This window comes from Joostella sp. CR20 (genome assembly GCF_038433465.1).
Taxonomy (GTDB): Bacteria; Bacteroidota; Bacteroidia; order Flavobacteriales; family Flavobacteriaceae; genus Galbibacter.
Window position 1 is genome coordinate 115343 of record NZ_JAESVF010000006.1, and the last position, 57671, is coordinate 173013.

Annotated in this window: 50 protein-coding genes (2 of these 50 running past the window's edge); 28 read left to right on the plus strand and 22 right to left on the minus strand. The window is 34.9% G+C overall.

Going from position 1 to position 57671, the window contains the following annotated elements; genetic code table 11:
- The 4 genes from ggt to JMA43_RS09745 form a co-directional block, all read left to right on the plus strand.
- Window positions 1-1510: the 3' portion of a gamma-glutamyltransferase gene (ggt, locus tag JMA43_RS09730; protein WP_342156320.1), read on the plus strand. It extends 173 nt beyond the left edge of the window; 1510 of the gene's 1683 nt are visible here — the last part of the coding sequence; its start codon lies beyond the left edge, outside the window; the stop codon is at window positions 1508-1510.
- Between the two features lie 12 nt (window positions 1511-1522).
- A complete protein-coding gene (locus JMA43_RS09735; protein ID WP_342156322.1) occupies window positions 1523-2230 on the plus strand; it encodes a hypothetical protein in 708 nt (235 codons plus the stop codon).
- 385 nt (window positions 2231-2615) lie between these two features.
- The gene (uvrA, locus tag JMA43_RS09740; protein ID WP_342156324.1) at window positions 2616-5450 is read left to right on the plus strand and encodes an excinuclease ABC subunit UvrA; all 2835 of its coding nucleotides are present in this window, start codon (window positions 2616-2618) and stop codon (window positions 5448-5450) included.
- Window positions 5451-5470: 20 nt separating this feature from the next.
- Entirely contained in the window at window positions 5471-6160 is a 690-nt protein-coding gene (locus JMA43_RS09745; protein ID WP_342156326.1) for an LOG family protein, read from the plus strand.
- A gap of 51 nt (window positions 6161-6211) precedes the next feature.
- Here the strand turns inward: JMA43_RS09745 and JMA43_RS09750 are convergent, their stop codons facing one another.
- The 6 genes from JMA43_RS09750 to JMA43_RS09775 form a co-directional block, all read right to left on the minus strand.
- Entirely contained in the window at window positions 6212-7072 is an 861-nt protein-coding gene (locus tag JMA43_RS09750; RefSeq protein WP_342156327.1) for a YihY/virulence factor BrkB family protein, read from the minus strand.
- A gap of 105 nt (window positions 7073-7177) precedes the next feature.
- Window positions 7178-7438, minus strand: coding sequence for a Txe/YoeB family addiction module toxin (locus JMA43_RS09755; protein WP_342156329.1), 261 nt, complete (start codon window positions 7436-7438; stop codon window positions 7178-7180).
- Between the two features lies 1 nt (window position 7439).
- The gene (locus JMA43_RS09760) at window positions 7440-7688 is read right to left on the minus strand and encodes a type II toxin-antitoxin system Phd/YefM family antitoxin (protein WP_342156391.1); all 249 of its coding nucleotides are present in this window, start codon (window positions 7686-7688) and stop codon (window positions 7440-7442) included.
- A 208-nt stretch (window positions 7689-7896) separates the two neighbouring features.
- On the minus strand, window positions 7897-10485 hold the full coding sequence (locus JMA43_RS09765) for a phosphoenolpyruvate carboxylase (RefSeq protein ID WP_342156331.1): 2589 nt from the start codon (window positions 10483-10485) through the stop codon (window positions 7897-7899).
- 87 nt (window positions 10486-10572) lie between these two features.
- On the minus strand, window positions 10573-11052 hold the full coding sequence (locus JMA43_RS09770) for an Lrp/AsnC family transcriptional regulator (protein WP_342156332.1): 480 nt from the start codon (window positions 11050-11052) through the stop codon (window positions 10573-10575).
- 100 nt (window positions 11053-11152) lie between these two features.
- A complete protein-coding gene (locus JMA43_RS09775) occupies window positions 11153-12286 on the minus strand; it encodes a M14 family metallopeptidase (protein ID WP_342156333.1) in 1134 nt (377 codons plus the stop codon).
- 304 nt (window positions 12287-12590) lie between these two features.
- On the opposite strand from JMA43_RS09775, the gene JMA43_RS09780 reads away from it, so the two are divergent.
- A complete protein-coding gene (locus JMA43_RS09780; RefSeq protein ID WP_342156335.1) occupies window positions 12591-13010 on the plus strand; it encodes a helix-turn-helix transcriptional regulator in 420 nt (139 codons plus the stop codon).
- A 2-nt stretch (window positions 13011-13012) separates the two neighbouring features.
- The gene (locus tag JMA43_RS09785) at window positions 13013-13390 is read left to right on the plus strand and encodes a hypothetical protein (protein ID WP_342156337.1); all 378 of its coding nucleotides are present in this window, start codon (window positions 13013-13015) and stop codon (window positions 13388-13390) included.
- Between the two features lie 48 nt (window positions 13391-13438).
- Here JMA43_RS09785 and JMA43_RS09790 read toward each other — a convergent pair whose 3' ends face one another.
- From JMA43_RS09790 to JMA43_RS09805, 4 genes are all read right to left on the minus strand, one after another.
- Window positions 13439-16051 (minus strand): DNA gyrase/topoisomerase IV subunit A, encoded by a 2613-nt coding sequence (locus JMA43_RS09790; RefSeq protein ID WP_342156339.1) that lies wholly within the window; start codon window positions 16049-16051, stop codon window positions 13439-13441.
- Window positions 16052-16173: 122 nt separating this feature from the next.
- The gene (locus JMA43_RS09795) at window positions 16174-18027 is read right to left on the minus strand and encodes a DNA topoisomerase IV subunit B (RefSeq protein WP_342156341.1); all 1854 of its coding nucleotides are present in this window, start codon (window positions 18025-18027) and stop codon (window positions 16174-16176) included.
- Between the two features lie 165 nt (window positions 18028-18192).
- Entirely contained in the window at window positions 18193-19098 is a 906-nt protein-coding gene (locus JMA43_RS09800) for a DMT family transporter (protein ID WP_342156343.1), read from the minus strand.
- 213 nt (window positions 19099-19311) lie between these two features.
- The gene (locus JMA43_RS09805) at window positions 19312-20214 is read right to left on the minus strand and encodes a hypothetical protein (RefSeq protein ID WP_342156344.1); all 903 of its coding nucleotides are present in this window, start codon (window positions 20212-20214) and stop codon (window positions 19312-19314) included.
- A gap of 275 nt (window positions 20215-20489) precedes the next feature.
- Between JMA43_RS09805 and JMA43_RS09810 the strand changes: the two genes are divergently transcribed.
- Window positions 20490-21506 carry a formimidoylglutamase gene (locus JMA43_RS09810; protein WP_342156345.1) on the plus strand — a complete coding sequence of 339 codons (1017 nt, stop codon included), beginning with the start codon at window positions 20490-20492 and terminating at the stop codon, window positions 21504-21506.
- Window positions 21507-21514: 8 nt separating this feature from the next.
- Window positions 21515-21979 (plus strand): GNAT family N-acetyltransferase, encoded by a 465-nt coding sequence (locus tag JMA43_RS09815; RefSeq protein WP_342156346.1) that lies wholly within the window; start codon window positions 21515-21517, stop codon window positions 21977-21979.
- Here the strand turns inward: JMA43_RS09815 and JMA43_RS09820 are convergent.
- From JMA43_RS09820 to JMA43_RS09830, 3 genes are read right to left on the minus strand one after another with little or no spacing between them, the layout of a single operon-like run.
- The gene (locus tag JMA43_RS09820) at window positions 21976-22899 is read right to left on the minus strand and encodes a patatin-like phospholipase family protein (protein ID WP_342156347.1); all 924 of its coding nucleotides are present in this window, start codon (window positions 22897-22899) and stop codon (window positions 21976-21978) included. The two genes, JMA43_RS09815 and JMA43_RS09820, sit on opposite strands and share 4 nt — an antisense overlap.
- Before the next feature lie 9 nt (window positions 22900-22908).
- Window positions 22909-23805, minus strand: coding sequence for a patatin-like phospholipase family protein (locus tag JMA43_RS09825; RefSeq protein WP_342156348.1), 897 nt, complete (start codon window positions 23803-23805; stop codon window positions 22909-22911).
- Between the two features lie 3 nt (window positions 23806-23808).
- On the minus strand, window positions 23809-25893 hold the full coding sequence (locus tag JMA43_RS09830) for a M1 family metallopeptidase (protein WP_342156350.1): 2085 nt from the start codon (window positions 25891-25893) through the stop codon (window positions 23809-23811).
- Window positions 25894-25993: 100 nt separating this feature from the next.
- Here JMA43_RS09830 and recG point away from each other — a divergent pair, with 100 nt between their 5' ends.
- The 4 genes from recG (at window position 25994) to pheT (ending at window position 31792) form a co-directional block, all read left to right on the plus strand.
- On the plus strand, window positions 25994-28096 hold the full coding sequence (gene recG, locus JMA43_RS09835) for an ATP-dependent DNA helicase RecG (RefSeq protein WP_342156352.1): 2103 nt from the start codon (window positions 25994-25996) through the stop codon (window positions 28094-28096).
- 73 nt (window positions 28097-28169) lie between these two features.
- Window positions 28170-28748, plus strand: a complete 579-nt coding sequence (locus JMA43_RS09840; protein ID WP_342156354.1) for a Crp/Fnr family transcriptional regulator — start codon at window positions 28170-28172, stop codon at window positions 28746-28748.
- A gap of 55 nt (window positions 28749-28803) precedes the next feature.
- Entirely contained in the window at window positions 28804-29229 is a 426-nt protein-coding gene (locus JMA43_RS09845; protein ID WP_342156355.1) for an SRPBCC domain-containing protein, read from the plus strand.
- 136 nt (window positions 29230-29365) lie between these two features.
- Window positions 29366-31792 (plus strand): phenylalanine--tRNA ligase subunit beta, encoded by a 2427-nt coding sequence (gene pheT / locus JMA43_RS09850; protein ID WP_342156356.1) that lies wholly within the window; start codon window positions 29366-29368, stop codon window positions 31790-31792.
- A 76-nt stretch (window positions 31793-31868) separates the two neighbouring features.
- Here pheT and tilS read toward each other — a convergent pair whose 3' ends face one another.
- From tilS to pabB, 3 genes are all read right to left on the minus strand, one after another.
- Entirely contained in the window at window positions 31869-33185 is a 1317-nt protein-coding gene (tilS, locus tag JMA43_RS09855; protein WP_342156357.1) for a tRNA lysidine(34) synthetase TilS, read from the minus strand.
- Between the two features lie 327 nt (window positions 33186-33512).
- Window positions 33513-34361, minus strand: a complete 849-nt coding sequence (locus JMA43_RS09860; protein WP_342156358.1) for an alpha/beta hydrolase — start codon at window positions 34359-34361, stop codon at window positions 33513-33515.
- Between the two features lie 93 nt (window positions 34362-34454).
- Complete coding sequence (pabB, locus tag JMA43_RS09865) at window positions 34455-35753, minus strand: aminodeoxychorismate synthase component I (RefSeq protein ID WP_342156359.1); 1299 nt, start codon at window positions 35751-35753, stop codon at window positions 34455-34457.
- A 326-nt stretch (window positions 35754-36079) separates the two neighbouring features.
- Between pabB and JMA43_RS09870 the strand changes: the two genes are divergently transcribed.
- The 13 genes from JMA43_RS09870 to JMA43_RS09930 all read left to right on the plus strand — a co-directional run bounded on the left by JMA43_RS09870 (window position 36080) and on the right by JMA43_RS09930 (window position 49610).
- The gene (locus JMA43_RS09870) at window positions 36080-36706 is read left to right on the plus strand and encodes a GNAT family N-acetyltransferase (protein ID WP_342156360.1); all 627 of its coding nucleotides are present in this window, start codon (window positions 36080-36082) and stop codon (window positions 36704-36706) included.
- Between the two features lie 62 nt (window positions 36707-36768).
- The gene (gene argG / locus JMA43_RS09875; RefSeq protein WP_342156361.1) at window positions 36769-37950 is read left to right on the plus strand and encodes an argininosuccinate synthase; all 1182 of its coding nucleotides are present in this window, start codon (window positions 36769-36771) and stop codon (window positions 37948-37950) included.
- 184 nt (window positions 37951-38134) lie between these two features.
- Window positions 38135-39109, plus strand: coding sequence for an N-acetyl-gamma-glutamyl-phosphate reductase (argC, locus tag JMA43_RS09880; RefSeq protein WP_342156362.1), 975 nt, complete (start codon window positions 38135-38137; stop codon window positions 39107-39109).
- A 19-nt stretch (window positions 39110-39128) separates the two neighbouring features.
- Window positions 39129-39917 (plus strand): pyrroline-5-carboxylate reductase, encoded by a 789-nt coding sequence (gene proC, locus JMA43_RS09885; RefSeq protein ID WP_342156363.1) that lies wholly within the window; start codon window positions 39129-39131, stop codon window positions 39915-39917.
- Window positions 39918-40015: 98 nt separating this feature from the next.
- The gene (locus JMA43_RS09890; protein WP_342156364.1) at window positions 40016-41158 is read left to right on the plus strand and encodes an aspartate aminotransferase family protein; all 1143 of its coding nucleotides are present in this window, start codon (window positions 40016-40018) and stop codon (window positions 41156-41158) included.
- Window positions 41158-42354, plus strand: a complete 1197-nt coding sequence (locus JMA43_RS09895) for a glutamate-5-semialdehyde dehydrogenase (RefSeq protein WP_342156365.1) — start codon at window positions 41158-41160, stop codon at window positions 42352-42354. Before JMA43_RS09890 ends, JMA43_RS09895 begins: the two co-directional genes overlap by 1 nt.
- A gap of 115 nt (window positions 42355-42469) precedes the next feature.
- Window positions 42470-43252: a glutamate 5-kinase gene (gene proB, locus JMA43_RS09900; RefSeq protein WP_342156366.1), complete on the plus strand. Its 783-nt coding sequence runs from the start codon at window positions 42470-42472 to the stop codon at window positions 43250-43252.
- Window positions 43253-43371: 119 nt separating this feature from the next.
- The gene (gene proB / locus JMA43_RS09905; protein ID WP_342156367.1) at window positions 43372-44151 is read left to right on the plus strand and encodes a glutamate 5-kinase; all 780 of its coding nucleotides are present in this window, start codon (window positions 43372-43374) and stop codon (window positions 44149-44151) included.
- A 55-nt stretch (window positions 44152-44206) separates the two neighbouring features.
- The gene (locus JMA43_RS09910) at window positions 44207-45145 is read left to right on the plus strand and encodes an N-acetylornithine carbamoyltransferase (protein WP_342156368.1); all 939 of its coding nucleotides are present in this window, start codon (window positions 44207-44209) and stop codon (window positions 45143-45145) included.
- A 42-nt stretch (window positions 45146-45187) separates the two neighbouring features.
- Window positions 45188-45961: an acetylglutamate kinase gene (argB, locus tag JMA43_RS09915; protein ID WP_342156369.1), complete on the plus strand. Its 774-nt coding sequence runs from the start codon at window positions 45188-45190 to the stop codon at window positions 45959-45961.
- A 138-nt stretch (window positions 45962-46099) separates the two neighbouring features.
- Entirely contained in the window at window positions 46100-47161 is a 1062-nt protein-coding gene (locus JMA43_RS09920; RefSeq protein ID WP_342156370.1) for a M20 family metallo-hydrolase, read from the plus strand.
- A gap of 357 nt (window positions 47162-47518) precedes the next feature.
- The gene (gene argH / locus JMA43_RS09925; protein ID WP_342156371.1) at window positions 47519-48799 is read left to right on the plus strand and encodes an argininosuccinate lyase; all 1281 of its coding nucleotides are present in this window, start codon (window positions 47519-47521) and stop codon (window positions 48797-48799) included.
- 43 nt (window positions 48800-48842) lie between these two features.
- The gene (locus JMA43_RS09930) at window positions 48843-49610 is read left to right on the plus strand and encodes a porin family protein (protein ID WP_342156372.1); all 768 of its coding nucleotides are present in this window, start codon (window positions 48843-48845) and stop codon (window positions 49608-49610) included.
- Here the strand turns inward: JMA43_RS09930 and JMA43_RS09935 are convergent.
- Window positions 49607-50146 carry an NADPH-dependent FMN reductase gene (locus JMA43_RS09935; protein WP_342156373.1) on the minus strand — a complete coding sequence of 180 codons (540 nt, stop codon included), beginning with the start codon at window positions 50144-50146 and terminating at the stop codon, window positions 49607-49609. The two genes, JMA43_RS09930 and JMA43_RS09935, sit on opposite strands and share 4 nt — an antisense overlap.
- 108 nt (window positions 50147-50254) lie before the next feature.
- Between JMA43_RS09935 and JMA43_RS09940 the strand changes: the two genes are divergently transcribed.
- Window positions 50255-51145, plus strand: a complete 891-nt coding sequence (locus JMA43_RS09940; protein WP_342156374.1) for an aldose 1-epimerase family protein — start codon at window positions 50255-50257, stop codon at window positions 51143-51145.
- A 342-nt stretch (window positions 51146-51487) separates the two neighbouring features.
- Here the strand turns inward: JMA43_RS09940 and lpdA are convergent, their stop codons facing one another.
- Both lpdA and JMA43_RS09950 read right to left on the minus strand, forming a co-directional pair.
- Window positions 51488-52888 carry a dihydrolipoyl dehydrogenase gene (gene lpdA, locus JMA43_RS09945; RefSeq protein ID WP_342156375.1) on the minus strand — a complete coding sequence of 467 codons (1401 nt, stop codon included), beginning with the start codon at window positions 52886-52888 and terminating at the stop codon, window positions 51488-51490.
- A 127-nt stretch (window positions 52889-53015) separates the two neighbouring features.
- Window positions 53016-53474, minus strand: a complete 459-nt coding sequence (locus tag JMA43_RS09950; protein WP_342156376.1) for an Lrp/AsnC family transcriptional regulator — start codon at window positions 53472-53474, stop codon at window positions 53016-53018.
- A 160-nt stretch (window positions 53475-53634) separates the two neighbouring features.
- Here JMA43_RS09950 and JMA43_RS09955 point away from each other — a divergent pair, with 160 nt between their 5' ends.
- Window positions 53635-54837: an aminotransferase class I/II-fold pyridoxal phosphate-dependent enzyme gene (locus JMA43_RS09955; RefSeq protein ID WP_342156377.1), complete on the plus strand. Its 1203-nt coding sequence runs from the start codon at window positions 53635-53637 to the stop codon at window positions 54835-54837.
- A gap of 209 nt (window positions 54838-55046) precedes the next feature.
- On the opposite strand, the gene JMA43_RS09960 is transcribed toward JMA43_RS09955, so the two are convergent.
- The 3 genes from JMA43_RS09960 to JMA43_RS09970 all read right to left on the minus strand — a co-directional run bounded on the left by JMA43_RS09960 (window position 55047) and on the right by JMA43_RS09970 (window position 56295).
- A complete protein-coding gene (locus tag JMA43_RS09960; protein WP_342156378.1) occupies window positions 55047-55349 on the minus strand; it encodes a hypothetical protein in 303 nt (100 codons plus the stop codon).
- 80 nt (window positions 55350-55429) lie between these two features.
- Complete coding sequence (locus JMA43_RS09965) at window positions 55430-55813, minus strand: hypothetical protein (RefSeq protein WP_342156379.1); 384 nt, start codon at window positions 55811-55813, stop codon at window positions 55430-55432.
- A 29-nt stretch (window positions 55814-55842) separates the two neighbouring features.
- Window positions 55843-56295, minus strand: coding sequence for a thioredoxin family protein (locus JMA43_RS09970; RefSeq protein ID WP_342156380.1), 453 nt, complete (start codon window positions 56293-56295; stop codon window positions 55843-55845).
- A 207-nt stretch (window positions 56296-56502) separates the two neighbouring features.
- On the opposite strand from JMA43_RS09970, the gene nhaC reads away from it, so the two are divergent.
- Window positions 56503-57671, plus strand: partial view of a Na+/H+ antiporter NhaC gene (gene nhaC, locus JMA43_RS09975; protein ID WP_342156381.1) — the 5' portion only. 286 nt of this gene lie beyond the right edge of the window; 1169 of the gene's 1455 nt are visible here — the first part of the coding sequence; its start codon is at window positions 56503-56505; its stop codon lies beyond the right edge, outside the window.

Genomic DNA, 57671 nt, shown 5'->3' on the forward strand with positions numbered 1-57671 from the left:
CATGATTGCTACCAAATTTGCGTTGGCGGTTGCCTACCCTTTTGCTGGAAATATTGGTGGAGGTGGTTTTATGGTATATCGGTTAAATGATGGTACTACTGGCTCACTCGATTTTAGAGAAAAAGCGCCGATTTTGGCTTCAAAAAACATGTATTTGGATTCGTTAGGAAATATCATTCCAAATAAAAGTACTGTCGGTGCCACAGCAGTTGGTGTTCCTGGAACGGTTGCTGGAATTTTTGAAATTCATAAAAAATTTGGCTCTCTACCGATGGAAACCCTTATTCAACCTGCTATTGACATGGCGAATAAAGGTGTTATTGTTACCAAAAAGCAAGCAGAGAAACTTGCCTATGCTCGAAATATTATTGCTGAAACAAGTAGTGACACAGTACTTTTTGCAAATCATTTTTCTGAAAATGATTCTATTAAATACCGTGCCCTTGCCAAAACTTTAGAAATTATTAAAAAGCAAGGTCAAGACGGATTTTATAAAGGTGTTGTAGCTGAAAAAATGGTAGCATTTCTTCAGCAAAATGGAGGAATCATCACTTTAGAAGATTTATCAAAATACCGCGCTGTTTGGAGAGACCCCATCGAATTTCAGTATAAAAACATGAAAGTTATTTCAATGGGCCCTCCTAGTAGTGGCGGAATCACTTTAGCACAAATCATGAAAATGATTGAATTGTATAATCTCGATACGCAACACAATTCAGTAAAAGCAATTCAACTTATCACAGAAGCCGAACGCAGAGCATATGCCGATAGAGCTTATTTTTTAGGTGACCCAGATTTCACAGAAATCCCTGTTTCGGAAATTACTAACAACACTTATTTAAACCAAAGAATGGAATCTTTTTCTTACGAAAAAGCAACCCCGTCTGAAGATGTTTCTCACGGAAATATCGAGATTATTGAAAGTGACGAAACCACGCACTTTTCTATTGTTGATAGCTTCGGAAATGCAGTTTCTGTAACTACAACGCTGAATGGCGCGTATGGTTCTAAATTATATTCCGAAGAATTAGGGTTCTTTTTCAATAATGAAATGGACGATTTTAGCTCAAAACCTGGAACTCCAAATATGTTCGGACTTATTGGTGGCGAAGCAAATAGTATAGCTCCAGAAAAAAGGATGCTTAGTAGTATGACTCCTACTATTGTCGAAAAAAACGGAAAACTATTTATGGTTGTTGGAACTCCAGGTGGCTCTACCATTATCACTTCTGTTTTACAGACAATTTTAAATGTAGCGCATTACGATATGGGGATGCAGGAAGCTGTAAATGCTCCACGTTTTCACCATCAATGGTTGCCAGATGAAATCAGAATGGAACCCAATGCTTTTGATAAAAAAACAATTGAAACTTTAAAAGAACTCGGTTATAAAATTAACGAATCTAACGCAAGAATTATCGGACTTGTAGACGCTATTTTGGTGCTTCCAAACGATGAGCTAGAAGCTGGTGCCGACAAGCGAGGAGACGATACAGCCGTTGGATATTAAAAATAAAACAGTATGAACATCATTAAAAAAATTGGAAAATTCATAGCCTTTTTGTTGCTCTTTTTTATTGTAATTGGAGCCGTAATTTATTTTGTTTATAACGAACCACTACCACAAGGAAAAGAAGGCCCGCAAGCCGAAGCCTTAGCCGATAAAATGCTAAAAGCCATCAACTATACCAACTACACAAAAACAAGGTATTTAGAGTGGACTTTTGCAGGGAAACACTCCTACGTTTGGGATAAAGAAAAGAAATTGGCAGACGTAAAATGGGATAAATATTTGGTAAAACTCAATTTGAATAATTACGATAAAAGCACTGTTTTTATTGATGGTGTTAAAATGCACACCGAACCACGCCAAGAATTAATCGATACCGCAGTGAAATATTTCAACAACGATTCTTTTTGGCTAGTTGCACCATTTAAAATTCGAGATAAAGGCACAAAGCGAAGTATTGTTACGCTTAAAAATGGCAAGGAAGCACTTCTTGTTACTTATACCAGTGGCGGAAGCACTCCTGGAGATTCGTATTTATGGACACTTACAGATGCTGGTTTTCCGCAGAGTTTTAAAATGTGGGTAAGTATTATTCCTATTGGCGGGGTTGAAGCTTCTTGGGACGATTGGAAAGTTATGGAAACAACAACCTACCTCCCATCCTCTCATAAACTCGCATTTTTCACTCTTGAGATGAGTAATTTAAAAGCGTATAACTAACTATTCGTTTTAATTTTCGGGCTCTATAAAATATGGATTTGACGAAAAGGACACTTTATTTTCAGAGAATAATAAGCTGTAAGCTATAGGCTCTAAGCAAATAGCGAGTAAAAAAATTAAATTTTCTTTACTTTATTACTGAAATTCCCCCTTCGAAGGGGGTTAGGGGGATGTAAAAAGTTGGAAGACGGAAGCCCGAATCCATTAGTTTCGAAGGCGATAAGCAAGCAACGAAAAAGAAATTCTCCTTGCTTCTCTGAATCTTTGCACCTACAAACAGGTTATATAAAATCAAAATTGAACACTACTATTTTAAGTTATCAACAAACTTAAGTAGCTTCAATAATTAGTCTTAAAATCGTAACTTAGCAGTTTTGTATTTTATATGACAAATTTTGAAGAAAATATAGAGGTAAAAGGCGCTAGAGTCCATAACCTTAAAAATATAGATGTTACAATTCCGAGGGAAAAACTGGTGGTTATCACTGGTCTTTCTGGTAGTGGAAAATCATCCTTAGCTTTTGATACGATTTATGCTGAAGGACAACGAAGATATATCGAAACTTTTTCGGCATATGCGCGTCAGTTTCTCGGCGGATTGGAACGTCCGGATGTTGATAAAATTGACGGACTTTCGCCAGTTATTGCTATTGAGCAAAAAACAACTTCCAAGTCGCCTCGTTCTACCGTTGGTACAATTACCGAGATTTACGACTTTTTACGTTTGCTTTACGCTCGTGCTTCCGACGCATACAGTTATAATACTGGCGAAAAAATGGTAAGTTATAGCGACGAGCAAATTAAAAAACTTATTTCCGAAGAGTACAGCGGAAAACGCATTAATATTCTTGCGCCAATTATTAGAAGTCGTAAAGGGCATTACCGCGAGTTATTCGAGCAAATATCAAAACAAGGCTTTGTAAAGGTTCGTGTGGATGGCGAAATTTTAGACCTTACCAAAGGCATGAAGGTTGACCGTTACAAGGTGCATGATATTGAAACTGTTATTGACAGACTGCAAATTGACGGTAGCGAGAACACTTCAAAACGTCTCAGTGAGAGTATCAATACTGCTATGTACCACGGAGACGATGTGTTGATGGTTATCGACCACGATACAAATGAAGCGCGCTATTTCAGTAGAAATTTAATGTGCCCTACTTCTGGTATTTCGTATCCAAATCCGGAGCCGAATACTTTTTCATTCAATTCTCCAAAAGGAATGTGCCCTACTTGCAGTGGCTTAGGAAAAGTACACGAAGTAAATCTTCAAAAAATTATTCCAGACAATACGTTGAGCATCAAATCTGGAGGGATAGCTCCGCTAGGCGAATACAAAAAATCGTGGATTTTTAAGCAACTTGAAGTCATTGCGCAACGGTACGATTTTAAATTGACAGATGCTATCAAAGATATTCCTGCTGAAGCGATGGAGGTTATTCTTCACGGGGGTAATGAAAAATTCGCTGTAGAATCGAAGACGCTTGGAATTACGCGCGATTACAAAATTGACTTTGAAGGAATTATCAGTTTTATAAAAAATCAATTTGAGGCAAGCGAATCTACTTCCATTCGACGTTGGGCAAAAGATTTTATGGATAAAATAAACTGTCCAACTTGTGAAGGTACTCGTCTCAGACAAGAATCGTTATACTTCAAAGTAAACGAAAAAAACATTGCCGAATTAGCGTCGATGGATATGATTGAGTTGGATGGGTTTTTCAAAGACTTACCTAAACAACTTTCAGCAAAACAATTTAAAATTGCAGAAGAAATCTTAAAGGAAATTACTGCTCGGATTAACTTCTTGCTAGATGTTGGTCTCAATTATTTATCGCTTAACAGAAGTTCTAAATCGCTTTCTGGCGGTGAAGCACAACGTATTCGCTTAGCAACACAAATAGGCTCGCAACTTGTAGGAGTTTTATATATTTTAGATGAACCTAGCATTGGACTTCATCAGCGCGATAACGACCGCTTGATAAAATCATTAGAATCGCTTCGAGATATAGGAAATTCTGTAATTGTTGTGGAGCACGATAAAGACATGATTGAGCGTGCTGACCATGTAATTGACATCGGTCCGAAGGCAGGAAAACACGGCGGTAAAATAATTTCTGAAGGACCTCCTACGGAATTAAAAAACTACCACACCCTTACTGCGGATTATATTACGGGGAAAAAAGAAATTGCTATTCCAGAAAATCGCAGAGAAGGAAACGGAAAATTTATAGAACTAAAAGGTTGCACAGGAAATAACCTAAAAAATGTAAATGTAAAGTTTCCGCTCGGAAAAATGATTGGTGTTACAGGAGTTTCAGGAAGTGGAAAATCAACCTTAATTAACGAAACCCTCTACCCTATTTTAAACGCTCATTTTTTTAATGCGGTAAAAAAACCTATGCCTTACAAAAGCATTAAAGGCTTAGAGCATATCGACAAGGTAATCGACATTAATCAATCGCCAATTGGGCGCACGCCACGTTCAAATCCTGCAACTTACACAGGAGTTTTTAGTGAAATCAGAACGTTATTTACACAAACACCAGAAGCGATGATTCGCGGTTACAAGCCAGGAAGATTCAGTTTTAATGTAAAAGGAGGTCGTTGCGAAACCTGTCAAGGAGCTGGTGTTAGGGTTATCGAAATGAATTTCTTGCCCGATGTAACAGTAGCGTGCGAAACTTGTAACGGTAAACGCTTTAATAGAGAAACACTTGAAATTCGTTACAAAGGAAAATCTATTGCCGATGTTTTGGATATGACCATCAATGAAGCTGTAGATTTTTTTGAAAATATACCGAAAATATACCGCAAATTAATTACTTTGCAAGACGTAGGTTTAGGATATATCACGCTAGGACAACAATCTACCACATTGTCTGGTGGAGAAGCCCAACGTGTAAAACTGGCTACCGAATTATCTAAAAAAGATACGGGGAACACTTTTTACATTTTAGATGAACCTACAACTGGATTGCATTTTGAAGACATCAATGTATTGATGAATGTACTGAATGTTTTAACAGATAAAGGAAATACAGTACTTATTATCGAGCACAATTTAGACGTTATCAAAATGGTAGATTATATTATTGATATTGGTCCTGAAGGTGGAAAAGGTGGCGGAAACGTTATTGCCACAGGTACGCCAGAAGAAATTGTAAAAGTAAAAAAGAGTCATACAGCTACGTATTTGAAGCCTGAACTCAAGAAATAAGAAAATTAAATTTTAAAAATATGAGAAAAGAAAAACACCATAAAGGATGGAACGAGATTAAAACAAACGACTCTTGGGCTATCTTTAAAATTATGAGTGAGTTTGTAAATGGTTATGAAAAATTAAGCAGAATTGGGCCATGTGTGTCTATTTTTGGTTCTGCAAGAACAAAGCCAGACCATAAATATTATAAGTTAGCAGAAAGTATTGCTCAGAAAATTGTTGAAGCAGGATACGGAGTTATCACTGGTGGTGGTCCTGGAATTATGGAAGCGGGAAACAAAGGAGCGCATTTGGCAGGAGGAACTTCTGTTGGACTTAATATCGAGTTACCTTTTGAGCAACACGACAACCCGTATATCGATAGTGACAAGAGCTTAGATTTCGATTACTTTTTCGTTAGAAAAGTAATGTTTGTTAAGTATTCTCAAGGTTTCGTAGTGATGCCTGGAGGTTTCGGAACACTCGATGAATTGTTTGAAGCCATAACTTTAATTCAAACCAAAAAAATTGCAATGTTTCCTATCATTTTAGTGGGAACCGATTTCTGGGGAGGTTTAGTCGATTGGATTAAGAAAACACTACTCGAAGCAAACAACAACATTAGCGAAGGAGATTTAGACCTTGTAAAGGTTGTAGATACCGAAGATGAAGTAGTTGAAATTTTAAATTCGTTTTACAAAAAATTCAATTTAAGTCCGAATTTTTAAAATGAAATAAGCGTTTCTCTTCAAAAGAAATAAAATCATTAAAGTCTGAATTTACGAAAGTTGTTCAGACTTTTTTCTTTGGTAATATTCAGAATAAACCATTGTGAACTCTGCTCCCATAAAAAATATCAGTCCCGCGTAATAAACCCAAAGCATAATTAAAACTACTGAGCTAGCACCGCCATACACAGATGCTGGCGAGGAATGTCCGAAATAAAAACTGAGCAACATTTTCCCAAACAAAAACAACAATGTAGTTGCCGAAGCACCAATAAATGCAGTTTTCCATTTAATTCTTTTATCTGGAAGAAACCTATAAATAACTCCAAATAAAGCTGTAATTACCAATAGGGATACAATAAAATTAAGACCGCCAACCACTACCGAAGCTATGTCTGGATAGTAATCTTTTATATAATTATTTAAAATTGAAATGGCCGTGGAAACCATTAAAGAGATAATCAATAAAAAACCTATCGCCATAATTAATCCGAATGAAAGCACTCTGTTTATAATCATTTTCTTCCAAGATGATTTCTCTTCTTCCACTTTAAAAATTGTATTCAATGTTTTTTGAAGCTGAAAAAACACTCCCGTAGCACCAAATAATAAAGTACAGGTACTCACAATAATGTTTAATGTAGAATTGTCGTCGATACTAGCACTAGACACCATTCCCTCGATCGCATTTGCTGATTCATGTCCGATAAGGCTAGAAAATTCCTGAGTTATATGTCCTTGAACGGCTTCTCGACCGTAAAACAGACTTGTTACCCAAATAATAATTAATAGTAATGAGGGCAAAGAAAACAAGGTATAGTATGAGATAATAGCGCTTTTTGCAAACGGATCAATAGCTAACCAATTCGTAAAAGTGGTTTTGATAATTTGTAGCGTGGATTTTATCTTCATAATTTGAAGTTAGCTAAAAACTTTACAAGAAAAAAAAGACTGTTAGCAATTTAGAAAATCCCTAACAGTCTTTAAGAAGAATTTATGTGTTTCTTGAACTTTTAATTATTTACCGTAATGAAACCTGCAAGAGGCTATTAGTAATTTTTGGTTTTCATATTTATACACCAATCGGTGTTCAGATGTAATACGTCTCGACCAATATCCTTGCAAGTCTCCTTTTAGAGCTTCGGGTTTACCAATACCTTCAAACGGTGTACGCATGCAATTTTTAATTAAATCGTTGATGCGCTTTAGAATCTTCTTATCAACTTTTTGCCAATACAGATAATCTTCCCAAGAAGAACTCGACCAAATTAGTTTCATTTTATTTGATTAATTCTTTCTCCTCTCCTTCTCCAGACTCAAGTTCTTTTATAGAATTTAAAAGTACATCACGGTTTTTACCTGTAAGTAAATAAGTTGTTTCTTTTAACGAATTATATTCATCTAAAGAAATTAAAACAAGATCCTTACCATTTTTACGCTTAATGATAACATCGCTTACATCATTTATAACTTTGTCAAACCAATGTTTTAGGTTTGATCTAAAGTCTGTGTAGTTTACTGTTTCCATACTACAAAAATAAAAAAAAGTACTCAAATGAGTACTTTTTTTACAAAGTTTTATAATTTTTTGAATATCCGCAATGTATCATACTAAGATTAAAATGTCAGGTCGAACGTAGTCGAGACCCTATTTAAAACCAGTTAAGTCAAATAACCTCTCGACTACGCTCGAGGTGACAGTGCGTTATGACAGATTGCGGACAATCTTATTTTTTTTAAGCTGAATTTCTACTCGCATTAATATTTCCGAATAGAGAACGTGTAACCATTCGCTCATACACTTCTAATAATTCAGGATCAATATCCTTTTTAGACGCATTCATTTCTTGAATTTGTCTCAAAGCAAATTGTTGAATTGTTAATAGTGGTAAAACGATTTTTTCACGAACTTGAATCGACGCTTTCATCGAGCGAGAATCTTCCATCAATTCAGCATAACCAGTTAATTTCAGTAACATTGCTTTACTACGTTCGTATTCTTGGTAAATAATTTTCCAAAAATCGCCAAACTCCTTATCGTCTTTCATGTAAGCCGTAAGTTTAAAGAACGACTTTGTTAAACTCATCATACTGTTTTCTAGCAACGTACGGAAGAATGCTGAGTTTTTGTAAAGTGAAACAACTTTGTCGAATTCATCATTATCAACAAAAGCTTGGATAGCAATACCAACTCCGTAGAAACCTGGTACATTTTGCTTTAACTGACTCCAACTTCCTACAAAAGGTATCGCTCTCAAATCAGAAAAAACAAGTTTATCGCCTCCACCTCTTTTAGATGGTCTACTTCCAATGTTTGTTTTTGCATAGTATTTCAAGGTACTCATTCGCTCTAAATACGATAAAAACTTAGGGTGATTTTTAAAGTCAACATAAGCTTCGTAACTTATTTTAGCTAAACGATCCATAGTTTCTCTATCTTCTTTCCCTAACCTGTCTTTTTCGTCAGCAAAAACGTTGTTTACAATACCAGAACTCAATAGTTGTTCCATATTGTATTGACAAGATTCTAGCGTTCCGAAATTAGAACTAATGGTTTGCCCTTGGATAGTAAGCTGTACTTCTTCATTTTCGATAGTCGGACCTAAAGAAGCATAGAATTGGTGTGTTTTTCCACCACCACGTGCTGGAGGTCCTCCTCTACCATCAAAAAATACTACTTTAATATCGTATTTACGAGAGATAGCCGTTAGCGCTTCTTTGGCTCTGTAAATCCCCCAGTTTGCCATTAAATATCCACCATCTTTTGTTCCGTCAGAAAAACCTAACATAATGGTTTGTTTGTTTGCTCTACGTTTTAAATGTTCAGCATACGCTTTGTTTGTGTATAGCGTCTCCATAACATTATGCGCATCTTCCAAATCTTCTACAGTTTCAAAAAGAGGCACAACATCTACGGTTGGGGTTTCCCAATCGCACATACGGATCATCGCAAAGGCTTCCATCACGTTTAAAACACTACCGTTATTACTGATAATATAACGGTTAGAACCTAGCTCTCCATTGTTTCGTTGAATGGTTTTCATGGCGTAGATAGACTCCAAAGTGTTTCTACTCATTTCGTGCTTAAACAAACTTGGATTTACCTTTCCTACAATTTTACTAAGTACATTTATTTGTTCTGCTTCGGATAACGTACTGTAATCTTTTGGGAAAATATCTAAGCCCATTTCTAAAGATTCCGCAGCAATATTCGATAAAACATTGTGATGTACTCTCGAATCTTGACGAATGTCTAAGGTTGCAAAATGGAAACCGAACAGTTTCATTTTATTGATTAAATCGTTAATTTCATCAACAAACAACGACTGATGCTTGGTTTCTAATATTTCTCTTATTTCTAAAAGTGTATTCATTGTTTCTTCCGCAGTAATAGTAGTTCTACCACTTTGCAAGAAGATATTTTCATAGAGTTTTGACTCTAAATCGGTTATAAGTTTATCGACATATTTAAAAGTAATTCGTCGGCGGAGTCTTCGAACGTCTCTGTAGTAGTTCTTTAAAACTGTACTTCTAAGTCTGTCGGCAACTTTCAGCGTGATATCGGTTGTTACAAACGGATTTCCATCGCGGTCTCCTCCTGGCCAAAAACCTAAGTTTAATACTTGGTTTTGCAATTCTTCTTCTCCAAAAATATTGTCTTGTATATAATCAAATATTTGGCTCGAAGCATGATAAAAAACGTTCTCCAAATACCAAATTAAGCTCACAGCTTCATCAAAAGGCGTTGGTTTTTCTTTTTTGAAAAAAGGAGTTTTTCCTAATTGCGCCAACAGCTTTTTAATAAGATTTAAATCGTTTTCACGAATTGCTTTTGCCAAATCGGTAATAATTCCTAAAACAGAACCTGGATAGAACTGCGTAGGGTGTGCCGTAAGTACAGGGCGCACTTTAAAATGTTTTAAGTACTCTTTAAGTTCTGGAATTTTGTTTTTGGCTTCGGCTTCTTCTTTAATATTTCTAAGTGTTCCTCTCCCATCCATGTTGTTTACCACAGGAAAGGTAGCATCTTCAATAGCATCAAAAAGCACAACTTGGCGCTCAATGTATTGAATAAATCTAAAAAGAAGATCGAATTTTTCGGTGTCGGTTGGTTTATCGCAATATTTTTCAAAAAAATTACCAACTATTTCCGTAGGAGTTTTATTTTCATCGTAACCTTTTTCACAAACTTCAGAAAAAAGCGGTAGCATTACTCCTGTGTTGCTTATTTCATCAAAAGGCAACGTGATGAAAATACTGTTGTAAATTTGATATCTTGATAAAACACTTTCATTAAATCGGTCAATCTTTGGTTTTCGTAGCATATAATTTTTCTGTTTTACGTAAAAATACAAAAAACCCTCTCAAAACAAGATTCAAGAGGGTTTCTTTATGGATTTAAAACAGAAATTTTACAAATCGTTAAAAATTGTATGCATTAATCTACGTTTGTCGTTAATGCTTTCTTCCAAAGAAATCATAGTTTCTGTTCTTGAAACACCGTCGATATCATCAACTTTAAAGATAATGTCTTTAGCGTGTTTTGTATCTCTAGCTCTAATTTTACAGAAAATATTGAATTTTCCTGTAGTAATATGCGCTACTGTGATGTAAGGAATTTGATTTAAACGCTCTAAAACAAATTTTGTTTGATGAGTTTTCTCTAAGAAAATTCCAACATAAGCGATAAATGAATATCCTAATTTTACGTAATCTAAAGTTAAAGAAGAACCTTTAATAATTCCAGCATCTTCCATTTTCTTTACTCTCACATGAACTGTTCCTGCAGAAATAAGCAATTTCTTTGCGATATCTGTAAAAGGAGTTCTCGTGTTGTCGATCAACATATCAAGAATTTGATGATCTACTTCGTCTAATTTAAATTTTGCCATAGCTTTTTTATTATCTTTAAATAATATGCAAAAAAAATAAAAAAAACTGAATAATCGATAATTGTTTGGTAATTATTTTTTCAACAAATCTATACTTTTCTTAAATTTTTCTTAGTAAATCTGTTAAATAACCATTAGTTAATTCATGTATCGGTATGGGATTAATTTCTACATTCCTCATATCTAATTCCTTATGACCAATGTATTCTAGGCTTTCGTCCACATGTTCAACAGTGGGCATAAACTCTATTTTATCATTTTTTAACGTTTCCTTAAAGAATATTGCTACATCCTTAAAAATAATTTCTGATTTTTCCTGAATCGGGAACTTACGTAAAACTACATCGTAAAATAACTTTCCGTTTTCTGGAATATCAAAATAGCTTTCATAATTCTCGCCTGTTACCTCGCCTGAAGCCATATACTCCAGTCCACTAACTATCGAAAACGCAATAAACTTTCGAGTTTCTTCTCGCTCATAATCTTTTGGGAAATGCCCAGATTCAAACAATATAGTAGGAACTCCTTCCGACTGGAAAGTATCGCCAATACAATTTAAATTAAATCCATCATCATACCTCCCTACTTGCCCAGGAATAAATCGCTGTAAAAGCTTATTCATTTCAGCAATTACCTCCATGCTCTTTTTACGTCCATTAGTAACTTTTCTATCAGCGTCTTCTGCAGGAGTTAAAAAGGACACAGTTGCAGGCTTATGTGTGTTTGCTACACTAAAAATAGTACGTTGATCGTGTAGATTAAAACAAAAATCTGGTTGAAAATCATTAAATACAGCTCTCAACACATTACTTTCTGGCTGTGTTCGGTTTTGAGCATCTCTATTTAAATCGACTTCATTACTATTTAAACGTGTGTATGCTTCGGCGCCATCGGGATTTAACATCGGGATAATACACAAAGTGAAATTGGAAGTTATAAACTCGTAAAAGCTTTTGTTTTTCGACAAATAAGATAACATATCGAACACTGCTTTTGTGGTTGTCGATTCGTTTCCGTGCATTTGAGACCACATTAAAACTTTAAACTTTCCGTGACCGATAGTAAGTTTTTGTATTGGTTTTTCTAAAACTGAATTTCCAACGATATCAATTTTAAATGTATCAGTATACATTTCCAGTAACGGAGAAATGTGTTTAAGATGAATATATCTTCCTGAGATTCTTTGCTCTTTATACAAAGAATAGTTTGCTATAAGTTCTTGTGTAAAAGTCATAGGTAATTATATGAGTTTACAAATGTAAAATTATTCAAGTTTATCTTTGTAAACAACGTTTTGTTACATCTGTAAACATAATATAAAGATTATTTCTAAACAGATTATACATTTGTAAACATTGTATTGTTACAGATTAACATTTACAGTTAATTAATATATTAATTAACTTATTTTCAGTATAATTACATGGCTTATCTAAATTTATAGTTTAATTATTATAGCTTCTATCAACTGCATCTTGTTTTATTTTGAATTAATGTTTACATTTGTAAAATCTAAATCATACTAAATATAGTTTACAATGGTAAACAAAGAAGATTTTATAAAACGATTGGAAAAAGTGTTGGAATTTTACGACTTATCGGCTTCTGCTTTTGCTGATAAAGTTGGTGTACAACGCTCCTCTATTTCTCATATTCTCTCTGGAAGAAATAATCCTAGCTTGGATTTTATCATGCGAATTCTTAATAATTTTCCAGAGGTAGAATTGTATTGGTTACTGAATGGAAAAGGAAATTTTCCGTTATCGGAAACTTCAGAAGAAAACATTTCACCTCCTGCTCTATTTGAAACCAAGCAAACGGTTGAGACACCTTCAGCAAAAATTGAAGAAAGTCAAACTTCTTCACCAATTACAATAAAAGACCACCAAAAAAATGAAATAGCGCGTATCGTGGTTTTTTATAAAAACGGTACCTTTGAGGAGTATAAAAATATTTAAGAATGAAGAAGCTGGTATTTGCCTTTATAATCGCTTTAGGATTTACGTCTTGCTACCAAACCGAAAGGAATTGTGCTGACTTTAAAACTGGAGAATTTGAGTTTACCTACACTATAAACGGAGAAAAAAAGACGAGTAAATTTATACGCAACGACTCTATTGAAATTGATTATTACGAGAATGAAATAGACACCAACTCGGTGAGATGGATTAATGATTGTGAGTTTATCGTTAAAAAGATAAATCCTAGTTCAATGCGTGATGCAAAGGCTATACACATGAAAATTTTAACTACCACAGACGATTCTTACACTTTTGAATTTGCTACAGTGGGCGATAAAAAGAACAAGAAAAAAGGAACTGCTCGAAAGATTAAATAAAAAAACGGCATTTTAATTAAAATGCCGTTTTTAGAAAACTCTTATTTTTTATTCAAAATCAAACAAGGTTGGGCCGTCGTCGTTTTTAGACTTTTTCTCATCGTCTGAAACTTCCTCTTCGTCATTTACATCTAACTCCTCAGGAATTACTTCTTCTGATTCCTCGAATGGTAACGGTTCTAATAAATTTATCTGATTGATTTTTTCTTTTGTTAATTGATTTCCAATTGCTGAAATTCCTTTAACCGAAATAAACTCCTCTACATTAATTTCTTGATTTGGCTTACGGTCTTTACCACGCTCTTTGGTAAATTCGATTTCAGCTACAGGCCTCCAATCGGTTGAAACTACTTCTAATTGCGAATTTGGATGGTCTGAAATAAACGATTCTTCCTTCCCTTCTTGTTCAATTAAAAAGCGTTTGATGTAGTATAGTTCTTTTTCTCCGTTGTAATAAATTGCCGAAATTGGTTTTTTAGGATTCCATTTTTCTAATACAATCATATTATTATCAAAATGCATTGTAAGCTCTGGAGTAACCACTTTTACCAAACCATTTTGCGTAATAATAAGTATTTTATCTTCACCTCTAAATGCTCCTAAAAGTTCGCCACGACCATCAACATTTAAACGTTGCACGGTATCGTCAAACCAAATTTTACGAGGTTTTAAGGTTGAAACTCCTTTTTCTTTTAATTCAATTCGCTTCACAGCATATTTACTTACGATATTTCCTTTTGAATTTCGTCCTTTTATTAAAATATCTGCAAAGTCTAAATCCCATTTAAGTTTTTTAATACTTCCTACTTGGCGTAAAAACACGGTAATTACTTCTGCTTCTCCATTTGGATTGGCAGAAAAATAATACACAAAAGAACCTGGCTTTTCGTTAGTTAAATCGTATTCTCTATCGCGCGTAATACTTGCAACATTAAAACGTTTGATGTAGGTCGCTCCGCCTTTCCCATCTTTGTAAACCATATTGTAGGTGGTACGTTTGTCTTTTTTCTTGAACACCGCAACATGAATAATATCCTTTCCTATAAAAGTTTTACTATCCACTTTCGTTACCATCATTTTACCAGTAGCGGTAAAAGCAATGATATCGTCAATATCACTACAATCGCATACGTATTCATCACGTTTAAGCGAAGTTCCTATAAAACCTTCTTTTCTGTTAACGTATAATTTTGTGTTTCTGATAACAACTTTCGTCGCTTCAATATCGTCGAAAATTCGGATTTCAGTTTTACGCTCTTTTCCTTTTCCATAGGTAGTTTTTAAGTTTGTAAAATAATCAATCGCAAATTCAATAAGGTTCGCCAAATGATGTTTTACTTGCGCAATATCACCCTCTAAAGCATCAATTTTTTGTTGTGCTTTATCTATGTCGAATTTTGAAATACGCTTAATTCGAATTTCTGTTAAACGCACAATATCTTCTTCTGTAATGGCGCGTTTTAAATGTGTAATATGTGGCTGGAGTCCTTTATCTATGGCTTCAATAACACCTTCCCAAGTTTCTTCTTCTTCAATATCACGGTAAATTCTTTTTTCAATAAAAATACGTTCCAAAGAAGCAAAATGCCATTGCTCTTCAAGTTCGTGTAACTGAATTTCGAGCTCTTGCTTTAACAATTGAACTGTGTTATCAGTAGAACGACGAAGCATTTCACTAACCCCAATAAACAATGGTTTGTTGTCTTCAATAACACAACCTAAAGGGGAAATTGAGCTTTCGCAAGCGGTAAATGCATATAATGCGTCAATTGTTTTATCTGGAGAAAGTCCAGACGGCAAATGCACCAAAATTTCTACTTCAGCAGCAGTATTATCTTCAATCTTTTTAATTTTGATTTTCCCTTTATCATTAGCTTTCAAAATAGAATCTATCAAGCTAGATGTGTTGGTTCCGAAGGGAATTTCAGTAATAACCAATGTATTTTTATCGAGTTGCGAAATTTTAGCACGCACACGCACTTTTCCTCCGCGCAACCCATCGTTATATCCAGTTACATCCATTATTCCAGCCGTTGGAAAATCTGGATAAATGGTAAATCTTTTTCCTTTTAAATGATTGATAGACGCATCGATAAGCTCGATAAAGTTGTGTGGGAGAATTTTAGTAGACAATCCCACCGCAATCCCTTCGGCTCCTTGCGCTAGTAATAATGGAAATTTTACAGGAAGATTGATAGGTTCTTTTTTACGGCCATCGTAGCTTAATTGCCATTCGGTAATTTTCGGACTATAAACGACTTCGAGTCCGAATTTAGAAAGACGCGCTTCAATATAACGAGAGGCTGCCGCACTATCACCCGTAAGAATATTCCCCCAGTTTCCCTGAGTATCTATCAATAAATCCTTCTGACCGATTTGCACCATAGCATCGGCAATACTTGCATCTCCGTGTGGATGGTACTGCATGGTATGCCCAACAATGTTCGCAACTTTGTTGTAACGGCCATCATCGAGTTCTTTTAAAGAGTGCATAATTCTACGCTGTACAGGTTTGAATCCGTCTTCGATAGCCGGAACCGCACGCTCTAAAATTACATATGAAGCATAATCCAAAAACCAATCTTGATACATCCCGCCAACACGGGTAATCGTTTCTTGACTGTTATTTTCTTCAGGATTTAATTCTGTATTTTCTTCCATATTTAATATTCATTTGTAGGGATGTAAGGATGCAAAATGACTATTTATAGTCGTTTGTTAAATGGATAACAGTTTCTTTTCTAAAACTCTAACTTCAAACATCTGTTTTCCAACTTCAAACCTTACTCCTCCACAACATCTAATTCCACACGTAAATTCTGTATAATAAATTTTTGTCTGTCGGGTGTATTTTTCCCCATATAAAACTCTAGCAAACTTTCAATCGACATGGCTTTGTCCAACATTACCGGATCCAAACGTATATCGTCTCCGATAAAATGTTTAAATTCATCTGGCGAAATTTCTCCAAGTCCTTTAAATCGGGTTATCTCTGGTTTTCCGCTTAACTTCTCAATTGCTGCTCTTCGTTCGTCTTCACTGTAGCAATAAATCGTTTCTTTTTTATTACGAACTCTAAACAGTGGTGTTTGTAGAATATATAAATGTCCTTCTTTAATTAACTCCGGAAAGAATTGCAAAAAGAAAGTAATCAACAACAGTCGGATGTGCATTCCATCAACATCGGCATCGGTAGCAATTACGATGTTGTTATACCGAAGGTCTTCCATCGATTCTTCGATGTTCAATGCGGCTTGCAATAAATTAAACTCTTCATTTTCATACACAATCTTTTTGGTCATTCCGTATGTATTCAAGGGTTTCCCTCGCAAACTAAATACGGCTTGTGTATTTACATCTCTCGATTTGGTAATCGACCCAGAAGCCGAGTCACCCTCAGTAATAAACAAAGTAGTTTCTAACGCTCGTTCATTTTTGGTATCGCCTAAATGCACACGGCAATCGCGTAATTTTTTATTGTGTAAACTCGCTTTTTTAGCACGGTCTTTTGCGAGTTTTCTAATTCCAGAAAGTTCTTTTCGTTCGCGTTCCGCAGCTAAAATTTTACGCTGAATTTTATCGGCTGTTTCTGGGTTTTTATGTAGGAAGTTATCAAGTTGTGTTCCTACAAAATCATTCACATACGTACGCACTGTTGGTAAATCGCCTCCCATATCGGTAGAACCCAATTTAGTTTTTGTTTGACTTTCAAAAACAGGTTCCATCACTTTAATTGAAATTGCCGCGATAATCGACTTTCGAATATCGGAAGCGTCGTAATTTTTTCCGTAGAAATCTCTCAACGTTTTCACAACAGCTTCTCTAAAAGCCGCCAAGTGCGTCCCTCCTTGCGTAGTATTTTGTCCGTTTACAAACGAGTGGTATTCTTCGCTATACTGCGTTTTACTGTGCGTAAGCGCCAATTCAATGTCGTCTCCTCTTAAATGAATAATCGGGTACAACATATCTTCTTTGTTGGTGGTATCTTCTAGTAAATCTTTTAATCCGTTTTCAGAATAAAACTTTTCGCCATTAAAAACAATCGTCAACCCAGGGTTCAGGTAAACGTAGTTTCGAACCATTTTCTCGATATATTCATTTCTGAATTTATAGTTTCTAAAAATGGTTTCGTCGGGTACGAATGAAACTTTAGTTCCTCGTCTTCTACTGGTTTCTTCTAAAGCTTCTTCGTTAACTAAACTCCCTTGCTCAAATTCGGCCGCTCTCGATTGTCCATCTCGGTTAGATTCAACTCTAAAATACGTTGAAAGTGCATTTACCGCTTTGGTACCAACACCGTTAAGTCCCACCGATTTTTTAAAGGCACGTGAATCGTACTTTCCTCCAGTATTCATCTTCGACACTACGTCGACTACTTTTCCGAGCGGAATTCCACGTCCGTAATCTCGAACAATTACTTTGTTCCCTTGAATAGAAATTTCGATGATTTTCCCAGCGCCCATCACAAACTCATCGATACAGTTATCGAGCACTTCCTTGATGAGGATGTAAATACCATCATCTGCAGAAGAACCATCTCCAAGTTTTCCAATATACATCCCAGGGCGCATTCGAATGTGCTCCTTCCAATCTAACGACCGTATATTATCTTCTGTATACTTAGTAGTTTCTGACATAAAAAAATAAAAGCAATAGGGTTCCGACGCTAATATAATGTATCCCTTGCTAAAATGAAACCCTGCCGTAGTAAAGTAATTAACAAGCTACTACGGAAAATTGTTAAGAACCTGATTTTTTGTGAGTTGATTATTACAACAGACACTTTTTTCTTGAAAATTATCTCAATGACTTTTTTGTTTCGATTTGCTCAATGAAACTAAAACTATCCCGACAATTACAACAACTGCTCCAGCTAATTGAAGTAAGGTTAAACGTTCGTCCAAAAAGATTGAAGCCAATACAATAGTTGAAATTGGACCCAACCCCGCTAAAATTGCAAAATTAGACGCTCCTATTTCTTTAATAGCATACGACACCAAATACGAAGGAATTACAGTTGACAAAATAGCCATTAACATACCTAAAATGTATACATTTTGATGATAACCAAGCAATGAAGTATGCTCAAAAATAATATAATGCAATACTACGCTCATGCAAGAAACTACCATAGCATACGAAGTAAAACGAACCACACCAAATTTTGGAATAAGCCACTCACTCCCCACCAAATACGAAGCGTAAGTTATTGCACTTAAAAAAATAAATCCGGCGCCCAATAGAAACTGATTTCCATCGACACTTAACTCATCCCAAAATGCAATAATCACCCCGATATAAGTTAGTAAAATAGCCAACACCTGAACTGTAGTAATAGGACGTTTTAAAAAGAAACGCGACAATAACAATACAATAGTTGGGTAGATAAATAAGATAATGCGTTCGATACTCGCTTTTATATATTGAAGTCCTAAAAAGTCGAAATAACTAGCAAGATAATACCCAATAAACCCGAAAAGTAATATCCATAAATAATTTTTCTTCGGAAGGGAATCAGCTTCTTTTTTGGTAAAAATCAGCACTAAAACATAAAACGGAAGTGAAAATAACATTCTAAACAACAGCAAATTAACAGTACTTATATCGTACTCATACGCCATTTTTACCATTACAGCTTTTGCTGAAAATAACACTACCCCAAGAATTCCAATAATAATTGCTAAAGGGATTTTTTTAGATTTTTCCATGCTGTAAAGGTACTTTCAATATAAAGATTATAATACTGAAGTTTTAGTATTTTACGATGTTCAACAGTGGCGGTTGGTTAGAAAGTCAAGACTGATTATGTTTAAAAGTTCAATTCCAAATCATTCAGTCTTAAAACAAAAAAACACCGAGTTTTACTCGGTGTTCCTGATTTTCTAGTTGGTTAGTTGAAAATCTTGATTGTTTATTTTAAATTATCTCAAATCAAACTGTGTTGACCCAAGTTGTTTTAAGTTTTGGTCGTAAACTACTACGCTGTACTTTCCTTCAGGAAAATCTTCTCCCTCTTTTGCAATAAAATCACAAACGTCCAACGAAGTGTTTTCATAATAAAAACTAGAAGCTTTACTGTAGGTAATGCTTACAGCCTCCGAAGTTTCATCGCCTTCTTTAGCAGCTACTGCACGCTCACCTAAAATATTTCCAGATGGGTCGCTAACTTGAATATAAAATTGTTTCGCTCCTGGTTTTGTAATCTTATTAGCGCCAACAGTGTAACAAATTTTCAGTTTATCGGCTCTTCTGTTATTGTTTACAGATACAATTTTTCCGCTATTACGCTCTTTAACAGCTTCCGCAGAAAACTTAGACAACCCTAAAGCCGCTCCTGTTTCTACAACTTTCGATAATTGCGTGTTTTGCATAATTAAAGAATCTGTAAACATAGATTGTTGTTGCAAAGCAGTTTTTGTACTATCTCTTTGCATTGCCAACAAAGTGTTTGACGCTCTCAAAGAATCGTTTTGCGCCAATAAAAACTCGCGCTCTTTGGTAAGTTGTTGTACTTGTCTTCTGTAACGAGAAAGCGAACTAATATCGGCTTTCATTTGCTGTACAGAATCTATATAAGTTGCAATTTTATTACGTGCTTCTACCAATTCAGCATTTGCAGATTCACTTTCAGAAATTGCTCTGTCATAGTCCGATTTTAAATTGTTTAAATCTTCTATAACTAAATTTTTCTCTTTGTTTAATTTTTCGGTTGTATCCTTATTATTGTTATAAAGACTCACCGTATAAATTAATGTTCCAATTAAAGCAGCAGCTAGTAGGCCCGCTATTACTTTTAATCCATTATTAGACTTTGTTTCTGTCATAAGTTGTTATTTTTAAATTTGGTACCGCCAAAATAATCATCTTTTTTTAAAAAGCTGTACAAACTATATACGAATAAAATTTAAAAATAGATTATTTCACGCTATTTTATTGCATCCTATTTCTTTTTTTACAACATTTACAATATCAAACAAACAACGATTATTACTTGCTTTTCGGTAATTTTAAAAGCTGAAATTATTTTAATTTGTTTGTTTTTAACTGAATAGATTTTTTACCTCGATTGTATTTCGAGTTAGCCATAAAACAATAAACTATGACCTCAAATTTGGTTATTTACGATTTAAAAAAAATCACTCCTTTAATCGCTTCCAGAGAAGGCGAACAGAAACTCGGTGAAAGTATCGAGCTTTTACACGGAAACGACTCGCTGAGTTCTCAACTAGCCACCTCCGATGCTAAATATGTACTCCTCGGAATTCCCGAAGATATTGGCGTTGTTGCTAATCATGGAAACGCGGGAGCTAGAAATGCGTGGAGCACTGCTCTCCCCTATATTTTGAATATTCAGAGTAATCAATTTACCAAAGGAAAAAAAATATTGCTTTTAGGGCATTTAGATTTTTCTTCGGAAATGAAACAAATTGATGCCTTGGAAGGTGATGAAAAAATTGCTGAAGCCCGAAAAATTACCGAGCAAATTGATGCCGAAGTAACTAGTCTTATTCATGAAATTGTTGCCAATGGGAAGAAACCTATAATTATTGGAGGCGGACACAACAATGCCTACGGAATTTTAAAAGGAACTTCATTAGCCACAGGAAAGTCGGTTAACTGCCTTAACATCGATGCGCATACCGATTTTAGAAAACGCGAAGGAAGACATAGCGGTAACGGCTTTTCGTATGCTTTTTACGAAGGTTTTTTAGAAAATTATTTCATCTTCGGAATACACGAGAATTATACATCGCGTAAAGTTTTTAAGAATCTCGAAAAAGAAACGCGTGTGAAATTCAACACTTTTGAAGAACTTTTTATCCGCAGCGAAAAAGGCTTTGATTTTGAATTAAAAGAAGCGCTCGACTTTGTGAAAAATTCACGATTTGGACTAGAAATCGATATGGACGCCATCGAAGAAATGCCAAGTAGTGCATACACAAGCTCTGGACTTCCATTAAACACGGTGCGAGAGATTGTTTTTAAAAGTAAGCAACACAAAAGTATTGCGTATTTACATATTTGTGAAGCAGCACCAATCCCAGAAAACAAACGTGAAACCACCAAAGTTGGAAAGGCAATTGCTTATTTGGTGTCCGATTTTATAAGAAAATAATATTTTAAATGAAGTTTGAAATTGTTCCCTTCCAACCACAATACGCCAATATTTTTAAAGATTTAAATGTAGAATGGCTCGAAAAACACTTTGTTGTAGAAAAACACGATGAAGATGTTTTAGCCAATTGCAAAGAAAATATTATCGACACAGGCGGCGCCATTTATTTTGCCAAAATAGATAAAAATATAGTTGGCTGTTTTGCCTTTTATAAAATTGGAGAAAACCGATTTGAACTAACCAAAATGGCTGTTTCTCCTAATTTCCGTGGACAAAAAATTGGTCAGCAATTATTACAGTTTGCTATCAATGCAGCCAAAGAAAAGCAGTTTGACGAACTGTTGTTATATTCTAGTAGAAAGCTTGAAAACGCTATTTATCTATACCGAAAATACGGATTTATAGAAGTACCACTCGAAGAAAATTCGCCGTACAAAAGAGCTGATATTAAAATGGTATATCCGTTATCCTAAACTGCTTTTGATACACTTTTAGCTTCGGCATCTTTCTGAAGTTTTACACGGTCTTTAGCGTACACTTTTCCTTGCTCCCACCACTCTGCCATTAACTCTTTATTAAAATACAAAGAGTTTTCTGTAAGTCTGGTTGGCGTAAAGTAGGTGTTTAATTTCACGTTTTTATTTATGGCTGCAAGCTTTCCTTCTACCACGTCATGCGATTCTAATTGGTCGAGCACAAAACTGTATAAATTCACCATCAATGAAAAAGGATTCTTTCCTAACACCTTTTTATGCTCCATATTTTCGGTTTCCAAAATAATAGCATCAACTTCGGTAGCGCCCATTTTAATTGCTTCTCGAATCGGAATTACACATCCCAAACCACCATCAGCATATTCAAATCCGTTTTTCTTGGCAAGCGACATAAACGGCACATAGTTGCATGAAAGCCAAATCCAATCGCAAAAATCTTCATAACTGTAATCCATAATCGACTTGTATTCAACACGATTCATAGAAAGGTTTGAAACCGTTACCACTACGTTCTTCCCTTTTTCTTTCAGCAAATTATAATTCGTTTCAGAAAAATGTTTCCGAATGTGTTTTCTCAAATTTTTACTTTCTCCAAATGTTCTTTTTCGCTTTAAAAGTTGCCACATTACGTTTAAATAATTAATAGCAACATACTCCTTCTCTCCTTTCTTTCGAGTTACAAACGGATTATTACTAAATATTTTACGTTGCGTAACCGTAGTATACACTTCGTAAATTTTTTGAATATCGTTATTGGCTAAGTGCGGAATAAGTAAACTCCCCGTCGAAGTACCCAAATAAAGGTCATAATCTCTTTTTTCAGTATTAATAAGGTACTCTGCTACGCCACCGGCAAAAGCGCCTTTGCTTCCTCCTCCTGAAATTACTAATGCTCGCATATTTTTATTTTATAGCTGACTCGTTTCTTTGTTTTTAAATTTAGCAAAATCATAACCACTTTTCCACCATCTCGTCATTTTTTCTTTATCAAAAATTAAAGAATTGGTAGTTAAAACTGTAGGCGTGTAATAAAAGTTGATAATTACATTGCTGTTGGACGCCACAAATTTGCCAATGCGAATGTTTTGATGCTCGATGCGGTCTAGCATAAAACTAAACATCGAGGTAAGCAACGAGAATGGGTTTCGAGATGGCAGTCGGTTTAACTGCGTAACTTCTGTTTGAAGAATTACAGCATCGACTTCGGTAGCGCCTCGCTTTATCGCTTCTTCTATCGGGACCATTGTTCCTAAACCACCATCGGCATACTCACAACCGTTTTTGCGTACCAAGCTCATAAAAGGGGTGTAATTACACGAAATCCAAAGCCAATCGCAAAACTCGTCGTATTCATAATCTTTTATCGATTTGTATTCTACTTGATTTAACGAAAGGTTGGAAACCGCAATTACAGTTTCGCGACTGCTATTTTTTAACTGCTGAAATTCTTCTGTTGTAAAAGTATTTTTAATAAGTTTCCGAAGATTCTCGCTTTCCCCAAAAGTTTTACTTCCGCGAGCAAAATTCCGAAGTACATTTAAGTGATTTATCGAAATTTGCTCCACGCCATATTTCTTTTTTACCAAAAAAGGACAATTACTAAATATGGATTCGTTATTAACCGAAGTGTAAACTTCTTTGATTTTTTCAACTTTGTTAAGCGCTAAATGATTGACCAATAAACTCCCTGTAGAAGTCCCTAAAAACAAATCGTAATTTATTTTTAATTCTTCTATCAAATACTGTGAAACCCCGCCTGCGAAAGCGCCTTTGCTTCCGCCTCCGCTTATTACGAGCGCCCTCATTTACTATTTTTTAAGTTGTTGCTTCAAAAACATTTGTTCTTCAGTTGGTAAATTATCAGCTATACTTTCAAGCATGATTTTGTATTCTTTATCTGAAATTAATTCGGTTAACAATTCTTTTGAAAATTTAGAAAATTGCCAAACAGGATGCCTACAAGCGTTTACCAAATTTGCCAAGGACTTCTCGTTCCAGCCTTGAATTTGATACAAATACTGAAAAGCGTATTGACGCACTTCAAAATGCTCGGTAGGATTTGTGTAAGCTACCAAAGTATCGTAATACTGTTTTTTATTAGTTTCTTGGTAACCTTCGGTTATCAAAGCCAACGTAAGCCATAAAGTTTCAACATTTCTATCGCGAAATCCAACTACATTTTTGGTCGCATCAAGATAGCGTTTTCTATCGTTTGTAAACGGAAAGTTCACCCACAATTTCATCAAAGCCTTTTCAATCGTTAGGTAACTTTTATCAGTCAACAGCTTTTCAAAATCAGCTTTCAACTCAACAGGAATAGGATTCATATACAACGCCACCGCTTGTCTTGTTTTTAATATTTCGGAATGTAATGCCTTTGAGAAAATAGCTTTTTCAGCTTCGGAATTTGGCAATAACCGTTGTAAGATAGTCTCAACAACAACCAACTGCGCTTCTGAAGTATAAATTTCAGGATTACTTTCAGCAAAAGAAATCACTTCTTCTTTACTCATTTCGTCAAGCTCTAAAAGTGTTTTAGAAATCTTATTTTGTTGCAACAATAGTTTAGCATCGGCAATTGGAAAGTCTTTGCTTACAAACCACTTCTCTACAAAATCATTAAGTTTCAACTGACTTTTTGCAGAGGCGATATTGATAAAATCGTGTGTATTGGCATTTTTATATGCATATTCGGTTAGGTATTTTTTAACTGATTTCTGAAAAGCTCGGTCGCCAATTAAATTTCGCAATGCAAAAACAGCCCAAGCCCCACGCTGATAAAAAGTTAAACTACTCGCCTTCGGATTGAGTAAACTCTCGCCTCCTTGTTCGTTCAACGCTTCCAACTGCTTTGCAGTTTTGTACAACGCTGTGTAAAAATAATCTTCTCCGAAAACCTCTTTTTCTGCTAAGAGCGCATAATAGGTAGCAAAACCTTCTTGCAACCAATGATGTTCGCTATTTTCTTCGGTTACCAAATCGCCAAACCACTGATGTGCCAACTCATGCGCATTAACATTAATGTAATTTTTATCTGTAAAACCTATGGAATCAATCAAAAAAGAATCTGAAAAAATGGTAAGTGATGTATTTTCCATCCCCGCATACAAAAAGTCTTTTACAGGAACTTGCTTGTAATTTTGCCACGGAAAAGGCACGCCAATCTCTTCTTCTAAAAAATCGAAAATCTGATCGGAATATCGATATGTGGGTTCTACATAATTCTTTGCTGATGGATAATAGTAAAGTTCTAACGGAATTCCGCTGTTTGAAGTTTTATGAATTACGTCGTATTTCCCAATAGTCAGCGCCACTAAATAACTACTCATTGGAGAATGCATGTCGTATTTCCAACGAGTAGAAGCCTTTAAAGTTTCTTTTTCTAATAATTTTCCGTTGGCAACAACTTCATAAGCAGATGGAGCTTCGATAGTTATATCAAACTCTATTTTTTCATTCATGTCGTCAAAACTCGGAAGCCAATTAGAAGTGTATTTTCCCTGCCCTTGCGTCCAAACTTGATTAGCTGCTTTACTTTCCGAAGTAATAAAATACAATGCCTTTTTTGGTTTGGCATAATATTCTATTTTTAAACTACTTAAATCGCTTTTATTAAAGTTTTTATTTAATTTAATTTGTTCGTTATCATATTCAAAATCAATTGTTTTTTCATCTAAAAAAACATTTTTAATCGTCATATTCTTTGCATCAATAGCAAACATATTTGTGTCTTTCAACACCTCAAAACGATAAACTACACTCCCAGAAATTTCTTTTAATTCAGGCTGAATAGCAACAGAAACTTCGGCGTGTTTCACATCGAAATAGGCGGTTTGTTGCGAAAAACTAAAGAAAAATAAACATTGAAATAGAATGGCAAATAGTAGCTTCATGGGGTTTTGTTTAAAAAGCAATGTACTATTTCTTTCTGAAAATCTTTAAATACTGTGAAACAATTTTCACACAATCAAACTAACTATTATCTTCGTAATTATGAATTCGAATGTCTTACAAACACCCATAGATTATTTAAAGGGAGTTGGCCCAAATCGTGCCGACTTGCTTCGTAAGGAACTCGGAATTCACACCTATCAAGACTTAGTAAACTTATTCCCAAATAGATACATCGATAAAACTCGTTATTATAAAATTAACGAATTGCAACGCAATAATACAGAGGTGCAAATTGTTGGGAAAATTACACATCTAAAATCTGTTGAGCAAAAGCGCGGAAAGCGCCTCGTAGCAACGTTTGTAGATGATACCGGACAAATGGAATTGGTTTGGTTTAGAGGCCACAAATGGATTCGAGAAAGTATTAAATTAAACCAACCGTACGTTATTTTTGGTCGCACCAATTGGTATAATGGCTTTTCAATGCCACACCCAGAAATGGAGTTGTTGCACGAACACGAAAAAAACCTTCGTACTGCAATGCAACCTGTGTATCCATCTACCGAAAAGCTAGTAAATAAAGGTATTACCAATAGAGTTGTTAATAAAATTATGCAACAACTTTTTATTGAAACAAAAGCTCGTTTTTTTGATACACTCCCTACAGAATTGCTTGATGAATTAAAACTGATTTCAAAGAGTAAAGCTTTGTTTAATATTCACTTTCCTCAAAGTCAGGAGTTATTAGCCAAGGCACAATACCGTTTAAAATTTGAAGAACTTTTTTACATTCAACTACAACTTATCTCTAAAAACCTAACGCGTAAAAGTAAAATCAAAGGGTTTAATTTTGACCAAGTTGGGACTTTATTTAATACATTTTACGCTTCCCACCTTCCTTTTGAATTGACAAATGCACAAAAACGTGTTATAAAAGAAATTCGAAACGACTTAGGAAGCAACGCACAAATGAACCGATTACTCCAAGGTGATGTGGGTTCTGGAAAAACAATTGTGGCTTTAATGACCATGCTTTTAGCAATTGATAACGGTTTTCAAGCCTGTTTGGTTGCTCCGACCGAAATTTTAGCGCAACAGCATTTCAACGGAATTTTAGAACTTGTTAAACCACTCGATATTGAAGTAAAATTGCTTACAGGTTCATCGAAAACAGCCGAACGTAAAGAAATTCACGAGCAACTCGAAAACGGAACTTTACATATTTTAATTGGTACGCATGCCGTTTTGGAGGATAAAGTAGTTTTTAAAAACTTAGGACTTGCAATTATCGACGAGCAACACCGATTTGGTGTAGAGCAACGCTCTAAACTATGGCGTAAAAACGATATTCCGCCACATATTTTAGTAATGACCGCCACTCCTATTCCGCGGACTTTAGCAATGAGTTTGTATGGCGATTTGGATATTTCTGTTATTGATGAATTGCCTCCAGGACGAAAAGCTATTAAAACAGTTCATCGCTACGATAGCAACCGCCTCAAGGTTTTTCGGTTTATAAAAGATGAAATTGCAAAAGGCCGACAAGTGTATGTGGTATATCCGCTTATTCAAGAATCGGAAAAACTCGATTATAAAGATTTGATGGATGGCTACGAGAGTATTGCAAGAGAATTTCCACAGCCTAACTATCAAATTTCTATTGTACACGGACAAATGAAACCTGCCGATAAAGATTACGAAATGGATAGGTTTGTAAAAGGCGAAACTCAAATAATGGTTGCCACAACAGTGATTGAAGTGGGGGTTAATGTGCCAAATGCATCGGTGATGATTATTGAAAGTGCCGAGCGCTTCGGATTGTCACAATTACACCAATTACGCGGACGTGTAGGGCGTGGTGCCGAGCAGAGTTATTGTATTTTAATGACAGGGCATAAATTATCAAACGACTCGAAAACCCGACTCGAAACAATGACTCGCACCAACGACGGATTTGAAATTGCTGAAGTCGATTTAAAACTTCGCGGACCTGGAGACATCATGGGGACACAACAAAGTGGCGTGCTCAATTTAAAAATTGCCGATATTGTAAAAGACAATGATATTTTAAAAACTGCGCGTTATTATGCTATACGGATTTTAAAAGAAGACCCGAGTCTTTCGCTTGAAAAAAATAAAATCATAAAATACACCTATCAACTATTGGCGAAGCATAAAAATATTTGGAATTATATTAGTTAGTTTCATCCTTGATTTTCTGAAATTGAATTTTAACTGATATCTTAGTGTTGGTTATATTAAAGACAAAACCAAAATGAAAGAGTTTAACGAAATCATAAAAGCAAATTTTGGAGCGCTAACAAATGAGGAAATCGAAATTCTTCGGTCTTATTTTCATGAAGAAGAGCTAAGCAAAAACGACTTTTTCACACAAACTGGTAACTATTGTAAGAAACTGAGTCTTGTAAAATCGGGGCTTTTACGAATTTACAGACTTTCCGACGGAAAAGAAATAACGCAATGGATTTCGACTCCGAATTACTTCACAACTGAAATCTCAAGCTTCTTTTTTGACCAACCAAGTCGGTTGTCAATTCAAGCCTTAACCAATATAGAGTTGCTGACAATAGACAAGCAAAGCTATTTGGAATTAAAAAAACAACTTCCGAAATGGAAAGAAATAGAAACGCAGTTTATCGCCAAGTGTTTCGCAATTCTCGAAGACAGAGTTTTTTCGCATTTATCTTTGAGTGCCGAAGAAAGGTATAATTTATACTTTGAACAAAACAGAGAAATTTTCAACCAAGTTCCGTTACAATATATTGCTTCAATTTTAGGAATGTCGCCAGAAACCCTTAGTCGTATCAGAAAACGACAAGCGGAAAATTCTTGATTTTTGTCAAGAGCTTGAAAATTAAAACTTTCGACCTTTGTAAAAAATTATAACAATGACAAAGGAAATCAAAACAGAAATTACAATAAATGCTAGTCCTGAAAAAGTTTGGAAGATTTTAATCAATCAAAACGAATATCCAAACTGGAATCCTTTCATCAAAAATTTTGAAGGAACATTAAAAGTTGGCGAAAAACTTAAAGTTGTTATTCAGCCTGAAAATTCCTCGAAAATGACATTCAAACCAACCGTTTTAGAGTACGAGGCGAACAAAAAACTAAAATGGATAGGTATATTTATGATTGGTGGGCTTTTTGACGGAACACATACTTTTGAACTTATTGACAACAAAAACGGAACGACAACCTTCAAACAAAGTGAAATATTTGAAGGCGTTTTAGTTCGGTTCTTCAATTTGAACAATACAAAAATAGGATTTGAAAAAATGAATATTGAACTCAAAAAACAGAGTGAAAAATAAATCGCTTCTGCCAACAGTATAATAAACTAGAAACAATTTCAAATAAATCTCTTTTCAGCAAAAAGAAAAACCGAAGAGAAGTTCAATTTATAATGTGTATTATTATCTTTGCACCTCAAATAAATAAAAGTAGCACGTGAAAATTTCATACAACTGGTTAAAGCAATTTATTCAACTTGATTGGAAATCTGAAAAAACAGCAGAACTGTTAACCGACTTAGGGTTAGAAGTTGAAGGCGAAGAAACTTTCGAATCGGTAAAAGGTGGATTAAAAGGAATTGTAGTAGGACATGTTTTGGAGTGTGAGCAACACCCTAACGCAGACCGACTTAAATTAACAAAAGTTGATATCGGAACTGGAGAACCTTTACAAATTGTTTGTGGAGCTCCAAACGTTGCTAAAGGTCAAAAAGTGCCTGTTGCCACTATCGGAACAACACTTTACGACGAAAAAGGAGAAGCTTGGGAAATTAAAAAAGGAAAGATTCGTGGGGAAGTTTCCTTCGGAATGATTTGTGCTGAAGACGAACTAGGACTCGGACAAAGTCATGACGGAATTATGGTACTCGACGAAAGTTTAACTCCTGGAACTCCATGCGCTGAACTTTTTAAAGTTGAAAGCGATACCGTTTTTGAAATTGGTTTAACGCCAAACCGTGCAGACGCTATGAGTCATCACGGGGTAGCGAGAGATTTAAAAGCTGGTTTATTACAAAAAGATATCAATCTAGAACTCATCACCCCATCGGTAAGTAGTTTTCATGTTGACAACAGAACGCTTCGCATGGAGATTGATGTGAAAAACAAAGAACTTTGTCCTCGTTACTGCGGAATTACCATTAGCGGAGTAAAAGTTAAAGAATCTCCAGATTGGTTAAAAAACAGACTTAAAGCTATTGGTTTAGCTCCAAAAAATAATGTGGTAGATGTCACCAACTACGTGTTACACGAGTTAGGGCAACCACTACACGCCTTTGATACAAGCAAGATTAACGGAAATAAAATTATCGTTCAAACACTAGAAAAAGGTACAAAGTTTACAACTTTAGACGGTGTAGAAAGAGAACTTCACGAAGACGATTTAATGATTTGTGATGCTGAAAAACCGCTTTGTATTGCTGGTGTTTTTGGTGGTGAAAATTCTGGAGTTACAGAAGCTACAACCAATGTGTTTATTGAAAGTGCTTACTTCAATCCAGTTTCTGTTAGAAAAACAGCAAAAAGACATGGTTTAAATACCGATGCTTCTTTTAGATTTGAAAGAGGAATTGACATCAATAACACTAAATACGCACTTTTAAGAGCGGCACTTTTAATTAAAGAAGTTGCTGGTGGTACAATTTCTAGTGATGCTGAAGATTTTTATCCGAAGAAATTTGAAGATTTCCAAGTATTCTTAACTTTCGAAAAAGTTAATAGTTTAATAGGGCAAAACATCCCTACCGACACTATTAAATCGATTTTAAGTTCGTTAGAAATCAAAATTAACAATGTTACTGAAACAGGAATCGGACTTACCATTCCGTCGTACCGAGTAGATGTTAAGCGTGAAGTAGATGTCATTGAAGAAATTTTGCGTGTGTACGGTTATAACAATATTGAGTTTACGCAAAAATTAAATGCTTCGATTGCGAGCACTTCTAAGTTTGAAGACCATAAATTGCAAAATGTTGTTGGAAACCAATTGGCATCTTTAGGATTTTACGAAATTTTAGCCAACTCGCTTACTACTCCAAAGTATATGGAGTTAAGCGCCGATAATAAAGCAGAATTTAATGTAACCATGCTAAATCCATTAAGCAACGATTTGTCGGTAATGCGTCAATCAATGTTATTTAGTGGTTTAGAAGCTGTGAGTTACAACATCAACCGCAAAAGTAATAACCTTAAGTTTTTTGAATTCGGGAAAACCTATCACCATTACGAAAGCGGACGAATTGAAAACAAACATTTAAGCCTTTTAATTACTGGAGACCAATATCCAGACAGCTGGAAAATTCAAAACGAAAAAAGCGACTTTTTCTACTTAAAAGGAATTATCAATACTATTTTAGAGCGTTTAGGATTACCAACTCCAAAATCTGAACCTGTTACTTCGGATGTTTTTTCTGAAGGATTAAACTATAAAATTAAAAAACGTACGCTTGTTTCCTTCGGAATTGTAAACAAGAAAATTTTAAAACACTTCGATATCAAACAAGAAGTATTGTATGCCGATTTTGAATGGGATGCAATTATCGAACTTGCAAAACAACAAAAAGTTTCGTTCTCAGATATTTCTAAATATCCAGAAGTAAAAAGAGATTTAGCCCTTTTAATTGATAAAAAAGTAAGTTTTGAAGAAATTTACAACCTTGCTAAAAACAGCGAAAAGAGTCTTTTAAAAGACGTTAACTTATTCGATGTTTACGAAGGTGATAATCTTCCAGAAGGCAAAAAATCGTATGCCGTAAGTTTCACACTTCAAGATGAAAACAAAACGCTTACAGACAAACAAATCGATAAAGTAATGAAGAAACTTCAAGGTAGTTTTGAACACCAACTTGGAGCTACTTTACGATAAAATATAATTTACCGAATAACTAAAAGCTATTTTAAAGCATAGAGAAATCTAGCTTTTTAATAGCTTTTTTTACAGATTAATCTTCTAAATATTCAATTTTTATTATTTCTGAAGTTGTTTCTACAACTCTAAAACGGTTGTCGGCACGCTTTCCTACCACCCAAATAATCTCGTCGTTTCCATTGCAAAGCAACCATTGACTCTCTTTTTCAATCAACGAATATTTCTCGTCCTTAAAAAACTTGCTTAACTTTTTCTTCCCACGCATTCCAAACGGATAAAAAGTGTCGCCTTCCTCCCATTTTCTTAATTTCAGCGGAAATTGCAACTGCTTTTTATCTACGAAAATTGCATTACTCAATTGCGTTTCTATTTCCGCTACATCAGAAAATTTCAAGCAAATTGGTGATGTAATTTCATGAAGATTTTCTGGAATTAAAACTTCATTATTTTCCTGTTTTTCAATTATTGGAGTGATAATCAACTCATCTCTATTTTTTACAAGTCTGTGCGTTGTTGAGAGCAATTGTTTTCCACTTTGAGTATTTAGAATCTGCAATAAATCCGCTGTATTTTCAAAGCCATATTCCTTAAAAAGCTCGTATAAATACATTTCTTTTTGCTGAATTTTATTCAATTCAGGAACTGAAACACAAACTTTATCACTTTCATAATTAAAAGTGTTTAATCGTAATGTGTCGATGTATTTTTTTGAAGCTACTGCAGTACCTTTTAAATGTTGAAGTGTATTTTGAAAATTCCCAAGAAAAGAAGGATTTATTTCTTTTAACTTCGGAATAATATCGTGTCGTAATTTGTTTCGTAAATATTTGGTTTCAGCATTGGTTTTATCTTCACGCCACTCAATTTTATTAGTTTGCGCAAACTGTAAAATTTCATCTCTAGAAAAAGGCAACAAAGGACGTAAAATGTATTTGTTACGTTCAGGAATTCCTGTTAACCCATCAATTCCTGTTCCTCTAGACAAATTGATTAAAAAAGTTTCAAGATTATCATCCAAATGATGCGCCGTCAGTAAATAGTCAAATTTTAAAAGTTCTCGTTGTTCTTCAAACCAATCGTACCGTAAAGCACGCGCAGCAAGTTGTGTAGAAAGGTTATTCGTTTTAGCGTAAGTTTCAGTATCAAACTTTACACTGTAAAAAGGGATTTGTAACGTCTTCATTTTTTCAGCTAAAAAAAACGCATCGCCATCACTGTCTTCTCCTCTCAATTGAAAATTACAATGTAAAATACTGAGTTTTAAATCTAGCTGAAAACACAAATAAAACAACACCATGCTGTCGATACCGCCACTGGATGCAATGGCTACGAAAGCATTTAGTAATTCTGGAAAATGCTGTTCTATATGGTTTTTGAATTTTTCTAACATAAGTTCAGTTCGATATAAATGTCAACACAGAGAAGTTTTAAATAATTTAATAATGCTTTCATTTTTGTCTTGACACAAAAACGAAACAAAAAAGTCAAGACTGATTCAAAAAGTATAGAAAATCTACGGAAACAACCTCCACAGATAAAAAGAACTCGCTACGCTCAAACAGCTTTTTATCTTTCGCCCAACACTGCTTCCTTGATTTTTAATACTTTTTAAATAGGTCAACTTTTATTAAATATTAAATACTCTTAGGTTTAACTCACGTTAACATACTACAAAAGTAGAAAAATACATGGGTTTATAAGCTATGACTTTTGCGAATCAAACTAACTTAGGTTCGTTTACTAACTGTGCATCTAACCATTCTGTAACTGTTTGAAACACATCGGCACGCTCCAAATCGTTGTGAAGTTCGTGATAACCGCCCTTGTACAATTTCAAGGTAATTAAATCCGACTGCTTTGCCAATGCTTTACTCGCCCAATGACTCGTAATATAATCGCCAGTACCGTGCAACAAAAGCAAGGGAGTTTCTAACTGATTGGCATTATTAAGCACCCATTCGCCATTTTTTATAAACGGAATTGTAAAATTTGGACTCACACGATTATGCACCAAAGGATCGTCTTCATATTTTTCAATCTCACGTTCGTCTCTCGAAATATACTTCGACTCTATTCCGCTTGGCATCGTAACAAACGGAAGAATATAATAAAAAAGTTTTCCTGCGCTCATTTTCCACGCTGGCGGATCGAAAGCCATTCGTAAAAACGGACTCGTAGCTACTACCCCTCTTATTTGTGGAGGTTTTCGGCGCATTACATAGTTTAAAACTACATTTCCGCCCATGCTATGTCCGTAGAGAAATGTTGGCAAATCAGGGAACGTTTCATTTTTTTTCTCACACAGTTCATCAATACTATTCAAAACTGCTTTATAACTTGGGCAATGGCCTCGTTTCCCTTCGGAATGTCCATGTCCGAAATGATCGAAACTATACACCACATAACCTGCATCTACCAATTCTGGAATTAAAGAACCTGTGTAGCGACCGCTGTGCTCACCCATTCCATGAACCAAAATAACAACAGCCTTAGTTTGCTGTCCGTGCCAATATTGACCAAATAAACGCTTGTTATTGCAATAAAAATCGAAACCTTGATGTTGCATAAAAAGATAAAGGGGTAATGGTTAGTTGCCCTCTAAAATCGTAAAATAGAATGAATTATACTACAAAAAAATCGAATTTATGTACAAAGCTAATTATTCCAATACCTCACGCATGGCTTTTGCTTTTACCAAACATTCTTCATACTCTTTCTCTGGAATTGATTTTGAAGTGATGGCACTCCCCGCAGAAAATGAAACATATTGCTTTTCTTCATTGTACAATATACTACGGATAATTACATTAAAGTCGAAATCTCCATTCGGATTAAAATACCCCACTGCTCCGCTATATAAACCGCGTTTGGTTTCTTCTAGCGCTTCAATAATTTTCATTGCTGAAAGTTTTGGAGCCCCCGTCATGCTCCCCATTGGAAAGGCAACTTTTATAATATCTACAGGGTTGGTAGTTGGCGAAACTTCAGCTTTGATGGTTGAAATCATTTGATGCACTTGCATAAACGTGTACACTTTGCACAATTCTTCTACTTTTACACTTCCTTTTTCGGCAATGCGCGACAAATCGTTTCGAACCAAATCTACAATCATTACATTTTCTGAGCGCTCTTTGGTATCGGTTTCTAAAGCTTTTACAAGCAAAGCATCTTCTTGTGGTGTTTGCGCTCGTTTTGCTGTTCCTTTTATAGGTTGCGAAATAATTTGAGTTCCCTCCTTACGGATATATCTTTCTGGCGAAGCCGATAATAAATAATTGTGTTGATGCTTTAAAAAGGTTGCAAATGGCGGTTTTGAAATGGCATTTAAGTTTTCAAACGTTTTTATAGGATGAATGGTAGCATCTTCAGCATAAAATTCCTGACAAAAATTAGCTTCATAAATATCGCCTCGATGAATATGAGCCAGCATTTTTTCAATTTTTTCTAGATACGCATCTTTATGAATACGCAACTTTATCTTTAAAGGAGATGAATTTGTTTCAGCAAAAATTGCTTCAACTTCAGTATTTATAATTTGCTCGTAATCATCGTTTATTTCATCATCAATCATGGCTAAATAATGAAACTCAACTGCGTTTTCTTTCAGCAATAATAAACGTTTCGGTTGAAAGAAAAATAAGTCTGGAAATACTAATCCGTCGTAATTACTAGAAGTTAGGTTTTCAGTATCGTTTTTTAAATCGTAGGTTAAGTAGCCAAAAATCCAATCGGCGGTATGCTGTTGGTATTCAACTAAATCGTTAAAAGCATTGTGGTAATCTGTTTTAATTGAAGTAAAAGCATCGAGCGCCAAAACGGCTTCAAAACTACCGTATGGTTGCTTGTGTTGATTACTGTCGAGCCAAACAATTTCTTCTGAAAAATTAGCCCACCGAAGCACTTTCTTTTTAAACAGTTCAATATCAGTTATATTAAATTGTTTAACAGTTCTACGCATATAAAAATAGGTATAAATTAAAGTTGTTACAAATTTAACAAAGTATAGGGTTTTTAATCTAATTATTATTATTAATATTGTATTGATATTAAAAGCAAAGAACGAATACTTGCGAAATGCAAAAAGCAATTAAAAAAATACAAACCATTATAAGAGCGTTGTTCATTACAACGACTCCTTCTTATGTAATGGTTCCTGTACGCCACGTTCGCTTTCCACGTCGTCGCCCGTAAGGGTGTTACGATATTATGGAGTTAGGTGCGTCCAACTCCCCTCTCGAAAAAAAATCACTTTCCAATTTTATTAATTTTTAATTCAGTAATTGAATGCAAATACTTATTGCAAACGATACACACATTCCATACGCGCAAACTATTTGCGATACCATCGATGAATCGGCTAGACAGCGCGGTACAGGTATTGCTAAGCGTACTCCTGAATACATTACAACTAAAATTCAGAACGGGAATGCGGTTATTGCTTTAGATGGCGACAAGTTTGCCGGATTTTGTTACATCGAAACATGGGGACATGGAAAGTTTGTAGCAAACTCGGGACTTATTGTTCATCCAGATTTTAGAGGTCAAGGTTTGGCGACTAAAATTAAACAAAAAGTTTTTGAGCACAGTAGAAACAAGTTTCCTGATGCTAAAATTTTTGGTATTACTACGGGATTGGCCGTAATGAAAATTAATTATGATCTTGGTTATGAACCTGTAACTTTCTCTGAACTTACCGACGACCCAAGCTTTTGGAACGGCTGTAAAACCTGTAAAAACTTCGATATTTTAACTCGAAATGAAGGGAAAATGTGTTTGTGCACAGGGATGCTTTACGACCCTGTTGAAAAAGAAAAAAACAAGAAAATCACTCAGAAACGCACCTACGATTCTAAAGTGTTTTCAAGATTAAAAAGTATTAAACAATCGTTATTTCTAAAGAAAGAAAAATAAGTTTCGAGTAACGAAAAAATCATAAAACTGCGGAGTCACTTCCGAAGAAAAATAATAAAAAAATGAAAAAATTAGTATTAGCATACAGCGGAGGTTTAGATACCTCATATTGCGCAAAACACCTATCTGAAAACGGATATGAAGTACACGCTGTAAGTGTTAACACAGGAGGATTTACAAAAGAAGAAATAAAAAACATCGAAGAAAAAGCGTTGGCTTTGGGTGCTAAAACCTACACCTCGCTAGATGCTGTACAAACATTTTACGATAAAGTGGTTAAATACCTTATCTACGGAAATGTATTAAAAAACAACACATATCCGCTATCGGTTAGTGCTGAAAGAATTGTACAAGCCATCGAAATTGTAAATTTTGCCAAGAAAAACGATGCAAAATACATCGCGCATGGTAGTACTGGCGCAGGAAACGACCAAGTGCGTTTTGATATGATTTTTCAGATTTTGGCACCAGAAATCGAAATTATTACCCCAATTAGAGACAACAAACTTTCTAGACAAGAGGAAATTGATTTTCTGAAGTCGAAAGGTGTTGATATGGAATGGGAAAAAGCAAAATACTCTATCAATAAAGGACTTTGGGGAACAAGTGTTGGAGGAGACGAAACACTTACCTCTCACCTATCGCTACCAGATGAAGCTTACCCAAGCAAATTGCAAAACATGGGGAGCCAGAAAGTGAAACTTACTTTTACAAAAGGAGAACTTACTGCTATCGATGGTGAAACCGACAAATCCATTAACCTTATTGAAAAGCTAAACAACATCGCTTCTGCTTTTGCAATAGGTAGAGACATTCATGTTGGCGACACAATTATCGGGATTAAAGGAAGAGTTGGTTTTGAAGCAGCGGCGCCACTTGTTATTATTAAAGCACACCATACCTTAGAAAAACACGTGCTTACCAAATGGCAACAACAACACAAAGATTATTTAGCCAACTGGTACGGAATGTTATTGCATGAAGGAAATTATTTGGATGAAGTAATGCGAAACATCGAAGCTTTTTTAACCGATGCGCAAAAAAATGTAACTGGAGATGTTTGGGTTACTTTATACCCTTATAGATTTTTTGTTGACGGAATTCAATCGGAACACGATTTAATGAATGCCAAATTTGGAAGTTACGGCGAAATGAACAAAGGATGGAGCGCTGATGAAGCTAAAGGCTTTATTAAAATTAGTGCCAACGCTGCAAAAATTCATCAAGCGGTTAATAATAAATAGTTGATAGTTATCAATTTAAAGATTGAATGATTGAATGATTGAATTATTAAAAGATTAAACGCTGTCACCTCGAGCCTGCCTTTGTCGGCAGACAGGCGAAGTCGAGAGGTCTAAATTAAGTGATTCAAAGATTGAAAAATTAAACGATTAAACAATTCAACTCTTCAACAATAAAAAAACAAAAATGATAAAAGTAGGAATTATAGGAGGTTCGGGATATACAGGAGGCGAACTCATCAGAATTTTAATAAATCATCCACACGCAACCATAGACTTTGTGTATAGCACCACTCGTGCTGGGCAACCAGTTACCGATACACATGAAGATTTATTGGGCGCAACCGATTTAAAGTTTTCTGGAGCAATCAATCCAAAAGTAGATGTCGTTTTCTTGTGTCTTGGACACGGTAATTCTAAAACATTTTTAGACGAGCATACGTTTTCAGCAAACACCAAAGTAATCGATTTAAGCAACGATTTCAGACTGAAAAAAGACGCTACGTACAATGGTAGAAATTTTGTTTACGGTTTACCCGAGTTACAAAAAGAAGCTATTAAAGATGCTCAAAATATCGCCAATCCAGGGTGTTTTGCAACTGCTATTCAGCTTGCTCTACTTCCATTGGCAAAAAATAACCTATTAGCAACAGATATTCATATCAATGCTATAACGGGGAGTACTGGTGCTGGAGTTTCGCCTTCTGCAACTTCACATTTTAGTTGGCGAAACAACAACATTTCTTGGTACAAACCATTCACACACCAACATTTAGGAGAGATCAATCAAAGTATTGTGAGTCTCCAAGACAACCAACCAAATATTTTTATGCTCCCACAAAGGGGGAATTTCACCAAAGGGATTTTTGTAACATCTTACTTGAAATTTGAAAATAGTTTGGAAGAAACTTGGAATTTATACGAAGATTTTTATGTTATAGATCCGTTCACTCATGTATCGAAAAAGGAAGTTCATCTAAAACAAGTTGTAAATACCAACAATTGTTTTATCCATCTTCACAAGCACGAAGACGTGCTGCTTATCACTAGTGTTATAGATAATCTTATTAAAGGTGCCTCTGGTCAGGCAGTACAAAACATGAACTTACTTTTCGGTTTTAATGAAAGCGACGGACTTAATTTAAAAGGAAGTTATTTCTAAAACTAAAAACAAAAAACAAATGAAAGTTACCGTTATTGGGTCAGGAAATCTAGGAAAATCAATCATTACCGGAATTGCATCCAGCGATTTATTTGATTCAAAAAACATCTTAGTAGCAGACAAATCAGATGAAAATCTGGAAATTATTAAAAAAAAGGCAGGAGTATCCACTACTTCCAACAACGTAAAAGCCGTAACAGAATCCAAATGGGTTATCCTTTGTATTCAACCAAGAGTATTAAAAGTAGTTTTAAATGAAATTAAAGATCATCTTAGAGAAGATCAAGTATTAATTTCAACAGTAACAGGAGTTTCTATAAGCGAAATCAACGAAATTGTTCCAAACAATAAAGTGATTAGAGCAATGCCAAACACCGCTGCAGTTAAACAACAGTCCATGTCGTTTATCTGTGCTGATGATATTGAGCATGAAGATGTGTACTTTGTAGAAAAAATGTTTGGAACCATTGGGAAAACAATGGTAATTGAAGAGCGCCTTATGCAGGCTGCCACAGTACTTGGAGCAAGTAGTACAGCGTTTTTCTTACGTTTTTTACGTGCCTTAACACAAGGAGGTGTACAAATGGGCTTTCACCCACATGAAGCACAAGAAATTTCAGCGCAAGTTGCCATTGGTGCCGCTGCTTTAATTGCCGACGGAACCCATGCCGAAGTTGAAGTCGACAACGTTACAACACCACAAGGTTGTACCATTGAAGGTTTAAATGCCATGGAGCACAACGGATTAAGTTCTGCTGTTATTAAAGGTGTTATGGCTGCTTACAAACGAATTAGCAATATTAATTAACAAGTTCTGAATAGTATAACTTTTTTTTTGTAACACTACTGATTAACAATGTTATATCTATTCAAAACACACAAATTTATTAACTTAGAAAACAATAAATGAAACTGTTTGATGTTTATCCATTATACAACGTTACTCCCGAAAAAGGGAAAGACGTTTTTGTTTACGATACTAATGGCGAAGAATATTTAGATCTCTACGGAGGCCACGCCGTTATATCAATTGGTCATGCCCACCCTACGTATGTAGAGCGCATTACCGAACAAGTAAACAAATTAGGTTTCTACTCCAATGCCATTCAAAATCCGCTTCAAGTGGAATTGGCAGAAAAGTTAGGAAGGCTTTCCAATTGCGAAGAATACAACTTATTCCTTTGTAATTCTGGAGCAGAAGCCAATGAGAATGCATTAAAACTCGCATCTTTTCACACCAATAAGAAGCGAGTTATAGCTTTTAAAAATGCATTCCATGGACGAACATCTGCTGCGGTTGCGGCAACAGACAACAGCGCAATCAATGCGCCTATTAATAATCAGCACAGCGTCACAACATTCCTTCCTTTTAACCAACTTCACTCTTTAGATTATGAATTAGCGTTCGGTGACGTTTGTGCGGTTATTATCGAACCCATCCAAGGTGTTGGCGGTTTAGACGAGCCAACTACCGAATTTTTACAAGGCGTTCAAGAACTCTGTAAAAAACACAATGCAGTTTTAATTTTAGATGAAATTCAATCGGGTTATGGACGAAGCGGAAAATTCTTCGCTTTTCAACATCATGGAATTGAACCTGACATAATTACAGTTGCTAAAGGAATGGGAAATGGGTTTCCTATCGGAGGGGTTTTAATTCATCCTCGATTTGAAGCAAAATACGGAATGCTGGGCACCACCTTTGGAGGTAACCACTTGGCATGTGCTGCTGCACTTGCCGTACTAGAGGTTATCGAAAATGAAAAGTTAATAGAAAATGTAAATACAATTTCTGATTACTTCATAGAAAAAGCACAGAATATCAAGTCTTTACAAAAACTTAAAGGTAGAGGATTGATGCTTGGTATGGAGTTTGAACATAATGTATCAGAAATAAGAAAAGCCCTTATTTACGAGAAAAAAATATTTACAGGCGGCTCGTCGAATAAGAGCTTATTAAGAATTTTACCGCCATTAACGATTCAAAAACATCATATAGATACATTTATTAATTCGTTATCTGATGTTTTAGAAAATCATAACTTGTAATGAATAAAATACTAACAATTTCCGAAAGAAATAATGTATTACTAACGATGGCATCACTTATCCGTGAGGAAAAAGAGGCGCTCATCAAACAAAACAAGAAAGATCTCGACGGTTATACTGGCAACGACCTTGCTATGGAAGATCGTCTAAAAGTTAACGATGCAAAAGTGGATGGCATGATTGCTTCGTTAGAAGAATTGGCTTCGCAAGAAGACCCGTTAGGCAAAGAGCGTTTTCATTTTAAACATGATAACGGAATGGACGTTTACAACAAAACAGCTCCCTTCGGAACCATCATGATTATTTATGAGTCTCGCCCAGATGTAACTGTTGAAGCTGCTGGAATTGCCTTTAAATCGGGAAATAAAATACTATTAAAAGGAGGAAAAGAATCTTTAAACTCCAATTTATTTATTGTTGATTTATGGCACAAAGCCATGAAAAAACACGGAGTGACGACCAACTGGGTTGAATATTTACAATTTAACCGAGAAGAAACTCAGTCATTCCTTAAAAATCCTACACAACCAATAGACCTTATTGTCCCTAGAGGTGGAGAGCGTTTAATTCAGTTTGTAAAAGAAAACGCTTCTTGCCCTGTTATTGTAAGTGGTCGAGGAAACAATTTTGTGTATGTACATAAAGATGCCGATTTGGATACAGCACTTAAAGTTATTGTCAATGCAAAAACAGCAAAAATTTCTGCTTGTAATGCCTTAGATAAAGTGCTTATCGACACCAATTTACCAAACTACGAAGATTTTGTAAAAAAACTTCAAGATAAATTGGAAGCTTTTAAAGTTGATATTCATGTAGACAAAGAGTTGTCTCATTTAAATAATGTTACCGCTATTACAGACGATAACATTTGGTATCAAGAGTTTTTAGATTATAAAATTGTAATTGGCGTAATCGGTTCAGCAGAAAAAGCAATTGAAAAGATTAATAAATATTCTGGAGGCCACTCTAGTTCTATTATCACTAAAGATACAGCTGTTGCAGATACATTTATGACAAATGTAGATACGGCTGCAGTATACCACAACGCCTCTACTCGCTTTACCGACGGAGGTCAGTTAGGACTTGGTGGAGAGCTTGCCATTAGTACAGACAAATTACACCAACGTGGACCCATTGGTTTAGAACATTTGGTAACCAATAAATGGTACATCCACGGGGACGGACAAATTAGATAAAAGTTTTAAGCACACAAAACAGTAATTTTTACTGAATTTAATTTAATTATTAACGAGGTTAAACTCCTCACTGAAGCTCATCAAAGAGCAAAACAATAACTATAAAAACAAAAAAATGAGTAAGCCCGAAAAAAAGAAGAAAAGAATTCTTTTAAAAATAGGATCTAATACGCTTACAAAAGAATCCGACCAAATATCAAGAGGAAAAATAGAAGATATCGGTCGACAAATCGCTGCTCTACAAGACGACTACGAGTTTGTCATTGTGAGTTCTGGTGCAAAAGTTGTAGCAAAGCAATTTGTTAACTTAGAAAGCACTTATAGCGAAGACATCAACGTAAAACAAGCGCTTACCTCTATCGGTCAGCCGCATTTAATACGTATTTTTCAAGAGAGTTTTAGAGAATTAGGACTCTTAGCATCGCAGTGTTTATTGTCTTATTCTGATTTTGAAAAAGATGTTTCAAAAGAAAACATAGTAAACACTATCAACATTTTAGTAGACAATGGGTACATCCCAATTATCAACGAAAATGATACGGTAGCAACCGATGAAATTCAGTTTGGAGACAATGATAAACTTGCAGCACTAACTGCTGCGCTTTTACAAGTAGACTTACTAATTATCGCTACCAACACCAATGGTATTTATACCAAAGAATCGTTTCAGGAAGGTTCTCCAGAAACGATTGAAGAAGTAGAAAACTTCTCAGATTTAAAGAAAGAAGTAGTAGACGAAGACAAATCGTCTCACGGTACAGGTGGAATGAGCTCTAAAGTAATTGCTTTAGAGATTGCCAACAAAGCCAATATCGAGACGTGGATTGTAAATGGTTTAGAAGATAATTTTATTCTGAACACCATCAACAACAATACTGCTTACACTAAAATTGAATGATTTTTATAAGTGAATAATATTGCATAAAAATAACGCCCGAAAAGCAAACTATTTAACTCTTTTATTCTGATAAAAGCATTGCTTTTCGGGTGTTTTATGTACCAACGAGTGTGTTGCGTATGAAAACAACCAAAAAAAGAATAGTACTCAAAATTGGGTCGAATACCCTTACCAGAGAGTCCAACCACATTTCACGTGGTAAAATTGAAGATATCGCACGACAAGTTGCGCATCTTAAAGATTCGTACGAGTTTATCATTGTGAGCTCTGGAGCTATTGCTGCTGCTAAGCAGTTTGTAAATCTTGAAAGCAACGGAAAAGAAATCAATGTAAAACAAGCACTGGCGTCTATTGGGCAGTTGCATTTAATGCGTATTTACCAAGAAAACTTTAGAGAACTTGGCTTGTTGATTTCGCAATGCCTGCTCTCCTATTCCGACTTTAAAAGCAAAACTTCCAAAGAGAATATTGTAAACACAATTAATATTTTATTGGAAAACGACTACATCCCAATTATCAATGAAAACGACACGGTAGCAACCGATGAGATTAAATTTGGTGATAATGATAAATTGGCGGCAATGACAGCCGATTTACTTAAAGCCGATTTATTAATCATCGCTACCAATACCGATGGAATTTACACCAAAGATTCGATGCTCAATAACGATCCAAAAACGATTAAAGAAGTGGTAGGTTTTGAGAGCCTGGTAAAAGAAGTAGCAGACGAAAAATCGTCGCATGGCACAGGTGGAATGAAGTCTAAAATTGATGCTGTGCAAATAGCCAATGCTGCAGGTATTGAAACTTGGATTGTAAATGGTTTAAAAGAGAATTTTATAACAAATGCAGTACTTGGAAATATTCCATACACAAAAATATCAAACAAGTTAAATTAATGATTTTCAGAATAAAAAATTGATTTAACTAAATAAAAACTTTAATATAAAAGGCATGAAACAATTTTTAGATTTAGAAGATATTTCGAATATCGATTCCATTATAAAAAGTGCTATTTCACTAAAATCAAACCCATTTCAGTATAAAGAATTAGGAAAAAATAAGACCATCGGATTGTTGTTTTTCAACTCAAGTTTACGTACCCGATTGAGCACACAAAAAGCTGCTCAAAATTTAGGAATGGACGTGATGACGATGAACTTAAATTCCGACGGATGGGGATTAGAATTTGAAGATGGTAGCGTGATGAATGCCAACACTGCCGAGCACATAAAAGAAGCCGCTGCGGTAATTTCGCAATATGTAGATATTATTGCTCTTCGCGCCTTCCCTACTTTAACCGACAAAAAGAAGGATGAAGAAGAGCAAGTAATCAAGAGTTTTCAAAAATACGCTTCGGTTCCAGTAGTAAATATGGAAAGTGCAACGGCGCATCCGCTTCAAGCATTAACCGATGCGATAACTATTTCAGAATTTAAACTAAAAGAACGCCCGAAAGTAGTCCTCACATGGGCTCCACATCCGCGTGCTTTACCACATGCTGTGCCTAATTCATTCGCCAAAATGATGCAAATGATTGATGTTGATTTTGTAATTACACACCCAGAAGGATACGAACTAAACCCAGAAATTACTGGTAACACTCCTATTGTTCACAATCAAGAGGAAGCACTTAAAGATGCCGATTTTGTTTACGCCAAAAACTGGAGCAGTTATAATGACTACGGACAAATAAAATGTACCGATGCCAATTGGATGGTTACAAAAGAAAAACTCCAAGCGGCTAAGTTTATGCACTGCCTCCCTGTACGCCGTAATGTTATTGTAGCTGATGAAGTTTTAGATAGTAATCAATCATTAGTTATTCAACAAGCAAATAATCGTACATACGCTGCACAAGCTGTGTTGAAGGGGATTTTAGAAGATAATTAGTTGTTCGTTATTCAACAATAACCTTTGAACCTTAAAGAAAAAATGAAAGTATCAATTATAAAAATTGGCGGAAATTTAATTGAAAACGAAGCCGTATTAGACAAAGTATTACAAAATTTTGCTGCATTAAACGGAGCTAAAATACTTGTGCACGGCGGTGGAAAACTAGCAACGCAACTTTCTGAAAAGCTCCAAATTGAAACACAAATGGTCGATGGGCGAAGAATTACCAACAAAGAAACCCTCGATGTCATTACAATGGTTTACGGAGGCTTGGTCAGTAAAAACATCGTTGCAAAATTACAAGCAAATGGTTGCAACGCTCTTGGGATGTCGGGTGCCGACTTAAACAGCATCACTTCAGTAAAAAGACCTGTTAAAACTCATGATTTTGGCTTTGTAGGCGATGTTACGCAAGTAAATGGCTCAATGTATTCTTTACTTTTAAACAACAATATTACGCCTGTTTGTTGCGCAATTTCTCACGACGGAAACGGTCAACTTTTTAACACCAACGCCGATACTATTGCTTCAGAAATTGCTATCGCGCTTGCCAACACTTTTGATGTAGAACTTTATTACTGTTTTGAGAAAAAAGGAGTTTTAAGAAGTATTGAAGATGAAAATTCGGTAATTACAGAGATTAACACGCAATCGTACAAGCAATTATTAAACGAAAATGTAATTGCAGACGGGATGCTTCCTAAACTACACAATTGCTTCAATGCACTGGAAAAACAAGTTTCAAAAGTTTATATCGGTAGTATCGATATGCTTTCCGCAGAGAATCAATTAAAAACAACTATTACATTATAAAGTGGCAAAGTAAAATTAACTGTTTCAATTAAATATAAAAATCAAGAAAACATAAAAAAGTTATTAACTCAACCAACTTTGAATCTTTGAATCTTTGAATCTTGAAAAAACAAAACCTTCAACTTTAGAATATATAAAATGACCATACAACAACTTACGCAAGAAGCAATTTCGCTTTTAAAATCGCTTATTGAGACGCAATCTTTTTCTTCGGAAGAAGAACAAACTGCACTCCTTATCGAAAACTGGTTTCAACACTACGATATTCCTTTCAAAAGAGAGAATAACAATATTTGGGCTTTTAATAAACACTATACCGAAGGCAAACCTTTATTGCTTTTAAACTCGCATCACGACACGGTAAAACCAAATACCGCCTACACCAAAGACCCGTTTGATGCACACGTTGAAGACGGAAAATTATATGGTCTAGGAAGTAATGATGCTGGTGGTTGCCTTGTTTCTTTATTGGCGACTTTTACGTATTTCTATCAGAAGGAAAACTTAAATTACAATATCGTGATGGTTGCTTCTGCTGAAGAGGAAAGCTCAGGTCCAAACGGATTAAATTCAGTGTTAAAACACTTACCAGAAATTGAAGTAGCAATTGTTGGCGAGCCTACACTGATGAATTTGGCCATTGCTGAAAAAGGATTGGTGGTGTTTGATGGTTCGGTGAAAGGAACGCCAAGTCACGCTGCACACCCAAACAACGACAATGCGATTTATAAAACAATTGAAGTTTTACAGTGGTTTAAAGACTATACTTTTGAAAAGGTTTCGGAAGTTTTAGGTCCTGTGAAAATGACTGTCACACAAATTGAAGCTGGAAGTCAACACAATGTTGTTCCTGCGGAAGTAAAACTCGTAATCGATGTGCGTGTAAACGACAAATACAGCAACCAAGAAGTGTACGAAACTTTAAAAGAATTAGCACCTTGTGAGGTTACACCGAGATCGCTTCGTTTAAATTCGTCGGCTATTCCAAAAGATCATCCGTTGGTAAAAGCTGGAATTGAATTGGGCAGAGAAACCTACGGATCGCCTACCCTTTCGGATCAAGCGGCTTTAAGTTGTGCCTCATTAAAGCTAGGACCAGGAGATTCTACGCGCTCACATTCAGCAAACGAATTTATTTACGTGCATGAAATTGAAGAAGGAATCGACTTGTATATTAAGTTATTGGAAAAGGTGTTGTAGTTGATAGTTGGTAGTTGGTAGTTGGTAGTTGAAAAAAACTATTTAAAAATTGAAGTATTGAAAGATTAAAAGAATAGATAATTATTTACAATCAAATCAGTCTTCTGTCACCTCGAGCGGAGTCGAGAGGTCAAGGCTCTTTGAGTTAAAAAATTAAAAGATTAAAAACGATTAAACAATTCAACACTTTAACAATTCAACGCCATTAACAATTAAACAAATCAACAAACACATCTTATTCAAATTAAAGTATCTTTGCGAATAGCTTGTAATAACAATTCATCATAGCAGAATATACAATAGCGCCATTCTGAAATTACTTCAGAAAGGCAAAGTTTAAACAATAATACATACGCCATGAAACTTTGGGATAAAGGTTTTTCTACTGATAAAAAAATAGACATTTTCACTGTTGGTTCGGACAGAGAACTCGATTTAGTTATTGCCAAATACGATGTTTTAGCTTCGATTGCGCATGCCAATATGCTCCATAAAATTGGTTTGATAACTGAAGAAGAAGCTAAAAATTTGGTTACAGAGCTTAAAAATATTGGTGTTACTATCGACGAAGGAACGTTCACTATTGACGATTCTTTTGAAGATGTACATTCTAAAATTGAGTTTTTACTTACCGAAAGACTTGGCGATACTGGAAAGAAAATTCACACGGCACGTTCTCGAAACGACCAAGTTTTGGTGGCTGTAAATTTATATTTAAAAGAAGAACTTGCTCAAATAAAGCAAAGTATAAAAGAGCTTTTTGATGTGTTAATAGGTCTTGCTGAAAAGTATCAAAGAACTTTACTCCCAGGATACACACACTTACAAATTGCCATGCCTTCATCATTTGGGTTGTGGTTTTCTGCCTATGCTGAAGGTCTTATTGACGATTTATATTTTATCGATGCTGCGTACAAAACTGTAAATCAAAACCCGTTAGGAAGTGCCGCTGGTTACGGAAGCTCCTTCCCTATTGATCGGGATTTCACAACAAATGCACTTCAGTTTGAATCATTAAAATACAATGTTGTTGCTGCACAAATGAGTCGCGGAAAATCTGAAAAAAGTACTGCTTTTGGATTGAGCAGTGTTGCATCTACACTTGCAAAAATGTCGATGGATATTTGTTTGTATATGAGTCAGAATTTCGACTTTATCACTTTTCCAGATGAACTTACTACAGGTTCGAGCATTATGCCACATAAAAAAAACCCAGACGTTTTTGAGCTTATCCGAGGAAAATGTAATAAAATTCAGGCGGTTCCAAACCAATTAGCAATGCTTACCACCAATTTACCAAGTGGTTATCACAGAGATTTACAGCTTACCAAAGAAATTATAGTACCTGCAATTCAAGAGTTAAAATCGTGCTTAGAAATGCTTACATTCTCTATTAAAAATGTAATTGTAAAAGAAAATATTTTAGATGATAAAAAATACGATTACCTTTTCAGTGTAGACACTTTAAACGATTTGGTTTTGAGTGGCATACCTTTTAGAGATGCGTACAAAAAAATGGGAGAAGAAATACAACGAGGAGAATTCACTCCAAAAAGAGATATTTCTCACAGTCATAAAGGAAGTTTAGGCAATCTTTGTTTAGATGAAATTAAGGCAAAAATGGAAAAACTCTTTTAACAAACTGAATATTAAGTATCTTTGATTTTAAACTAATTATACGATGGGGCAAAACATTAAAAATTCTAAATCTATATTTCTAACGAGTCTACTATTTGTTTTTTTAATGTTTGTTCCTGTGGCAACGCACGCTCAAGCTGCAATATTAGCTGCCTTATTTGGAGATAAAGTAGCTTCGGAAAAGTTTAATTTAAGTATGGAAATTGGTGTTCCGCTAACTAATTATAGCAATATCGAGGGCAATAAACCTAATTTGGGTGTCAACTTTGGAATTGCTGGAAACATCAAGCTTACCGAGAGTTGGACCATTAGCCCTACCGCCTATTTTTTATCTAAGAGAAGTTTTGATATAGAGTCGTTTTCACTTGACAGCCCAGACGCTTATTTGAATGAAGTTTATAAAGACGCTCCTGCAACCATCGATTTGAATTATATTCAAGTTCCAATTTTTATATACTACAACATTCCAAACACAAAATTACGTGCAGGTTTAGCGCCTCAAATGTCTTTTAAGCAAAATGTCGACGCTACATTTAGTGCCGAAGTTGGAGATTTTAAACAGAAAATTGGAACTCGCGTAAACGATATCGATTATGGTTTTATTGCCAGTTTGAGTTATTACCTTCAGTATAAAAGATACGGAAAAGGATTGTACGTTTCTTTACGATACAGTCAAGGTTTAACAGATGTTTTCAAAGATTCTTTTATCGACGGAAACAACAAAAGTCATTACCTGTCTTTCAACATCACGTTACCTTTTATCACTGATGAGTTAGCTCAGAAAAATTTAAAAACCAAACCGAAATCTTAACTTAGTTTTTTAAGAAAATCATCCAATTGTTCTTGGTGTTTTTGCTTTAATTCTTCATTTACAATAACACCCTTCTTTTTAGAAAAATTCTCTTCATAAGAAGGTAATGAAAAAATATTTTCGACAACTGCTCCAAATCTTGGTAAAGTTTGTTCAGTAATTGTTATTGAAGAAATAGCTCCTCTTTTTCCTGCAGATGTCCCCATTAAAAAAACAGGTTTATCTTGTAGAAATTTGTATTCCACACGCGAAAGCCAATCGAGTAAATTTTTAAAATATGCCGAAGGATTTCCGTTGTGTTCATTCACACTAATCACCACACCATCAGCCTCTAAAAAATCGTCTTTTAATTCGATTAAAGAGTTTTTATATCCATTTTCACGTTCTTCATCTTCACTAAACATAGGAAAAGGCATATTTGCCATATTCAGCAATTGAATATCAAAATCGTCTATCAAAGAAACTGTATATTTTACCAATTCGTAATTTATCGAAGTCGAAGAATTACTTCCTGCAAAAGCAATAATTTTTTTCATGTGTAAAAATGTTTATTTTCTATAACTCACAACAATTTACTAATCTTTTTCTAGATAATACACTAGATTTTGTACTTTTAAAAAGAAAACATTATTTACCCTACTCCAATGAAAAATATTGAAAAACTAACCATAAAAAACCGTTTTCTTCAAATAGAAATCACTAAAATTGGCGCCGAAATTTGCAGTATTAAAAACAATGAAAATCAAGAGTTTATATGGCAAGCAAATCCAGCGATTTGGGGAAGCTCTGCTCCTGTTTTATTTCCTATAATTGGCGGCCTCAAAAACAATGAGTTTTATTACGAAGGAAAGGCATACAGTGTTCCAAAGCATGGTTTTATAAGGCATAACGAAGATTTAACTGTTATAAATCATTTAGAAAGCTCCATTACTTTTCAGTATAAATACAATACTGAAACACTTAAAAACTACCCGTTTAAATTTGATTTTCAACTTACTTTTTCTGTTACTGAAAAAACTGTAACCGTTTCACATAAAATTACAAACGACGGTACGAATGATTTGTTGTTTTCTTTGGGAGGACATCCTGCTTTTAAATGTCCGCTAACGGAAAATGAAAACTATGAAGATTACTTTTTAGAGTTTGAACATTCAGAAACTAGCGACCGCTATTTAATAAATGAAAAAGGACTTCAAAACGGAAAAACAGCTCCATGTTTGCAAAACACAGATACTTTGCCGTTAAATCATGAATTATTCAGCAATGATGCGTTGATTTTTAAAGATTTAAAATCTAGAAAAATTAGTTTAGCGCATCAAAAAAATGGGAAAGTACTAACGGTTTCTTATCCAGATTTTAACTACGTTGGTATTTGGGCAAAACCAAATGGCGATTTTGTGTGCATCGAACCTTGGTTAGGAATAACCGACCATAACGACACTACGGGCGTTTTCTCTCAAAAAGAAGGAATTTTAAGCTTAGCGCCTCAAAAAGAATTTATAGCAAGTTATGCTATAGAAATTTATAGAGCGTAAAAATGAAAACAGTCCTATGATTTAAAATCATAGGACTGTTTTTTAATAATCGATATATTCTTGAATTTATCTACTGTCGAAATAAGTCAATTTTAATTAACTATAATACTTTTCTTTTTAGTTGTATTTTCATTTTTGTCTTGACACAAAAACGAAACAAAAAAGTCAAGACTGCTTTAAAAAGTATAAGAAAATCTACGGAACCATCTTCCACAGATAAAAAGAACTCGCTATGCTCAGACAGCTTTTTATCTTTTTACCAACACTGCTTCCTCGATTTTTAATACTTTTTAAATATGTCCGTTTTATATATTCATTAAAAATATTAACATCAATAATTCATTACACGTGCAATGCTCTGTCTTCTGTTGCGGCCAAAGCAGCTTCTTTTACAGCTTCTGCATAGGTTGGATGCGCATGACTCATACGTGAAATATCTTCAGCACTCGCTCTAAATTCCATTGCAGTTACCGCTTCAGAAATTAAATCGGCTGTACGAGCTCCAATCATATGAACACCTAAAACTTCATCGGTTTCAGCATCAGCAAGAATTTTTACAAATCCATCGATATCCATACTTGCACGCGCTCTTCCTAAGGCACGCATCGGAAATTGTCCTGCTTTGTATTTTACACCAGCTTCTTTTAATTGCTCTTCAGTTTTTCCAACTGCGGCAACCTCTGGCCAAGTATATACAACTCCAGGAATTAAATTATAATCAATATGTGGTTTTTGTCCAGCTAAACTTTCAGCAACCAAAACCCCTTCTTCTTCAGCTTTGTGCGCCAACATCGCACCTTTAATTACATCACCAATAGCATAAATATTTGCTACATTAGTCTGTAAATGGTCGTTTACTTCTACTTGACCTCTTTCGTTAACTTTTACACCCGCATTGTCTAAATTAAGACCATCTGTATAAGGACGTCTTCCTACAGAAACCAAACAGTAATCTCCTTCAAAAGAAACTTCTTTTCCTTTCTTATCGTCTGCTTTTACAGTTACTGAATTCCCTTTACGGGTTACTTCTTTTACTTTATGTGAAGTGAAAAACTTCATTCCTTTTTTCTTCAAGGCACGTTGTAATTCTTTTGAAAGTCCACCGTCCATTGTAGGAATAATTCTGTCCATATATTCAATAACAGAAACTTCTGCTCCTAAACGGCTGTACACTTGCCCTAATTCCAAACCAATTACACCACCACCAATAATGATAAGGTGTTTTGGAATTTCTTTTAATTTTAAAGCTTCAGTTGAAGTAATTACGCGTTCTTTATCTATTTCAATAAAAGGAAGCGTAGAAGGCTTAGAACCTGTAGCAATGATAATTTTCTTTGCTTCAATTTCTTCGTTCTTCTCTCCTTTTATTTCAATATGAGTAGCATCTTTAAAACTTCCTATTCCGTGGTAAACATCAATTTTATTTTTGTTCATCAAGAAATCGATACCACTTGTAGTTTGGTCTACTACGCCTTGCTTACGTGCTATCATTTGTTCTAAATTCACCTTCACTTCTCCAGGAATTTCAATTCCGTGCTCTTTAAAATGACTAATAGCATCGTCGTAATGATGTGAAGAATCTAGAAGTGCTTTAGAAGGGATACACCCTACATTTAAACAAGTTCCCCCTAAAGTATTGTACTTTTCTATAATAGCTGTTTTCATCCCCAATTGTGCACAACGTATTGCTGCAACATAACCTCCGGGTCCTGAGCCTATAACGGCCACATCGTATGAATTCATAGTATGTTTTTAATGTAACTTATATTGTTAGATAATAACAAAAATACAAATGTTTATGGGAAGCCTACTATGTATTTTTCTAAAATTTTTAATCGATAAAAAGGATAACGTTATAAAACTAACAGATTTAAGGGGTAAGTACGGTTGAGTTCTTAACTTCCTCTATCATAAAAATACTGTGGGTACTTCCAATGTGTTTTAAAGAGGTTAATTTGGTCGTCATAAATTCTCGGTAAGCAACCATTCCTGCAACGTTAACTTTTAAGATATAATCGTAATCACCACTTACATGGTAACACTCTAAAACTTCAGGTAGTTTTTTTACTTCGCGTTCGAAACTTTCGATATGCTCTTTGGTATGTTGTACCAGTCGAACATGACAAAAAACGACAAAAGCTTTGTTTATTCTTTTCTTGTCTAAAAGTGCGGTATACCCCTTTATAACTCCTTCTTTCTCAAGTTTTTTTATACGCTCGTAAACGGCGGTTTTAGAAAGGTTTAATTTTAAAGAAAGTGCTTTAGTAGTTTGTTTGGCATCTTTCTGTAATAATTCTAAGAGTTCTTTATCGATAGCATCAAAAGTCATAACTGAAAAATATTCATTTTAAATAAACTTCTTTCTACAAATTTAATTTTTTATACTGATAAAAATAAATCCTATAGAATAATTATCTATTTATTGTTTATATGATTGAATTTTATTCAAGGATACACTTATTTTGATACTAAATAAATCCATTGAAATTATGAAATTTAATCCCGCAGACAATATTCAAGACTTGCAATATTTTGGAGAATTTGGAGGTGTTAACCCTTCTATTTCCGACTCTTCGACCTATACTTTTTTATCAGCAAAAACAATGTTCGACACCTTTGAAGGAAACACCGAAGGTTGCTATTTGTACAGTCGTCATTCTTCACCTTCAAACTTATATTTAGGTGAAGCACTTGCCGCACTCGAAGGTACCGAAACTGCCAATGTTACCGCATCTGGAATGGGTGCCATTACAGCTGTCATCATGCAATTGTGCAATGCTAACGACCATATAGTTTCTAGCCGAACAATTTACGGAGGAACGTATGCTTTTATGAAAAATTTCCTGCCGAAATTCAATATTGCAACTTCATTTGTAGATACCACCAATCTTGAAAAAGTTGAAGCTGCGATTACCGAGAACACAAAAATGATTTACTGTGAAACCATTAGCAATCCGCTATTGGAAATTGCAGACATCAAAGGACTTGCAGCAATTGCTAAAAAGCACAATATTCCGTTGGTAGTCGACAATACTTTTTCTCCACTTACGGTTGCTCCTGCCAAACTTGGTGCCGATATCGTAATCCATAGTCTTACCAAATTCATCAACGGAAGTAGCGATGCTGTTGGTGGCGTGGTTTGTGGTACTGCCGATTTCTGCTTGAGTTTAAAAGACGTAAACGATGGCGCTGGTATGCTTTTAGGTAGTACGATGGACAGCCTTAGAGCAGCTTCTATTTTAAAAAACATGCGTACACTACACATCAGGATTAAAAAGCATAGTGAAAATGCGCTTTATTTAGCTGAAAATTTTGAAAAAGACGGATTTAAAGTTGTGTATCCAGGACTAACATCACACGTTGGACACGAAGTGATAAAAAAGCAAATGAATGAAGAATACGGTTTTGGAGGCATGTTAACAGTTGATGTTGGATCGATTGAAAAAGCCAATGCTTTGATGGAGAAAATGCAAGAGAAAAATCTTGGGTACCTTGCAGTTAGCTTAGGCTTTTACAAAACATTATTTAGTGCTCCTGGAAGTTCTACTTCTTCTGAAATTCCATTAGAAGAACAAAAAGAAATGGGATTATCTAATGGTTTAATTCGCTTTTCTATTGGGTTGGATAACGATATTGAACGTACTTACCAAATGATGAAAACTTGCATGAAAGAGCTTGAAATACTTAATTAAGTAAAAAAGTATCAGTGAAACTTTTAAAATAGTTTTGCTGATACTTTTCACATTTAAACCAATTATTTCAAAAACTTCGTGTTAACCTTTTTCATTAATATCTTCCATTTTATCCATAGCGTTGATAGAGTTTATTTGTCTTAAATTCTCAGATTCTGAAAAAACTCTAAATGTAATATTAATTATTATTCTTAGTTTATTTTAATAATTTATAAAAGTGTAATAATCATTATTAGCGCAATACTTATTAGTAATGAAATCGAAAATCCTCTAATTAAATCTTTCCTTTTTTTAATCATAAAAAAAATTAAAAGTGGCAAAGGTATAAATAGTATTATTCCAAGTAATACTGAAATAAGGTCATTAGTTATAAAAAAACTTATAGAATATAATAATTCATATAATTCGTTTTTCCCTCGTGTATGTTCACCAATAATTAAATTCACTATAGCTAAAAATAACATTATAGATATAACATGAATTATAGGTATTTTGATTTCTAATTTTTTCATTTTTTTAAGTATTTCATTTATTTACTATATATCAATGACGATACTTTTCGAATTAAACCAATTATTTCAAAAACTTCGTATTAACCTTTTTCATTAACATCTTCCATTTTATCCATAGTGTTGATAGAGTTTTTCACCCTTTCAGTTAACTCATCAATATCGCTTAATTTTCCAGTAACTTTAATCGCTACATTTTCAATTTCGGATTCTAAATCATCGTTTTCTGAATTATTTTCATATTCAAACTCAATGGTAATTTCTTGACCAAGGTCTCTTCCTTGTAACATTCCTTTAAATTCATTCCAATCAAAGTTTTTCAATTTTTCAAAATCATTAACTTTAATTTTCAATCCCGTTACAACAGTTTTCTCAGAAAGAACCGTGCTAGTCACATTATTTTGTGCGCTTACAGCAGTAAAAACTAAGAATGCTAAAATTCCAAAAAATGTTTGTTTTACTTTCATAAATAAGAGTGTTTTAATGATTAATGCTTTTAATTATAGTAGGATTCTATTTGTGTTATTAAATCTTGCGGTTGTTTGATATACGTAAAAAAGCTGTCCGCTTCTCCATTTCGTTTTAACAACACCATTGTAGGCACAGATTTAATAGCGTATTGCTCACGGTATTTCTTTACGTATTCTTGATTTTTGGTGTTCTCTTTATCCAAGTCATCATAAACCTTCACCATAACAAACTTTTCAGAATACTTTTTAAACTCTTCAGTGACAAATGCATTTTTCACAATAAATCTACACGGAACACATTTTTTCATTCCGAAATAAATTATAACATCTTTATCGAGCTCCTTCCCTAGTTGCAATCCTTCATCTACTGTCCCTGCCCATTCTATTAGTTCTACATATTCTTCGGAAGTTTTTGTTTGTGAAAAACCGACAGATATACTTCCTATAAAAAAACATACGAATACTAATTTCTGAATCATGAGTTTTGATTTTAGATCAACTAATATAACTTTTTTTCGATAGAATTGCTAATTGAATATTTTCCATTTGCAAAAAACCTTGTAAAATCGTAACATTACATCCTAAACTATCTTTAGCTTACTTAAAGATGATTTATCAAACGCTATAATTCATTTTACACTTAAAATCGGATAATAAAACCCTCTTTGAGGGATTAAATATTTTTAATGGAAGACGAAAAAGTAATTCAGAATAAAGAGCTCAGTATTTGGGAAGCTCTTATCCCAGTTGTAGTTTTAGTAGGTTTATTAGCATTTAATGTGTTTGTTTTTGGTGATGATGCCTTGAGTGGTTCTAACCAATTTATTTTACTTATTGGTGGTGCTGTTGCAGGAATTGTGGGCGTGTTAAACAAAGTGTCTTACGACCGAATGCTCGATGAAGTTGCCAATAATATTAAATCGACTGCAGGGGCTATTCTAATTTTACTTTTTGTAGGAGCATTGGCTGGAACTTGGCTTATAAGTGGTGTTATTCCTTCCATGATTTACTACGGATTACAAATTTTAAACCCTACATTTTTCTTAGCTGCTTGTGTTGTTATTTGTGCTATTATTTCGATAGCTACAGGAAGTAGTTGGACTACTTCTGCCACTGTGGGTATTGCGCTTGTAGGAATTGGCGGAGCATTAGGAATTTCTCCAGGAATGACCGCTGGTGCTGTAATTTCTGGTGCTTATTTTGGAGATAAAATGTCGCCACTTAGCGATACTACCAATTTAGCCCCAGCGATGGCAGGAACCGATTTGTTTACACATATTAGATATATGGCACTTACAACAGTGCCAACAGTAGTGCTTACGCTTATAATTTTCACGATTATCGGTTTAAATTTAGATACTACCAAAGTTCCAGACACAACATCTTTATTAACTTCTATAGAAGCTTCTTTTAACATTTCACCTTGGTTGTTTTTAGTACCAGTTGTAGTAATCTTTATGATTGTAAAAAAAGCACCACCACTATTGGCATTGCTTATTGGAACACTTTTAGGAGGTGTTTTTGCTTTAATTTTTCAGCCTGAAATTGTAAAGAGTATCACAGGAGCCGATGAGTTGACTTTCATCTCTGGTTATAAAGGAGTCATGAACGCTATTACGGTCGACACTGCTATTGAAACAAGTAATGAAAAATTAAACGATTTGTTTTCTTCTGGAGGAATGGCAGGAATGTTGGGCACAATTTGGCTTATTATCTGCGCAATGGTTTTTGGAGGAATTATGGACGCCATTGGAGCTTTGGCCAGAATTAGCAAAGCGCTACTTACAGCTTTCGATTCGGTTTTCGGGCTTTTTGCAAGTACAGTTGCAAGTTGTTTGGCGTTAAACTTAACTGC

Excerpts from the sequence above, each read along its gene's own strand:
- JMA43_RS09870 (WP_342156360.1), top strand. The coding sequence starts at position 36,080 with ATGCAAATACTTATTGCAAACGATACACACATTCCATACGCGCAAACT.
- JMA43_RS09955 (WP_342156377.1), top strand. The coding sequence starts at position 53,635 with ATGAAATTTAATCCCGCAGACAATATTCAAGACTTGCAATATTTTGGA.
- JMA43_RS09785 (WP_342156337.1), top strand. The coding sequence starts at position 13,013 with ATGAAGAAGCTGGTATTTGCCTTTATAATCGCTTTAGGATTTACGTCT.
- JMA43_RS09760 (WP_342156391.1), bottom strand. The coding sequence starts at position 7,688 with ATGGAAACAGTAAACTACACAGACTTTAGATCAAACCTAAAACATTGG.
- JMA43_RS09840 (WP_342156354.1), top strand. The coding sequence starts at position 28,170 with ATGAAAGAGTTTAACGAAATCATAAAAGCAAATTTTGGAGCGCTAACA.
- JMA43_RS09755 (WP_342156329.1), bottom strand. The coding sequence starts at position 7,438 with ATGAAACTAATTTGGTCGAGTTCTTCTTGGGAAGATTATCTGTATTGG.
- recG (WP_342156352.1), top strand. The coding sequence starts at position 25,994 with ATGAATTCGAATGTCTTACAAACACCCATAGATTATTTAAAGGGAGTT.
- JMA43_RS09820 (WP_342156347.1), bottom strand. The coding sequence starts at position 22,899 with ATGCGAGCATTAGTAATTTCAGGAGGAGGAAGCAAAGGCGCTTTTGCC.
- argG (WP_342156361.1), top strand. The coding sequence starts at position 36,769 with ATGAAAAAATTAGTATTAGCATACAGCGGAGGTTTAGATACCTCATAT.
- JMA43_RS09910 (WP_342156368.1), top strand. The coding sequence starts at position 44,207 with ATGAAACAATTTTTAGATTTAGAAGATATTTCGAATATCGATTCCATT.
- JMA43_RS09895 (WP_342156365.1), top strand. The coding sequence starts at position 41,158 with ATGAATAAAATACTAACAATTTCCGAAAGAAATAATGTATTACTAACG.
- lpdA (WP_342156375.1), bottom strand. The coding sequence starts at position 52,888 with ATGAATTCATACGATGTGGCCGTTATAGGCTCAGGACCCGGAGGTTAT.
- JMA43_RS09795 (WP_342156341.1), bottom strand. The coding sequence starts at position 18,027 with ATGTCAGAAACTACTAAGTATACAGAAGATAATATACGGTCGTTAGAT.
- JMA43_RS09970 (WP_342156380.1), bottom strand. The coding sequence starts at position 56,295 with ATGATTCAGAAATTAGTATTCGTATGTTTTTTTATAGGAAGTATATCT.
- JMA43_RS09935 (WP_342156373.1), bottom strand. The coding sequence starts at position 50,146 with ATGAAAAAAATTATTGCTTTTGCAGGAAGTAATTCTTCGACTTCGATA.
- JMA43_RS09940 (WP_342156374.1), top strand. The coding sequence starts at position 50,255 with ATGAAAAATATTGAAAAACTAACCATAAAAAACCGTTTTCTTCAAATA.
- JMA43_RS09965 (WP_342156379.1), bottom strand. The coding sequence starts at position 55,813 with ATGAAAGTAAAACAAACATTTTTTGGAATTTTAGCATTCTTAGTTTTT.
- argC (WP_342156362.1), top strand. The coding sequence starts at position 38,135 with ATGATAAAAGTAGGAATTATAGGAGGTTCGGGATATACAGGAGGCGAA.
- JMA43_RS09845 (WP_342156355.1), top strand. The coding sequence starts at position 28,804 with ATGACAAAGGAAATCAAAACAGAAATTACAATAAATGCTAGTCCTGAA.
- JMA43_RS09860 (WP_342156358.1), bottom strand. The coding sequence starts at position 34,361 with ATGCAACATCAAGGTTTCGATTTTTATTGCAATAACAAGCGTTTATTT.
- JMA43_RS09920 (WP_342156370.1), top strand. The coding sequence starts at position 46,100 with ATGACCATACAACAACTTACGCAAGAAGCAATTTCGCTTTTAAAATCG.
- JMA43_RS09790 (WP_342156339.1), bottom strand. The coding sequence starts at position 16,051 with ATGGAAGAAAATACAGAATTAAATCCTGAAGAAAATAACAGTCAAGAA.
- tilS (WP_342156357.1), bottom strand. The coding sequence starts at position 33,185 with ATGTTAGAAAAATTCAAAAACCATATAGAACAGCATTTTCCAGAATTA.
- JMA43_RS09890 (WP_342156364.1), top strand. The coding sequence starts at position 40,016 with ATGAAACTGTTTGATGTTTATCCATTATACAACGTTACTCCCGAAAAA.
- JMA43_RS09765 (WP_342156331.1), bottom strand. The coding sequence starts at position 10,485 with ATGCTACGAAAACCAAAGATTGACCGATTTAATGAAAGTGTTTTATCA.
- JMA43_RS09930 (WP_342156372.1), top strand. The coding sequence starts at position 48,843 with ATGGGGCAAAACATTAAAAATTCTAAATCTATATTTCTAACGAGTCTA.
- proB (WP_342156366.1), top strand. The coding sequence starts at position 42,470 with ATGAGTAAGCCCGAAAAAAAGAAGAAAAGAATTCTTTTAAAAATAGGA.
- JMA43_RS09770 (WP_342156332.1), bottom strand. The coding sequence starts at position 11,052 with ATGGCAAAATTTAAATTAGACGAAGTAGATCATCAAATTCTTGATATG.
- JMA43_RS09805 (WP_342156344.1), bottom strand. The coding sequence starts at position 20,214 with ATGACAGAAACAAAGTCTAATAATGGATTAAAAGTAATAGCGGGCCTA.
- JMA43_RS09810 (WP_342156345.1), top strand. The coding sequence starts at position 20,490 with ATGACCTCAAATTTGGTTATTTACGATTTAAAAAAAATCACTCCTTTA.
- argH (WP_342156371.1), top strand. The coding sequence starts at position 47,519 with ATGAAACTTTGGGATAAAGGTTTTTCTACTGATAAAAAAATAGACATT.
- JMA43_RS09830 (WP_342156350.1), bottom strand. The coding sequence starts at position 25,893 with ATGAAGCTACTATTTGCCATTCTATTTCAATGTTTATTTTTCTTTAGT.
- JMA43_RS09775 (WP_342156333.1), bottom strand. The coding sequence starts at position 12,286 with ATGACTTTTACACAAGAACTTATAGCAAACTATTCTTTGTATAAAGAG.
- argB (WP_342156369.1), top strand. The coding sequence starts at position 45,188 with ATGAAAGTATCAATTATAAAAATTGGCGGAAATTTAATTGAAAACGAA.
- JMA43_RS09815 (WP_342156346.1), top strand. The coding sequence starts at position 21,515 with ATGAAGTTTGAAATTGTTCCCTTCCAACCACAATACGCCAATATTTTT.
- pabB (WP_342156359.1), bottom strand. The coding sequence starts at position 35,753 with ATGCGTAGAACTGTTAAACAATTTAATATAACTGATATTGAACTGTTT.
- JMA43_RS09735 (WP_342156322.1), top strand. The coding sequence starts at position 1,523 with ATGAACATCATTAAAAAAATTGGAAAATTCATAGCCTTTTTGTTGCTC.
- JMA43_RS09825 (WP_342156348.1), bottom strand. The coding sequence starts at position 23,805 with ATGAGGGCGCTCGTAATAAGCGGAGGCGGAAGCAAAGGCGCTTTCGCA.
- JMA43_RS09960 (WP_342156378.1), bottom strand. The coding sequence starts at position 55,349 with ATGAAAAAATTAGAAATCAAAATACCTATAATTCATGTTATATCTATA.
- proB (WP_342156367.1), top strand. The coding sequence starts at position 43,372 with ATGAAAACAACCAAAAAAAGAATAGTACTCAAAATTGGGTCGAATACC.
- uvrA (WP_342156324.1), top strand. The coding sequence starts at position 2,616 with ATGACAAATTTTGAAGAAAATATAGAGGTAAAAGGCGCTAGAGTCCAT.
- JMA43_RS09780 (WP_342156335.1), top strand. The coding sequence starts at position 12,591 with ATGGTAAACAAAGAAGATTTTATAAAACGATTGGAAAAAGTGTTGGAA.
- JMA43_RS09950 (WP_342156376.1), bottom strand. The coding sequence starts at position 53,474 with ATGACTTTTGATGCTATCGATAAAGAACTCTTAGAATTATTACAGAAA.
- JMA43_RS09800 (WP_342156343.1), bottom strand. The coding sequence starts at position 19,098 with ATGGAAAAATCTAAAAAAATCCCTTTAGCAATTATTATTGGAATTCTT.
- proC (WP_342156363.1), top strand. The coding sequence starts at position 39,129 with ATGAAAGTTACCGTTATTGGGTCAGGAAATCTAGGAAAATCAATCATT.
- JMA43_RS09745 (WP_342156326.1), top strand. The coding sequence starts at position 5,471 with ATGAGAAAAGAAAAACACCATAAAGGATGGAACGAGATTAAAACAAAC.
- JMA43_RS09750 (WP_342156327.1), bottom strand. The coding sequence starts at position 7,072 with ATGAAGATAAAATCCACGCTACAAATTATCAAAACCACTTTTACGAAT.